General features: G+C 71.8%; 51 protein-coding genes (2 of these 51 only partly in view). 23 read left to right on the forward strand and 28 right to left on the reverse strand.

Annotation, left to right across the window (positions count from 1 at the left end):
* Nucleotides 1-241, forward strand: the 3' portion of a protein-coding gene (locus AB0M67_RS00555) for a Clp protease N-terminal domain-containing protein (RefSeq protein ID WP_365741009.1). Its footprint begins 491 nt before the window's first position; 241 of the gene's 732 nt are visible here — the last part of the coding sequence; the start codon falls outside the window, past its left edge; its stop codon occupies nt 239-241.
* A gap of 108 nt (nt 242-349) precedes the next feature.
* On the opposite strand, the gene AB0M67_RS00560 is transcribed toward AB0M67_RS00555, so the two are convergent.
* From AB0M67_RS00560 to AB0M67_RS00580, 5 genes are all read right to left on the reverse strand, one after another.
* Nucleotides 350-1,264 carry a LysR family transcriptional regulator gene (locus AB0M67_RS00560; protein WP_365741012.1) on the reverse strand — a complete coding sequence of 305 codons (915 nt, stop codon included), beginning with the start codon at nt 1,262-1,264 and terminating at the stop codon, nt 350-352.
* A 71-nt stretch (nt 1,265-1,335) separates the two neighbouring features.
* Nucleotides 1,336-2,535 (reverse strand): glycine C-acetyltransferase, encoded by a 1,200-nt coding sequence (locus AB0M67_RS00565; RefSeq protein ID WP_365741014.1) that lies wholly within the window; start codon nt 2,533-2,535, stop codon nt 1,336-1,338.
* A gap of 83 nt (nt 2,536-2,618) precedes the next feature.
* Complete coding sequence (tdh, locus tag AB0M67_RS00570) at nt 2,619-3,653, reverse strand: L-threonine 3-dehydrogenase (RefSeq protein WP_365741016.1); 1,035 nt, start codon at nt 3,651-3,653, stop codon at nt 2,619-2,621.
* 290 nt (nt 3,654-3,943) lie between these two features.
* Nucleotides 3,944-4,996 carry a hypothetical protein gene (locus AB0M67_RS00575; RefSeq protein ID WP_365741018.1) on the reverse strand — a complete coding sequence of 351 codons (1,053 nt, stop codon included), beginning with the start codon at nt 4,994-4,996 and terminating at the stop codon, nt 3,944-3,946.
* Nucleotides 4,993-5,820 carry a phosphatase PAP2 family protein gene (locus tag AB0M67_RS00580; RefSeq protein WP_365741020.1) on the reverse strand — a complete coding sequence of 276 codons (828 nt, stop codon included), beginning with the start codon at nt 5,818-5,820 and terminating at the stop codon, nt 4,993-4,995. The genes AB0M67_RS00575 and AB0M67_RS00580 overlap by 4 nt, the downstream gene beginning before the upstream one ends.
* Before the next feature lie 195 nt (nt 5,821-6,015).
* Here AB0M67_RS00580 and AB0M67_RS00585 point away from each other — a divergent pair, with 195 nt between their 5' ends.
* Together AB0M67_RS00585 and AB0M67_RS00590 are read left to right on the forward strand one after the other, a co-directional pair.
* Nucleotides 6,016-6,624 (forward strand): TetR/AcrR family transcriptional regulator, encoded by a 609-nt coding sequence (locus AB0M67_RS00585; protein WP_365741022.1) that lies wholly within the window; start codon nt 6,016-6,018, stop codon nt 6,622-6,624.
* Between the two features lie 552 nt (nt 6,625-7,176).
* Nucleotides 7,177-8,283, forward strand: coding sequence for a hypothetical protein (locus AB0M67_RS00590; protein WP_365741025.1), 1,107 nt, complete (start codon nt 7,177-7,179; stop codon nt 8,281-8,283).
* Between the two features lie 60 nt (nt 8,284-8,343).
* On the opposite strand, the gene AB0M67_RS00595 is transcribed toward AB0M67_RS00590, so the two are convergent.
* From AB0M67_RS00595 to AB0M67_RS00615, 5 genes are all read right to left on the reverse strand, one after another.
* Nucleotides 8,344-9,942 carry a cytochrome P450 gene (locus tag AB0M67_RS00595; protein WP_365741027.1) on the reverse strand — a complete coding sequence of 533 codons (1,599 nt, stop codon included), beginning with the start codon at nt 9,940-9,942 and terminating at the stop codon, nt 8,344-8,346.
* A gap of 147 nt (nt 9,943-10,089) precedes the next feature.
* Nucleotides 10,090-10,704: an ATP/GTP-binding protein gene (locus AB0M67_RS00600; RefSeq protein ID WP_365741028.1), complete on the reverse strand. Its 615-nt coding sequence runs from the start codon at nt 10,702-10,704 to the stop codon at nt 10,090-10,092.
* Nucleotides 10,685-11,056 (reverse strand): DUF742 domain-containing protein, encoded by a 372-nt coding sequence (locus AB0M67_RS00605; protein WP_365741811.1) that lies wholly within the window; start codon nt 11,054-11,056, stop codon nt 10,685-10,687. Before AB0M67_RS00605 ends, AB0M67_RS00600 begins: the two co-directional genes overlap by 20 nt.
* Nucleotides 11,056-11,463, reverse strand: coding sequence for a roadblock/LC7 domain-containing protein (locus AB0M67_RS00610; RefSeq protein ID WP_030350307.1), 408 nt, complete (start codon nt 11,461-11,463; stop codon nt 11,056-11,058). Before AB0M67_RS00610 ends, AB0M67_RS00605 begins: the two co-directional genes overlap by 1 nt.
* A complete protein-coding gene (locus AB0M67_RS00615) occupies nt 11,460-13,184 on the reverse strand; it encodes an ATP-binding protein (RefSeq protein ID WP_365741031.1) in 1,725 nt (574 codons plus the stop codon). Before AB0M67_RS00615 ends, AB0M67_RS00610 begins: the two co-directional genes overlap by 4 nt.
* Before the next feature lie 461 nt (nt 13,185-13,645).
* Between AB0M67_RS00615 and AB0M67_RS00620 the strand changes: the two genes are divergently transcribed.
* Complete coding sequence (locus tag AB0M67_RS00620) at nt 13,646-15,523, forward strand: hypothetical protein (RefSeq protein ID WP_365741032.1); 1,878 nt, start codon at nt 13,646-13,648, stop codon at nt 15,521-15,523.
* On the opposite strand, the gene AB0M67_RS00625 is transcribed toward AB0M67_RS00620, so the two are convergent.
* On the reverse strand, nt 15,507-17,672 hold the full coding sequence (locus AB0M67_RS00625; RefSeq protein ID WP_365741034.1) for a tetratricopeptide repeat protein: 2,166 nt from the start codon (nt 17,670-17,672) through the stop codon (nt 15,507-15,509). The two genes, AB0M67_RS00620 and AB0M67_RS00625, sit on opposite strands and share 17 nt — an antisense overlap.
* Before the next feature lie 344 nt (nt 17,673-18,016).
* On the opposite strand from AB0M67_RS00625, the gene AB0M67_RS00630 reads away from it, so the two are divergent.
* The 3 genes from AB0M67_RS00630 (at nt 18,017) to AB0M67_RS00640 (ending at nt 21,157) form a co-directional block, all read left to right on the forward strand.
* Nucleotides 18,017-18,982 carry a helix-turn-helix transcriptional regulator gene (locus tag AB0M67_RS00630; protein ID WP_365741036.1) on the forward strand — a complete coding sequence of 322 codons (966 nt, stop codon included), beginning with the start codon at nt 18,017-18,019 and terminating at the stop codon, nt 18,980-18,982.
* The gene (locus AB0M67_RS00635; RefSeq protein ID WP_365741038.1) at nt 18,979-19,587 is read left to right on the forward strand and encodes a dihydrofolate reductase family protein; all 609 of its coding nucleotides are present in this window, start codon (nt 18,979-18,981) and stop codon (nt 19,585-19,587) included. The genes AB0M67_RS00630 and AB0M67_RS00635 overlap by 4 nt, the downstream gene beginning before the upstream one ends.
* 103 nt (nt 19,588-19,690) lie before the next feature.
* The gene (locus AB0M67_RS00640; RefSeq protein WP_365741040.1) at nt 19,691-21,157 is read left to right on the forward strand and encodes a D-alanyl-D-alanine carboxypeptidase; all 1,467 of its coding nucleotides are present in this window, start codon (nt 19,691-19,693) and stop codon (nt 21,155-21,157) included.
* Nucleotides 21,158-21,215: 58 nt separating this feature from the next.
* On the opposite strand, the gene AB0M67_RS00645 is transcribed toward AB0M67_RS00640, so the two are convergent.
* From AB0M67_RS00645 to AB0M67_RS00670, 6 genes are all read right to left on the reverse strand, one after another.
* Nucleotides 21,216-22,076, reverse strand: a complete 861-nt coding sequence (locus AB0M67_RS00645; protein WP_365741042.1) for a pentapeptide repeat-containing protein — start codon at nt 22,074-22,076, stop codon at nt 21,216-21,218.
* A 67-nt stretch (nt 22,077-22,143) separates the two neighbouring features.
* On the reverse strand, nt 22,144-24,843 hold the full coding sequence (locus tag AB0M67_RS00650) for an AAA family ATPase (RefSeq protein WP_365741044.1): 2,700 nt from the start codon (nt 24,841-24,843) through the stop codon (nt 22,144-22,146).
* A 183-nt stretch (nt 24,844-25,026) separates the two neighbouring features.
* Nucleotides 25,027-26,160 carry a ThiF family adenylyltransferase gene (locus AB0M67_RS00655; RefSeq protein ID WP_365741046.1) on the reverse strand — a complete coding sequence of 378 codons (1,134 nt, stop codon included), beginning with the start codon at nt 26,158-26,160 and terminating at the stop codon, nt 25,027-25,029.
* A 23-nt stretch (nt 26,161-26,183) separates the two neighbouring features.
* Complete coding sequence (locus tag AB0M67_RS00660) at nt 26,184-27,491, reverse strand: M14 family zinc carboxypeptidase (RefSeq protein ID WP_365741048.1); 1,308 nt, start codon at nt 27,489-27,491, stop codon at nt 26,184-26,186.
* A gap of 10 nt (nt 27,492-27,501) precedes the next feature.
* Nucleotides 27,502-27,666 (reverse strand): hypothetical protein, encoded by a 165-nt coding sequence (locus tag AB0M67_RS00665; protein WP_365741050.1) that lies wholly within the window; start codon nt 27,664-27,666, stop codon nt 27,502-27,504.
* A 130-nt stretch (nt 27,667-27,796) separates the two neighbouring features.
* Entirely contained in the window at nt 27,797-28,756 is a 960-nt protein-coding gene (locus tag AB0M67_RS00670; RefSeq protein WP_365741813.1) for an aldo/keto reductase, read from the reverse strand.
* A 338-nt stretch (nt 28,757-29,094) separates the two neighbouring features.
* On the opposite strand from AB0M67_RS00670, the gene AB0M67_RS00675 reads away from it, so the two are divergent.
* From AB0M67_RS00675 to AB0M67_RS00695, 5 genes are all read left to right on the forward strand, one after another.
* Nucleotides 29,095-29,550 carry a cyclic nucleotide-binding domain-containing protein gene (locus AB0M67_RS00675; RefSeq protein WP_365741052.1) on the forward strand — a complete coding sequence of 152 codons (456 nt, stop codon included), beginning with the start codon at nt 29,095-29,097 and terminating at the stop codon, nt 29,548-29,550.
* Between the two features lie 219 nt (nt 29,551-29,769).
* Nucleotides 29,770-30,261, forward strand: coding sequence for a fluoride efflux transporter CrcB (gene crcB, locus AB0M67_RS00680; RefSeq protein ID WP_365741054.1), 492 nt, complete (start codon nt 29,770-29,772; stop codon nt 30,259-30,261).
* Complete coding sequence (locus AB0M67_RS00685) at nt 30,258-30,605, forward strand: DUF190 domain-containing protein (RefSeq protein ID WP_365741056.1); 348 nt, start codon at nt 30,258-30,260, stop codon at nt 30,603-30,605. Before crcB (AB0M67_RS00680) ends, AB0M67_RS00685 begins: the two co-directional genes overlap by 4 nt.
* Nucleotides 30,602-30,976 (forward strand): fluoride efflux transporter CrcB, encoded by a 375-nt coding sequence (gene crcB, locus AB0M67_RS00690; RefSeq protein WP_365741058.1) that lies wholly within the window; start codon nt 30,602-30,604, stop codon nt 30,974-30,976. Before AB0M67_RS00685 ends, crcB (AB0M67_RS00690) begins: the two co-directional genes overlap by 4 nt.
* 99 nt (nt 30,977-31,075) lie before the next feature.
* Nucleotides 31,076-32,266, forward strand: coding sequence for a damage-control phosphatase ARMT1 family protein (locus AB0M67_RS00695; protein WP_365741060.1), 1,191 nt, complete (start codon nt 31,076-31,078; stop codon nt 32,264-32,266).
* Nucleotides 32,267-32,404: 138 nt separating this feature from the next.
* Here AB0M67_RS00695 and AB0M67_RS00700 read toward each other — a convergent pair whose 3' ends face one another.
* Nucleotides 32,405-32,971, reverse strand: a complete 567-nt coding sequence (locus AB0M67_RS00700; protein WP_365741062.1) for an RICIN domain-containing protein — start codon at nt 32,969-32,971, stop codon at nt 32,405-32,407.
* 330 nt (nt 32,972-33,301) lie between these two features.
* Here AB0M67_RS00700 and AB0M67_RS00705 point away from each other — a divergent pair, with 330 nt between their 5' ends.
* Entirely contained in the window at nt 33,302-34,414 is a 1,113-nt protein-coding gene (locus AB0M67_RS00705) for a PQQ-dependent sugar dehydrogenase (RefSeq protein WP_365741064.1), read from the forward strand.
* A gap of 176 nt (nt 34,415-34,590) precedes the next feature.
* Nucleotides 34,591-35,724: a PP2C family protein-serine/threonine phosphatase gene (locus AB0M67_RS00710; RefSeq protein WP_365741066.1), complete on the forward strand. Its 1,134-nt coding sequence runs from the start codon at nt 34,591-34,593 to the stop codon at nt 35,722-35,724.
* 48 nt (nt 35,725-35,772) lie between these two features.
* Here AB0M67_RS00710 and AB0M67_RS00715 read toward each other — a convergent pair whose 3' ends face one another.
* Nucleotides 35,773-36,678, reverse strand: coding sequence for a serine hydrolase (locus tag AB0M67_RS00715; protein WP_365741068.1), 906 nt, complete (start codon nt 36,676-36,678; stop codon nt 35,773-35,775).
* The gene (locus AB0M67_RS00720; RefSeq protein WP_365741070.1) at nt 36,675-37,577 is read right to left on the reverse strand and encodes a LysR family transcriptional regulator; all 903 of its coding nucleotides are present in this window, start codon (nt 37,575-37,577) and stop codon (nt 36,675-36,677) included. The genes AB0M67_RS00715 and AB0M67_RS00720 overlap by 4 nt, the downstream gene beginning before the upstream one ends.
* Nucleotides 37,578-37,752: 175 nt before the next feature.
* Here AB0M67_RS00720 and bla point away from each other — a divergent pair, with 175 nt between their 5' ends.
* The 3 genes from bla (at nt 37,753) to AB0M67_RS00735 (ending at nt 42,453) form a co-directional block, all read left to right on the forward strand.
* A complete protein-coding gene (gene bla, locus AB0M67_RS00725) occupies nt 37,753-38,709 on the forward strand; it encodes a class A beta-lactamase (RefSeq protein WP_365741072.1) in 957 nt (318 codons plus the stop codon).
* A 156-nt stretch (nt 38,710-38,865) separates the two neighbouring features.
* Complete coding sequence (locus tag AB0M67_RS00730; protein WP_365741074.1) at nt 38,866-40,494, forward strand: penicillin-binding transpeptidase domain-containing protein; 1,629 nt, start codon at nt 38,866-38,868, stop codon at nt 40,492-40,494.
* A gap of 207 nt (nt 40,495-40,701) precedes the next feature.
* Complete coding sequence (locus AB0M67_RS00735) at nt 40,702-42,453, forward strand: PHP domain-containing protein (RefSeq protein WP_365741076.1); 1,752 nt, start codon at nt 40,702-40,704, stop codon at nt 42,451-42,453.
* 124 nt (nt 42,454-42,577) lie between these two features.
* Here AB0M67_RS00735 and AB0M67_RS00740 read toward each other — a convergent pair whose 3' ends face one another.
* Together AB0M67_RS00740 and AB0M67_RS00745 are read right to left on the reverse strand one after the other, a co-directional pair.
* Nucleotides 42,578-43,234: a response regulator transcription factor gene (locus tag AB0M67_RS00740; protein ID WP_365741078.1), complete on the reverse strand. Its 657-nt coding sequence runs from the start codon at nt 43,232-43,234 to the stop codon at nt 42,578-42,580.
* Nucleotides 43,231-44,508 (reverse strand): histidine kinase, encoded by a 1,278-nt coding sequence (locus AB0M67_RS00745; RefSeq protein ID WP_365741080.1) that lies wholly within the window; start codon nt 44,506-44,508, stop codon nt 43,231-43,233. Before AB0M67_RS00745 ends, AB0M67_RS00740 begins: the two co-directional genes overlap by 4 nt.
* A 132-nt stretch (nt 44,509-44,640) precedes the next feature.
* On the opposite strand from AB0M67_RS00745, the gene AB0M67_RS00750 reads away from it, so the two are divergent.
* Both AB0M67_RS00750 and AB0M67_RS00755 read left to right on the forward strand, forming a co-directional pair.
* A complete protein-coding gene (locus tag AB0M67_RS00750) occupies nt 44,641-45,435 on the forward strand; it encodes a methyltransferase domain-containing protein (protein ID WP_365741082.1) in 795 nt (264 codons plus the stop codon).
* A 111-nt stretch (nt 45,436-45,546) separates the two neighbouring features.
* On the forward strand, nt 45,547-46,551 hold the full coding sequence (locus AB0M67_RS00755) for a zinc-binding alcohol dehydrogenase family protein (RefSeq protein WP_365741815.1): 1,005 nt from the start codon (nt 45,547-45,549) through the stop codon (nt 46,549-46,551).
* 73 nt (nt 46,552-46,624) lie between these two features.
* On the opposite strand, the gene AB0M67_RS00760 is transcribed toward AB0M67_RS00755, so the two are convergent.
* From AB0M67_RS00760 to AB0M67_RS00770, 3 genes are all read right to left on the reverse strand, one after another.
* Nucleotides 46,625-49,033 carry a glycosyl hydrolase family 65 protein gene (locus tag AB0M67_RS00760; protein WP_365741084.1) on the reverse strand — a complete coding sequence of 803 codons (2,409 nt, stop codon included), beginning with the start codon at nt 49,031-49,033 and terminating at the stop codon, nt 46,625-46,627.
* Nucleotides 49,030-49,893, reverse strand: coding sequence for an HAD-IA family hydrolase (locus AB0M67_RS00765; RefSeq protein WP_365741086.1), 864 nt, complete (start codon nt 49,891-49,893; stop codon nt 49,030-49,032). Before AB0M67_RS00765 ends, AB0M67_RS00760 begins: the two co-directional genes overlap by 4 nt.
* A gap of 101 nt (nt 49,894-49,994) precedes the next feature.
* Nucleotides 49,995-50,354, reverse strand: coding sequence for a MerR family transcriptional regulator (locus AB0M67_RS00770; RefSeq protein ID WP_365741088.1), 360 nt, complete (start codon nt 50,352-50,354; stop codon nt 49,995-49,997).
* 102 nt (nt 50,355-50,456) lie between these two features.
* Between AB0M67_RS00770 and AB0M67_RS00775 the strand changes: the two genes are divergently transcribed.
* Complete coding sequence (locus tag AB0M67_RS00775; protein WP_365741090.1) at nt 50,457-51,260, forward strand: aminotransferase class IV family protein; 804 nt, start codon at nt 50,457-50,459, stop codon at nt 51,258-51,260.
* On the opposite strand, the gene AB0M67_RS00780 is transcribed toward AB0M67_RS00775, so the two are convergent.
* The 3 genes from AB0M67_RS00780 to AB0M67_RS00790 form a co-directional block, all read right to left on the reverse strand.
* Nucleotides 51,230-52,462, reverse strand: coding sequence for a sialidase family protein (locus tag AB0M67_RS00780; RefSeq protein WP_365741092.1), 1,233 nt, complete (start codon nt 52,460-52,462; stop codon nt 51,230-51,232). The genes AB0M67_RS00775 and AB0M67_RS00780 overlap by 31 nt on opposite strands.
* A 182-nt stretch (nt 52,463-52,644) precedes the next feature.
* Nucleotides 52,645-53,490, reverse strand: coding sequence for an oxidoreductase (locus AB0M67_RS00785; protein WP_365741094.1), 846 nt, complete (start codon nt 53,488-53,490; stop codon nt 52,645-52,647).
* Between the two features lie 213 nt (nt 53,491-53,703).
* Nucleotides 53,704-54,165 (reverse strand): DNA-binding protein, encoded by a 462-nt coding sequence (locus AB0M67_RS00790; protein ID WP_365741097.1) that lies wholly within the window; start codon nt 54,163-54,165, stop codon nt 53,704-53,706.
* Between the two features lie 174 nt (nt 54,166-54,339).
* On the opposite strand from AB0M67_RS00790, the gene AB0M67_RS00795 reads away from it, so the two are divergent.
* From AB0M67_RS00795 to AB0M67_RS00805, 3 genes are all read left to right on the forward strand, one after another.
* The gene (locus AB0M67_RS00795; RefSeq protein ID WP_365741099.1) at nt 54,340-55,068 is read left to right on the forward strand and encodes an SDR family oxidoreductase; all 729 of its coding nucleotides are present in this window, start codon (nt 54,340-54,342) and stop codon (nt 55,066-55,068) included.
* 228 nt (nt 55,069-55,296) lie between these two features.
* On the forward strand, nt 55,297-56,334 hold the full coding sequence (locus tag AB0M67_RS00800; RefSeq protein ID WP_365741101.1) for an NADP-dependent oxidoreductase: 1,038 nt from the start codon (nt 55,297-55,299) through the stop codon (nt 56,332-56,334).
* A 96-nt stretch (nt 56,335-56,430) separates the two neighbouring features.
* A protein-coding gene (locus tag AB0M67_RS00805) for an NAD(P)/FAD-dependent oxidoreductase (protein WP_365741103.1) crosses the window boundary here: on the forward strand, nt 56,431-56,494 show its 5' portion. 1,100 nt of this gene lie beyond the right edge of the window; only the first 64 of its 1,164 coding nucleotides appear in the window; it begins with the start codon at nt 56,431-56,433; its stop codon lies off the right edge, out of view.

A 56,494-nucleotide genomic window follows, 5' to 3' on the forward strand; every position in this document is an offset into this window, starting at 1 on the left:
CGGCGAGCCCGTGCCCGATCTCATCCCCTTCGACGCCCGGGCGAAGAAGGTCCTCGAACTCACCTTCCGCGAGGCACTGCGGCTGGGCCACAACTACATCGGCACGGAGCACCTGTTGCTGGCGCTGCTGGAGCAGGAGGACGGCGTGGGCGTGCTCAGCGGGCTCGGCCTCAGCAGGACGGGCACCGAGGAGCGGGTGTCGGCCGCCCTGAGCACGATCGGGGAGAAGTTCCAGGCGTAGTGGTGGCGCACCGGCCCGCCCGCGCCCGGCGGGCGGGCCCTCACCGCGGCGGCCACGGAACCTCTGGAAAGCGGTCACCGGGCCGTGTGGGCCCGCCGCCGGTGGCCGTCAGTCCGTCGGCAGGCCGCCCGCCGCCCGTGCCAGCGCGTCGAGAACCGGACGGATCAGCGGGTGCGCCTCCGCGCCCCGGCGTACGGCGGCGAAGACCCTGCGGGTCGCGGCCGGGCCCGCCACGGGGCGTACGACCGTACCCTTCAACTCCATACCGCGCAGTGCGGAGCGCGGGACCAGCGCCACCCCCGCGCCCGCGCCCGCGAGGGCGACGACGGCGCGGAAGTCGTCGGAGGAGTGCGCCAGTCGCGGCTGGAAGCCCGCCAGTTCACAGGCGAGCTGGATCACGTCATGGCAGGGGTTGCCGGGGTACGGGCCGATCCAGTCGCTGTCGGCCAGCTCGGCGAGCTCGACCACGGCGCCGAGGCCGAGCGGATGCGCGGCGGGCAGGACCGCGTCGAACGGCTCCGCGTACAGCGGCACCCGCCACAGCCGCAGATCGTCCTCGCGCGGGGCGCCGCGGTACTCGACCGCGACCGCGAGATCCGCCTCCCCGTCGAGCACCATCGGCAGGCTCTCGTCGCCCTCGGCGTCCCGTACCCGTACGCGGATGTCGGGGTGGGGGCCGCCGAGCAGCTGGAGGGCCGGGGCCAGCACTTCCGCGATGCCCGTGGCGAAGGCGGCGACCGTGACCTCGCCCGCCGTCCCGCCCGCGTACGCCGCCAGCTCCGCCTCGGCGCGCTCCAACTGGGCGAGGACGGCATGCGCGTGGGTGAGCAGGATCTCCCCGGCGGCGGTCAGCCGTACGCCCCGGCCGCTGCGGGTCAGCAGCGCGTGCCCGGTCTCGTGCTCCAGCGCGGCGAGCTGCTGGGAGACGGCCGAGGGGGTGAGATAGAGCGCGGCGGCCGCGGCGGTCACCGTACGGTGGTCCGCCACGGCCCGCAGCACGCGCAGCCGCCTGGGGTCGATCACCCAGCCCATTTTGCCAGGTCTGCCCGGAACTCCACCCCCACCGGCAGCGGCCGTCCCACCGGCACCGGCGCTCAGCCCTCCCGCTTCATCGCCTCGCGCGCGTCGACGAACGCCGCGACCGCCCGCTCCACGTCCGCCGTGGAGTGGGCGGCGGACAGCTGCACCCTGATCCGCGCCCGGCCCATGGGGACGACGGGGTACGAGAAGCCGATCACGTAGACCCCGCGCTCCAGCAGCAGTTCGGCCATCCGGCCCGCCTCGGCGGCGTCGCCGATCATGACGGGAGCGATGGCGTGGTCGCCGGGCAGGATCTCGAACCCCGCCGCCGTCATCTCCGTACGGAAGAGCGCGGTGTTGGCGTTCAGCCGGTCCCGCAGTTCGTCCGCGCTCTCCAGCAGATCGAGGACCTTGATCGACGCGGCGGCGATGACCGGGGCGAGCGAGTTGGAGAAGAGATACGGACGGGAGCGCTGGCGCAGCAGCGCGACGATCTCGGCGCGGGCCGCGACATAGCCGCCGGAGGCGCCGCCGAGCGCCTTGCCGAGCGTGCCGGTGATGATGTCGACCCGGTCCATGACGCCGTGCAGTTCGGGGGTGCCCCGGCCGCCGGGGCCCACGAAGCCGACGGCGTGCGAGTCGTCGACCATGACCATCGCGTCGTACCGGTCGGCGAGATCACAGATCTCGGCCAGCGGGGCGACGTACCCGTCCATGGAGAACACGCCGTCCGTGACGATCAGCCGGCGACGGGCGTCCTGGGACTCCTTGAGCCTGGTCTCCAGTTCGGCGAGGTCGCGGTTGGCGTACCGGAGGCGACGGGCCTTGGAGAGCCGGATGCCGTCGATGATGCTGGCGTGGTTGAGGGCGTCGGAGATGACGGCGTCCTCCGGGCCGAGGAGCGTCTCGAAGACTCCGCCGTTGGCGTCGAAGCAGGAGGAGTAGAGGATCGTGTCCTCCTGGCCGAGGAACGCGGACAGCCGCCCCTCCAGCTCCTTGTGGATCTCCTGGGTGCCGCAGATGAAGCGTACGGACGCCATGCCGTAGCCCCAGCGGTCGAGCGCGTCCTTGGCGGCGCCGACGACCTCGGGGTGGTCGGCGAGCCCGAGGTAGTTGTTGGCGCAGAAGTTGAGGACGTCACCGGGGGCGCCGCCCGCGGTGACGGCGACGGAGGCGCTCTGCGGGGTCGAGATCACGCGCTCGGGCTTGAAGAGACCGGCGTCGCGGATCTCGTCGAGGGTGGCGGACAGGTCGTCCCGGACGGACGCGTACATGAAGGGCTCCTTCTTGTGGGGCTCGGCGGGCCACGGAGGCCGGTCAGGCGGTCGGACGGTCAGACGGTCAGACGGTCAGACGGTCAGACGGTCCAGTCGAGAATGATCTTGCCGCTGCGCGCGGAGGACGCCTCGTCGAACGCGGCGTCGAAGTCCTCGTACCCGTAGTTGCCGGTGATGACGGGCGTGAGATCGAGCCCGCCTTCGAGCAGGACGGTCATCGCGTACCAGGTCTCGAACATCTCGCGTCCGTAGATGCCCTTGACCGTGATCATCGAGGTGACGATCTTCGACCAGTCGACGGCGAACTCCTCGGCGGGCAGCCCGAGCATGGCGATCCGGCCGCCGTGCGTCATGTTGTCCACCATGTCGCGCATGGCCTCGGGGCGTCCCGACATCTCCAGACCGATGTCGAAGCCCTCCTTGAGGCCGAGCTGCCGCTGTGCGTCGGCGATACCGATGTCGGCGGGAGAGACATCGAGGGCGAGGGTCGCGCCGGCCTTGCGGGCGAGTTCGAGGCGGTGGGCGCTGACGTCGGTGATCACGACATTGCGCGCACCGGCGTGCCGGGCGACGGCCGCGGCCATGATGCCGATGGGGCCGGCGCCGGTGATCAGCACGTCCTCACCGACGAGGGGGAAGGAGAGCGCGGTGTGCACGGCGTTGCCGAACGGGTCGAAGATCGCGGCGACATCGAGATCCACCTCGGCGCGGTGCACCCAGACGTTCGCGGCGGGCAGGGAGACATACTCCGCGAAGGCGCCGTCGCGGCCGACACCGAGCCCGACGGTGCTGCGGCAGAGATGCCTGCGGCCGGCGAGGCAGTTACGGCACTTGCCGCAGACGAGATGGCCCTCGCCGCTGACCAGATCGCCGACGGCCACGTCCTGTACGGCGGCGCCGACGGCGGCGACCTCGCCGACGAACTCGTGGCCGAGGACGCGGGGTGTGGTGACGGTCTGCCGGGCCCAGCCGTCCCAGGACCGGATGTGCAGGTCGGTGCCGCAGATGCCGGTACGGAGCACCTTGATCAGTACATCACCGTCCCCGTACTCCGGCTCGGGCACATCCATGAGCCACAGCCCCGGCTCGGCCTTTTGTTTGACAAGTGCCTTCATGGGCGCGGCTCCCGGAGGGTGGTGGTGCGTCGTGCATGGCGCTGAGCGGTGATCACTGTTCGGTGGTCGGGCACCAATCTGCCGAGCGGCGGCCGTCCAGTCCATCGAGGATTTCTTAAGCGGCCCAACAGCGCAGCTTCACGCGCCGCGGCACGCCGGGAAGACGACCGGGTGGCGGGCGGGAGGGGCGCCTTCGGCGGCGGTGCGCGCGGCTGTGGACACGCCCCAGCGGTACGTGGCCGTACGTGGCCGTGGACACGCCCCAGCGGTACGCGGCCTTGGAACACGCCTCAGCGGTACGTACGGTCCCCGCGCCGACGCGCGCACCGGCGCTGCTGAAGCGCCCGTCCCGATCTCAGGGGGTGCGGTGGCCAGGATGTCCGCGCCGCGCGCGGAGTGCCGCCGGGGGCGGGACGGTCCGGCGATCCGGCGGCGGGGACGGCGGACCGCTGACCGGGCACCCGCGCCGTGGGCGCCGCCGTCATCGCCGTTACCGCGGGCGGCACGGGTGCGGCCACCGCCGCCGTACGGGTCAGCAGCACCACGCCGTGCGCGGCGAGCACCGCGCCGAGGAGCGCCGCCGTCACGCCCAGGACACCGCCCTGAAGGCGTTCCCCGAGCAGGGTCAGCCCGATGACCGCGGCCGCGAGGGGGTTGGCCAGGGTCAGGACGGCGAGCGGGGCCCCGAGACCGCCGCGGTAGGCCCGCTGGGACAGCAGCAGACCGCCCGAGGCGAAGGCCGCTATCACCAGCGCCACGGCCGCCACCTGCCACATCGGCAGCGCGTCCGCGTCGCGCGCGGTGGCGGCGACCGTCACCGTCTGGGTGAGGGCCGAGGCGACACCCGAGGTGATGCCGGAGGCCGCCGCGTGCCGGAGGCCGGACCCCGCTCCCGGCCCGGTCAGCAGGGCGACCAGTGCCATCGCCACGCCCGCGACGCCGAGCGCCTGCGGCAGGCTGAGCGTCTCGTCGGGGGAGCTTCCGGCCGCGGCCAGCAGGATGGCCGCGAGGCCGACCAGGGTGAAGGCGGTGCCGTGCCACTCGCCCCGGCTGACCCGCCGCCCTGCGCGACGGGCGCCCAGCGGCACGGCCGCGACGAGGGTGAGCGCGCCCAGCGGCTGGACGACCGTGAGCGGTCCATAGGTCAGTGCCACGACATGGAGCAGCGCACCGGTCGCGTTCAGCCCGACCGCCCACCACCAGGCGCCGCGGGCCAGCAGGGTGAACAGCCCGGTGCCCGGTGCCGTACGGGCCGCGAGCCGTTCCTGCGCCACCGCGGCGGAGGCGTACGCGACGGCCGAGACCAGCGACAGGGCCACGGCCAGGGCCGTCGCCCCGCTCATCGGCCGGCCCCCGAGGCGACGGGAGCGACGGGTGGGACCGGCGGGGCCTCCGCGAGGGCGGCGGAGCGCGCGACCAGGGAGCCGCGCCGCGGGGACCCGGGACGTGGCGCCCCGATGGCCGCCAGGGCGCCGGTGAGCAGGGCGACGGCCACGAGGGCGTCGAGCCAGTAGTGATTGGCGGTGCCTATGACCACGAGCAGCGTCAGCAGCGGATGGAGCAGCCAGAGCCACCGCCACCGTGAGCGGGTGGCGGCGATGATCCCCACGGCCACCATCAGGGCCCAGCCGACATGCAGCGACGGCATCGCCGCGAACTGGTTCGCCAGCGCGCCGGTGTCGGTGCTCTCGCCGTACACCGTCGGCCCGTACACCTGTCCGGTGTCCACCAGACCGGACGCGGCGAGCAGCCGCGGCGGCGCGAGGGGCATCAGCAGATGCAGTGCGAGCGCGGCCCCGGTCAGTACGGACAGGACGCGTCTGGCCCACAGATAGTGGCCGGGCCGGCGCCAGTAGAGCCAGCCGAGGAAGAGGACCGTCGCCGGGAAGTGCACCGTCGCGTAGTACGTGTTCGCCAGGTGGACCAGCGTCCCGCTGTCCAGCAGTACGCCCTGTACGGCGCCCTCGCCCGGCAGATGGAGGGCGCGTTCCCAGTCCCAGACCCGGTCGGCGTTCCGGAACGCCTCGTCGGTCCGGCCGGTGGCGGCCTGCCTGCCGAGTTTGTAGAGGAGAAAGAGTCCGGCGACGAGCAGCAGCTCGCGTACGAGGGGCGGTCGGGCGGAAGTTTCCGGCTTCCGTGCGGCGGGCCCGGTGCGGGCTTGTATCACCCGACCCCCTTACCTGGTACCTGGACAACACGGCGCGCGGAACGTCGTGGCGGTGCGGCGGCGCGGTCTGGACCCCGCCCTATCGATACGCCAGTGTACCGATACGGATCCGTATCGGTACACTGGCGTATCGATACACCGACGTATCGCCGACCGAGCCCCATCGGAGCCGAGCGACAGAGACGGGGAGAGACGATGACGCCGCAGCGCCGCTCCAAGATCACGCCGGAACGGGAGCTGGAACTCTACGAAGCCGCCCTGGACCTGCTCAGAGAGAGCGGCTACGAGGCACTGACCATGGAGGGCGTCGCCGCCCGCTCCCGCTGCGGCAAGTCCACGCTCTACCGTCAGTGGGGCACCAAACCGCAACTGGTCGCGGCGGCGCTCCGCGGCACCCGCTGCGTCAAGCTCGCGGAAGTCGACACGGGCAGCCTGGTCGGGGATCTGCGGGCGGCGGCCTGTGCGGCGGTGGAGGGCGCGGGCCGCGACACCGCGCTGATGCACGCGCTCAGCCACGCTGCCTTCCAGAATCCGGAGCTGCTGCGCGCCCTGCGTGAGAACCTCGTCGAACCGGAGATCGCGGCGATCAACGCCATGGTCGAACGCGCCGTGGCACGCGGCGAGGTCGCGCCCGACAACCCCGCGGCTGAGTTCGTGGCCGCCCAGCTGATGGGGGTCATGCGCGCCCGGCAGATGGTGGAGGGCCGCCATGCCGACGAGGCGTATCTCCACCGCTTCCTGGAGGCCTCGGTCTTCCCGGCACTCGGCCTGCGGGCCGCCTCGCGAGTCACCTCGCACCCCTGACCGGTGGGCCGTCGTCCGAGCGGATGACGACGACTCACCGGCGCCGCACCGTGGGGACGGGAGCGGCGCACTCCATGCCTGTGGGCCTCTTCTCCGGAGGGGGCCCACAGGCATGCCGGGGCCGGTCCGGGGGCTTCGGGTCGTGAGGAGTCTCGTACATTCGTCTCCGTGCGTTATCGCTCTATGACGTAGTGACAACAATCAGAATGGCGACGGCGTCCGGGAGAAGCCGTATACGAGCCGTGACGAAAAAGCTCGATCGGCGGCGCGCGGCGGGGACTTGGGGAGGTCGGTGGGCGGGCGGCGGGGTGGTGTGAACCACTGGTGCACGGCGCGTGTGCGGCGGGTGCGCGGACCCTCGGGGGCTGGTGCGCGATCGTATCGGCGCGTGATCCGTACCGATCAGGTCAGTTCACAATCAGTCAATTCCAGCCAGCGGCACGCCAGTTGCGCAGTTGTTGACGATCCGAGATGGACAGATACGCTCCACCCGAACGGCATCGCCCCTCATTCCGCACCGTACCGCGCTCTTGCCGCCTCAGGAGGCCGATCATGACCTGTGTCTCGGAACAGCGCTTGGTCCAACAGCTTCCGGCTGTGCCGTTCTACTGCCCCGTACCGCCCGCCAGACATCCCTCGGTCGAGGTCCTCAACGACCAGACCGTGCGATGGATGCTCCAACAGCACCTCGACAGCGACGAGCATCAACTCAAACGCCTGGCGGTCTGCGACTTCGGCGGTCTCGCCGCGTCGACCATGCCGTACGGAGCGCTCGAACCGCTCACGCTGATGGCCAAATTCCACGCCGTGCTCTTCTCGCTCGACGACGGCGTGTGCGACGAGTCCGGGGCCACGGCCGATCTGATGGCCCAGGAGACCTCGCGCATCATGCGCGCCGTGGAGGCGCCGGCCGCGCGGGCGCTCGGGGACTCACCGCACACCACCGCGCTGCGGAGGCTGCGGCTGGAGCTGGAGCAGTACGCGTCGCCACGTCAGGTACGCCGTTTGACGGAGGCCATGCGCGTCTACACCTCGGGACTGGTGTGGGAGGCGTCCTGGCGCCGCAACCCGGAACTTCCCTCCCTCGACGACTACATCACGCTGTGGATGCGGGCCATCGGGATGGCGCCCTCCACCGCGATGATCGAGGTGGTCGGCGGCTTCTCCGTGGCGGACGAGGACATGCAGGACTCCCGGGTACGCGCGCTCACGGAGATCACCTGGACCCTCGTCAGCTGGGACAACGACCTCTACTCCCGCAACAAGGAACTGCTGCGGGCCGACGACAATCTGAATCTGATCGACGTCCTCTGCCAGGAGCAGCACTGCGACCCGCGTCGCGCCCTCGTACAGGTGGTGGCGATGCGGGACCGCGTAATGGTGCTGTTCGACCGGCTGGCCCGGCAGGTGCTTGAGGAGGCGGACGACGGTCTGCGCCGCTATGTGCAGGGGCTCGGCCAGTTCGTCCGGGGGCATCTCGACTGGGCGTCGATCTGCCCCCGCTACTCCGTGCCGTCGAGTCCGCGGGCGGCCCCGGGCGGGTGGTGGAAGGAGCAGCCGGCCGACAACAGCCTGGAACCGCTGCCGATCCCGACGATCGCCTGGTGGTGGGACCAGCTCGCCCCGGCGCGCGGACCGGTCGGCGCGCCCACCGGCTGACATACCGGCGCGCCGGCCGGCCGCCGGAGATGCCGACCGGCCGACCGTACCGGCGCTCGGTCAGTGGCCGCGCCACCAGCGCGTCAGGGCCCGCCAGGCCCGCTGCGGGGCGCTGCCCGCGCGCTGTTCCGGAATCACGCCCGTCGCCTCCGGGGTCGTCCCCGGCCGGGGTTCCGTCATCCGGGCCTCCGCGGACGACGGGACCCCGGCCGGGGACGGCGGCCCTACCGTGTCGGGGCGGGGCGAGTCCACCTGCCACCGCGGGCGCGAAACGGCGGCCGACGCGCTCGGCGGACCGGTGACATCCTGCGGCGGTCGCGGCGCGAAGGTCACCGGAAGCTCCAGCAGCTGACGGGACATCAGCGCGCCCTCGTACCTCAGCTCCTGCTCGTCCACGGCGAGCTGGACATCGGGCAGCCGCAGCAGCAGCGCGTCGATCCCGGTGTCGGCGATCGCCCGCCCGATGTCCTGTCCCGGGCACTCGTGCGGGCCGCCGCTGAAGGCGAGATGGGCCCGGTTGCCCCGCATGGAGGCGTTGAGATCGGGCCGTACCACCGGGTCCACATTGGCCGCGGCGATCCCGACGACCAGTGCGTCCCCCGCCTTGATGCGCCGGCCGCCGAGTTCGGTGTCGCCGACCGCCCAGCGGCCGAAGATCGTGGTGAAGGGCGGCTCGTCCCAGAGTGTCTGCTCGACCGCCTCCGGCAGGGTCATATGACCACCGCTCAGCTGCGCGCGGAAGCGGGGATCGGTGAGGACCATGCGCAGCACATGGGCGATGAGGTTCGCCGTGGTCTCGTACGCCGCGATGAGCACCAGCCGCAGATGCTGGCTGACTTCGTCGTCGGTGAGTCCGGCCGGGTGTTCGGTGAGCCAGGTCGCGAAGTCCTCCTCGGGCGCGATACGGCGGCGCTTCACCAGCCTGGTCAGTGTGGTCATCACATAGGCGTTGCTCTCGTTGGCGGTCGCCGTGCCCTTGATCATGTCGCGGGCGGCCTGCACGAGGCGATCGTTGTACTCGTCCGGCATGCCGAGGATCTGCGCCATCACCATCATCGGCAGATGCTCGGCGAACCTGCTGACCAGATCCGCCCTGCCGTCCCGGCAGAACTCATTGACCAGCCGGTTGCTGTAGCGGTTGATATAGCGCCGGACGCCCCGGTGGTCGATCCGGGCGATCGAGTCGGTGACCGCGCCGCGCAGCCGCTCATGGTCCGCGCCGTCGGCGAAGACGCAGATGGGCTGCCAGGTGAAGATGGGCGCGAGGGGATGGTCGGGGGGCGCGGTGCCGTCATGCAGCGCGCGCCAGCGCCGTGAGTCCCGGGAGAACTGCGACGGCGTACGCGTCATATGCAGATTGTCGCTGTGCCCGAGCACGAGCCAGGCGGGTACGTCGCCGTGGAGCAGTACGGGCGCGACGGAACCGTGTTCGGCGCGCAGCTTCTCGTACAGACCCATGGGGTCGTTCTCGGCCTCGGGTCCGTACAGCCGGCGCAGCCCACTGGCGGCGAGGCCGTCCAGTGTGGGCCCTATGGTGTCCTGGCCGCCGCTCGGGCCGTGGGAGTCGAGTGCGCCGGCGGTCATGCCATGGGCCGGGCAGCCGGGGGGCGGCGCCATGGGGCCGTCCGGCGCGGGTCGGTGGGGATCAGGCGTGGTCACGGTCGCTCCAGGGATCAGGCCGGAAGATATGCGTGTACGTGTACGTGTGCGTGTACGGGGCTGGGGATGGCGCGCGGTGCGCGGAAGACGGGCGCGGTCGGTCGGGCGCGGTCGGTCGGTCGGGCGCGGTCGCTCACCCGCGGCCGGTCAGGCCTTGGGCAGTGCCAGCGAGTGCAGGTAGTGCATCAGCGTCAGCAGCACATCGCGGCTCGACGCCCGCAACCGCGCGTCACAGTCGACCATCGGGACCTCGTCGGGCAGGTCCAGGGCCTTCCGCAATGCCCCGACGGGGTGGTGGGGCGCGTCCGGGAAGGTGTTGACCGCGACGACGAACGGTACGCCGCGCTCCTCCAGGCGCCCTATCACATCGAAGCTGACTTCGAGACGGCGCGTGTCGACGAGCACCACGGCTCCCAGGGCGCCCTCGAAGAGGCCGTTCCACAGGAACCAGAAGCGCTCCTGGCCGGGGGTGCCGAAGAGATAGAGCACCAGCTGTTCTGTGATGCTGATCCGGCCGAAGTCCATGGCGACGGTGGTGGCGGTCTTGGTCTCCACACCGGAGTTGTCATCCACCCCCACCCCGGCCTGGGTCATGGTCTCTTCGGTGGTGAGCGGACGGATCTCGCTGACCGAGCCCACCATCGTCGTCTTGCCGACCCCGAATCCGCCCACGATCACGATCTTCACCGCGGAGGTGGCCGTGGTGGGCAGGACGTCCTCGCTCCTGGGGCCCGTGATCGTGTCAGAGTTTCTGAAGTCCATGCATCACCGCTTCGAGAAGGGACCGGTCGGGAAGTGCGGCGCGGACGATGGGCGCGCGCGATTCGACCAGCTCGGTCGCGAGGAGTTCGGTCAGCAGCGCGGTCACCACGCTGAAAGGGAGGCTGAGATAGGCGGAGATCTCGGCCACGGACAGCGGTGCCCGGCAGAGCCGCAGAATGGCGGCCTGTTCCGGCTGCACCATCGGCGAGGGTTCATCGCGGGACACGATCATGGTGACCAGATCGAGCGGTGCCCGTTCGGCGCCGTCGGGGCCGCCGGTGATCACATACAGCCGTTCCGGATCCCCCACATCCGCCTCGGGGCGCCGGCGTTCTCGTCGGGGAGGCGTGATCATCCGGCCTGCCCGTCATGGCGCGGGGGACTCGTCAGATGGGCGCCGATACGGACCACCATGTCCCGCATCCGGGCCCCCACCAGCCCCGCGTCCACCGTCTCGTCGGCGAGGACAGCGAGATACGCGCCCGCTCCGGCCTCCATCAGATAGAAGAAGCCGCCCCCGATCTCGATGACGACCAGCCGCATCCGGCCGTCGCTCGAAGGGATCTCGGCGGCGACGGCCGCGGCCAGACTCTGCAGTCCGGCGCAGGCGGCGGCCAGCCGGTCGGCGACATCCGGGTCACCGCCGTGCCGGGCGATCCGGAGTCCGTCCGCGGAGAGCACCACGATCTGCTGGATCTGCGGCACTCCGTCGGCCAGCTCCTTGAGCATCCAGTCCATGTTCGCCCGCTGCTGGATCACTTCAGATCTCCCTTGCCCCGTACATCATCGGATTCGCCCTGGTCACCGGGGTGGCCCGGCGCCTCCCCCGCCCCGGTCGACGGCTCACGCGGAGCGCCGTTGACCGCCTTGGTGAACGCTTCGAGCCAGATCCCGGGACCGGGCTTCCTCTCCGGCGTACCGCCATCGCGCTGTGCGCCCCCCGGCGCGCCACCCGGGGCGGCGCCGCGCCCACCGTTGTAGCCGTTGCTCCGGCCGTTGACCGGGCCATCGCCCCGGAGCCGGCTCTCGCTCGGCCCGCCGCTCCGGCCGTCGCCCCGTGGCGCCGCGGGAGCGTGGCCGGTGTTCTGGAGGCCGAGATTGTGGGAGCCGAGCGGGGCGCGGCCACGGCTGCGGCGCTGCGGCAGCCCGTTCTCCGTCCACTCCGTCACCACGGGAACGTCGTCCTCCATGGACCCGGCGAGCGGCACCGACGGCTGTGGCCCGGTGACGGGCCGCGGCACCCGGTCGGCGGGCCGCAGTACATCCGTCGTGGGCAGTCCCGCACCACTGCCGCGGGGCAGCGCCGAGGCGCCGATGCCATGCGCGATACCGGGCGCGGGTCCGGTGGTGACGACATCGCGCGGCACGACGAGAACGGCCCGGACACCGCCGTACGCCGACTGCCGCAACGACACTTGCAGGTTGTACATCTGGCAGAGCCGCCCGACCACGGCCATACCGAGCCGGGGGGTCTCGCCGAGGTCATTGAGGTCGATACCGGCCTGGGCCTGCGCGAGCATGGTCTCGGCCCGCGCCCGCGCCTCCTCGCTGAGGCTGACACCGCCGTCCTCGATCTCGATCGCGATCCCGGTCTGCACCTCGACGGCGGTGACATGGACACGGGTCTGCGGCGGCGAGTAGCGGGTGGCGTTGTCGAGGAGTTCGGCACAGGCGTGGATGAGCGGTTCCACGGCCGTGCCGATGATGGCGACCTTGGCGATGGAGTGCAGATCGACGCGCTGGTACTCCAGGATCCGGGACATCGCACCGCGCAACACGCTGAACAGCGGTACGGGCTTGGGCCATTGGCGTCCAGGGCGGGCCTTGCCGAGCACGGCGACACTGTCCGCGAGCCGGCCGATCAGGGCGGTGCCGTGGTCGATGCGCAGCAGGTCGTCGAAGACCTCGGGGTTGCGGCCGTGTGCCTCTTCCATCTCCCGCAGCTCGCTGGCCTGCTGGTGCACGATGGACTGGACGCGGCGGGCGATGTTCACGAAGGACCGCTGCGCGGACTCGCGCATGGCTTCCTCGTCGTCCACGATCTGCAGGACGGAGCGGAGCAAGGACCGCTGGGCGGTGGGGAGTTCGCGGTAGCGCTCGTCCCCGTCCACCACCGCGCGGATGACTTCGGCGGGCGATTCGCCCTGTCGCAGCCGGTGGATCGTGGCCGGCATCAGTTCTTTGCCGAGCCGTACGGTCTCCTCGTCGTGCTGGGCGAGACGCCGTTCCAGCTGCGCGAGGCGGTACGCGTAGTGCTCGTGCAGCGTACTGACGGTCCTGGCGCGCCGGGACAGTTCGCCCGCGCACCAGGTGACGATGATGGTCGCGACCGCGCCGTATACCACGAGCGGTATCCGGGCGGTGTCGGGAACCAGGCCGACCGCGACCGCCGTGGCCGCCACGATCAGGACGGCGGGAAGGACGAGCGCGCGGACGGACGGGGATGCTTGATCACTCGGGGGTGCTTCAACACGAACCATGTATGCCCTCTGGCGGTCGATTCAGATCAGATAATTCGAACGATCAAGGCACATAGGGAACAAGTGCCTTATTGGGTATCAACTCGGCGCGCTCCGCGAGAGCTTAGCCCGATGGAATCGGCGCATCGGCATATTCACGCAACCTCGTGCACGGGCAATGCCGTTGGGCATAGACTCGCGCGTTTGCACGCTAAGCTTCCACGGAAGCACAAAGAGTAACGGGCTTGAGGCATGACAATCGGGCCGATATCGGGAGATCATCGGGTGATCGCGCTCGTATGACAGGCCCGCTCCGCGTGAGATCGGACCGGGTGCGCCTTCACGGGCCGATCGGGGAATCAGGGAGATCGCAGGGGAATCGCCAACGATCTTCACTCTCCAGGGTGAAGAACCCCCGGGGTGGTTATCGTGGCGGGTCGGAACAGGCGGCGGCGACAAGGTGGAACGGGGGAGTACGGGCGGTGAGCGAGGGGCGGGTCGGCTGGGTCCGGGTACCGGTGGGGGCCGACTCGGCGCGATGGGCGACCCGGGGGCGCTGCAAGCTCGTGCTGTTCGTCGTGCACAACGTGACCTCGGCGACCCGGCTGCTGGACGTCCTCCCGTTGTTCCGCGACGATCTGCGGGTACAACTGCTCGCCACCTGCACCGGTTCGTCGCCGTTCCAGGCCGGGGTCTCCGAACTGCTGGCGAAGACAGGCGTACCGGTCCTGCCGTGGGAGCAGGCGCTCGAACTCCCGGTGGATCTGGCGATCTCGGCCAGCTTCGGCGGTCAACTGCACGCGTTTTCAAGCAAGTTGACCGTTCTCTCCCATGGCGTTGGCTACAATAAGAGGCTGGCGACACCGGACACCGGACACCGGACACCGGACACCGGATGCCCTTCGCCCGAAGCGGGGAGCCGTACGCCCGATGCCGGGCAGCCGCCGCCCGTCTTCGGACTCTCCCCCGACTGGCTGCTCGCCGACGGCTCCCCCGTCGCCGACGCGCTGGTCCTCTCCCACCCGGAACAGCTGGAGCGGCTGCGCGCCGCGTGCCCCGAGGCGGCGCCCACCGCCGTACTCGCCGGGGACCCGTGTTACGACCGGATACTGGCGGGCCTGCCGTATCGCGAGCGCTTCCGCCGTGCCCTCGACGTACGGCCGGGACAGCGGCTCGTCCTGCTGAACTCGACCTGGAACCCCGACTCCCTCTTCGGGGACGGCGGCGAGGACATCCTGCCGTCGCTGCTGCCACGGCTCACCGCCGAGCTGCCCGCCGACGAGTACCGGTCGGCGGCCGTGCTGCACCCCAATATCTGGCACGGCCATGGGCCGGGACAGATCCGCGTCTGGCTGGACCGGGCCCGGCGCGGTGGGCTGGCGCTGGTGGATCCGCTGGAAGGTTGGCGGCAGGCGCTCATCGCGGCGGATGTCGTCATCGGGGACGCCGGCTCGGTCAGCTACTACGCGGCGGCTCTCGGCACCCCCGTGCTGATGGGCGCGGCTTCGCCGGACGGGCTCGACGCGCGGTCGCCGGTGGCCGCGTTCGTACGGCAGGCCCCCCGGCTCTCGCCGTACGCCCCGCTGCGGGCGCAACTGGACGCGCTGCTCGACGGAGCGGGACGGCGACCGTCAGGGACACGCCCCGGTCGCGCTCCCGGCCCCGCTCTCAGTCCCGGGCCCGGTCCCGCCGAGCTGGTCTCCTCGGCTCCGGGTGAGGCGGCGGCGCTGCTGCGCCGCCACTTCTACCGGTTCATCGGTATCCCCGAGCCCCGGGAGCCCGCTCTGCTGGACCCGCTGCCGCTCCCGCCGTACGAACGGGTGACCAGGACATCCCCGATGCGGGTGGTGACCCGGCTGCTCGGGACCGGTGAGATCGAGGTGAGCCGGTACGCGGATCCCCGGTCCGAGCCGGCGGGTGACGGGGACGCGCATACGGCCGTGCACGAAGACACCCTGAACCCGGACCGACGCGCGCTCGCCGATGTGATCTTCCGATACGGCGCGGCGGACGATCCCCGGTACGGCACCCCGGAGGAGTGGACGGCGGAGGTACTGGCCCGCCATCCCTACTGTGCGCTGGCGGCGCTGGTCACCGACCCCGGCAGCAGTACGGTCCGCACACGGAACGGCACACTGCTGCGGCTCGCGAGCGCGCCCCCCGCGGCCGACCCCGCCGCGTATGTCTCAGCCCTGTACGCCTGGCTGGCCGCGGGCAAGACATGGGAGGAGCTGGCGGCGGGCGGGATGACCGTACGCACCGGCGACAGCGGCTCGCACCATGTGTCGGTCACACGGGTCACAACTGGTGGTCCGGGTGATCCGAATGGTCCGGGCTCCCCCGTTACCCCCGCGAGCTGAGGCAGCGCTCCCGCAGCGCCCGCAGATGCGCGAGATGGTAGGCGGCCTTCTCCGCGTCGAGCGCGGCTGCCGCCTCATCGATCAGCGGCAGCGCGCCCTCCGGGTCTCCCTCGGCGAGACAGGTCTCGGCGAGGTCGGTCAGTGTTCTGGCCGTGTTGTACGACTCCCGGGCGATGTCGCGGAAGAACACCAGCGCGGTATTCAGCCGCTCGTGGGCCTCGGGGTAGCGGCCGAGATCACGCAGGGCCCGGCCCCGGTGCCGGTCCAGCAGGGCTCGGGCGCGGGGCAGATCGCGCTCGCCCTCGTCCCCGGCACGGATGCCGTCGAGAATCGCCGCCGCCTCGTCGAAGCGGTCGTACGCCTCCTGGAAACGCCACTGCCGCAGCCGCAGCAGCCCCAGCGACTCCACGCAGGAGGCGTGTCCGCGCAGATGCCCGGACCGCTCCTCGGCCCGCGCGGCGGCGGTCATTTCGAGCTCGGTCTCCTCGTACCGCCGTAGCTCCATCAGGTCCAGCGCCAGCAGCAGATGCGTCCGCCCGGCCATCTGGGATCCGGGGTCATGGGCGTCGGCGACGCGCGCGCCCGCCCGCAGCGCGGGGAGCAGTTCGTCGTGGTACCCCGCTTTCAGCTGGAGCGGCCAGAGAGCCTGGCACAGTTGGTAGACAGCTTCGGGCCGGCCGAACTCCTCCGCCGCGTGGACCGCTTGGACCAGATTGCCCCGCTCGGCCACCAGCGCGGAGAGCGCCTCGCCCGCGTCGGCGTACGGGCTCGGACTCTCCGCCAGCTCGTCATAGAGCGGGCCGATGCCCCAGCTGCCCGGCAGGGCCCCGAGCCTGGCCCCTACGGCGAAGCGCAGATACCAGTCCACCGTTCGCTGGACCGCCGAGGAGTACCCCGGGATGCCGTCCACGCGGACGGCGGTCTCCTCGGCATGGTCACGGACCACGGGACGGTAGCGATAGCGGTCGGTGTCCACGGACTCCAGCAGCCCGCGATCGACCAGTTCGCCGAGGATACGGACGGCTTCGGCCTCCGGCAGGGATACGGTGGCCGCGACGGCCGCCGGGCCGAACGCGGGCCACTCGCGCAGTGACATCAGCCGATAGACCCGGGCAGCGGCGGGCTCCAGCTCGCGGTACAGGCCCTCGACGGCGGAACGGACCGGGCCACTCTCGGTCACGGTGGGCTCCTCCTCCTGCCGGCTCCGGCCGGAATCCGGGCCGGACAGCCGATCCGGCTCGGCCAGCCGCGGCGCCACCGCCCGCAGCGCGTACGGCGAACCACCGCACCGCTCCAGCACCCGCGGCAGTACGGCGCGAGCCGCCGCCACCGTCTCCTGGCCCGCGAGATCGGTGAGCAGCCGGCGCGCGTCCTTGTCGGAGAGCGGCCCGACGGGGATCGGGAGCGCGTCCAGACCGCGCAGCGGCCTGGACGCGACCACTACCGTGAACACCTCGGGCGCGGCCGTCAGCAGGGGTCGGACCTGCGCCGCCGACTGGGCGTGGTCCAGCACGACGAGCAGCCGCCGGTTCGCAACATTGCGCCGGAACGACTCGCGCCGGCCGACCGCGTCCGGCGGGATCTCGTCCGGCGCCATCCCCAGCTGGACGAGCAGGCTCCGCAGCACCGTGGACGCGTCCAGCGCGGTGCTCGCGGAGGCGCCGCGCAGATCGGCGTACAGCTGCCCGCCGGGGAAGAGACGCTCCGCCTCCCGGCAGCCCCAGTGGATGGCGAGCGCGCTGGTGCCGATGCCCTCGGGGCCATGGATCAGGGCGACGCGGGGCCGCCCGTCCGCCGAGCGCGAGGCCTCGCGCTCCAGCAGCCTCATCGGTCCCTGACGGTCCGTGAAGAACCGGGTGGAGGCGGGCAGCGCCGGCACGGCGTCGGCCGTACCCGGGCCGGGGGCGGTACGGGCGAACGCCTCCCAGGCGCGGGCGAGCGCGGGATCGGTCCGTACCGCCTCGTGGATCCGCTCGGCCACGGCCGCCAGCTCGGCCGGGTCCGCGGGCGCCGTCACCTCCCGGCCGACGATGCGCCGCACCAGGCCACCGGCCGACTCCCAGGCCCACTTCCCGGCCTCATTGGCCATTCCCGCGCCCACGGCGCTCAGCACCGCGGCGATCGCCGCCAGTGACATCGGCTCCAGCATGCCCGCTCCCCCACTCCCCGTTCTCCGGCCCCCGGTCCAGACTCCGGGGCCCGGTCCCCGTGCCCCGGCGAAGGTCAATGGCGAGGCGCCGGCGGAGGCCGCGCGCCACGTTCCGGATCAACCGTAATCGCGATCACGGCAGTACGGGGGCGGTTGGCGACTACTCGCAACCCCTGTTGCCGAAGGGGACGTTCGGGGAAGGGGCGACCGCTCGGCCGGATGTCACGGGAGGGGTGGTGGAAGCGCTCCGGGAAGGGGGTTCCGGAGGGGGTGCCGGAGGCGCTCCCGGCGGAGGTACCGTGCGCTATCAGGCGGTTGCCGCCATACGCGCTGATACTGACCCCATGACCCGACACGGAGAGCTGGGCACAGCCCTGCACCGCTGGCGTGACCGGATCGCACCGGCCGAGGCCGGGCTGCCCGCGGGCGAGCCCGGCGGGACGGCCGGGCTGCGGCATGAGGAGCTGGCCCAGCTGACCGGTCTGTCCGTGGACTATCTCGTCCGGCTGGAAGAGGGGCGGGCGACCTCGCCCTCGGTCCAGGTCCTGACCTCGCTGGCCGGCGCCCTGCGGCTCTCCGACGACGAGCGCAGACATCTGTTTCTGCTCGCCGGGCAGTCCCCGCCCGCCCTCGGCCGGGTCTCGGACCATATCCCGCCCAGCGTGCGGCGGCTGCTCGGACGGCTCCCGGGGACCCCGCTGGGGGTCCATGACGCCGCCTGGAACCTGATCACCTGGAACCCGCTCTGGGCCGCCCTGCTCGGGGATCCGGCGGCGGTCCCCGGGCGGGGCCGCAACGCCGCCTGGCTGCACTTCACGGGTCAGCTCGGCCGGGTCAGCCAGACCGTGGAGCAGGAGGCGCGGTTCGAGGCGGCGCTCGTCGCCGATCTGCGGTCGGCGACGGTCCGCTACCCCACCGATGTACGGCTGCGCTTCCTCATCGGGGAGCTGCGCCGGGTCAGCAACCGGTTCGCCGTGCTGTGGAAATCCCGTATCACCGACTCCCATGACACCGGCACCAGGACCATCCATCACCCGGATGTCGGACCGGTGATCGTGGACTGCGACACCCTCGCCGTGCCGGGCTGCGATCTCCGTATCGCCGCGTACTCCGCCGCCCCGGGCACGGACGCCGCCGACAAGCTCAGGCTGCTCGATGTGATCGGCACGGAGATGACCGGGCTGACCGAGATGACGACGGGCCCGGCCGCCGGCCCCGTTCTCGACGATCCCGGCCACGGTCCCGGCCGGGATCCCGGCTCCGGTCCCGGTTCCAGCCCCACCGTCGCGCCGGAGCCCGCCGACCGATGAGGACGAACACGGTCTGCACCGGCGCCAGCATGTCGCTGGACGGCTATATCGCGGGCCCGGAGGAGACGGGCTTCGACAAGCTGTTCACCTGGTACGGCAACGGCACGGTGCGCGTGCCGACCGCCCGTGCCGACCTCACCTTCACCATGTCCCCCGTGAGCGTGGAGGTATGGCGCGGCACGGTCGAGCGCACCGGCGCGCTGGTCATCGGCCGACGGCTCTTCGATCTCACCTCGGGCTGGGAGGGGAATCACCCGATCGGGTGCCCGGTGGTCGTGCTCACGCACCGTGTACCGGAGGAGTGGCCTTACCCGGACGCGCCCTTCACCTTCGTCACGGACGGTATCGAGAGCGCCGTGGAACGTGCCAAGGAGCTCGCGGGCCCCGGCAGGACGGTCACCGTCAACGGCGGCACGATCGCACGGCAGTGCCTGGACGCGCGGTTGCTCGACGAGGTGTGGATCGATCTCGTACCGGTGCTCCTCGGCGCAGGGACGCCGTTCTTCGATCAGCTGAAGAACGTCCCGGTGGAGCTGGAGGGGCCGCTGTCGATGGCCCAGGGCATCGGTGTCACCCATTTGCGCTATCGGGTCCGCTATCCATGACGGGTGCGCGCCGGCCGAAACCCGGTGGGGCCGACCGGACAGTCGTGCACCCGGTCGGCTCACGTGAGGGGCGCGGGACGCGGTCCGTTCCTACCGTGGCTGAATGATCATCAGATCCGTGACGCGCTCCGCGCTCTCCGGCACGGTGGCACTCGCCACCGGCCTGCTGGTCCTTCTGCCGCCGTCCCCGCCGGCCGCCGCGGACTCCCGCAGCGATCCGGCCGTACGGGCTCCGGGCCTGCCCCGCGTCCCCGTGGTCGCGGGCTCCCCCGGCGTCCATGGCTCAGCCGGATCTCCCGGAACACCTGGCACACCCGGCACAACCGGCACACCCGGAACGACCGGCACACCCGGAACGACCGGAGCACCCGGAAAGCCCGGACCTCATGGATCCCCCCGGCCTGTCTCCGCCGCGCACGGACCGGCGGCCGGCGCTCATGGCCCCGCGAGCGCCCCGGACGCCGGTATCGACCGCGCGCTGCTGTACCGGCCGGGTACCCACGCGCGACCCAAGCCAGGCGCCCCCGCTCCGCCGGAACTGTCGGCGATGTCCTGGCTGGTGGCGGACGCGCGCACGGGCGATGTCCTCGCCGCGCGCGACGCGCATCTCAAACTGCCTCCGGCCTCCACCCTCAAGACGCTCTTCGCCCTCACCGCGCTGCCGCGTCTGGCCGAACACTCCCGGCACACCGTCAAAGAGTCGGAGCTGGACGACATCGGCCCCGGCAGCAGCACCGTGGGAATCGTCAGCGGCGAGTCGTACGAAGTGGCCGACCTGTGGCGGGGCGTGTTCCTCAGCTCCGGCAATGACGCGGTGCGGGCGCTCTCCGCGATGAACGGCGGCTGGGATTCGACGGTCGCTCAGATGCGGAAGAAGGCCAAGCAACTGGGCGCGCTCGACACCCATGTCGTGTCCCCGGACGGCTATGACGCGCCCGGTCAGGTGTCCTCTGCATACGACCTGTCGGTGTTCGCCCGTGCGGGCCTGGCCTCGCCGGAGTTCGTGCGGTACAGCTCGACCGTCGACGCCGAGTTCCCCGGCGAAGGCGGCATCGTCAACACCAACCGGCTGCTGAGCGGCGAGGACGGGGTGGAGCCCTATCCGGGGCTGATCGGTGTCAAGAACGGCTTCACCTCCGACGCCGGCTACACCCTGATCGCGGCGGCCAAGCGCGGCGGGCGCACGCTGGTGGCGACCGTGATGAACCCGCAGTGGGGCGGCGTCCACGCGGTGTACGAGGAGGCCAGGGAGCTGCTGGACTGGGGCTTCACCGCCGGGAAGCGGGTCGTTCCGGTGGGCACGCTCAAGCCGCCTCCGCCGCCCGTCCCACCGATGCCGCCGACCTCGCCGGCACCCGCGGGTCCTGGGTCGAGTCCGATGGCGAAGGTGGCGGGTGCGGCGCCGGGAGCACGGTCGGTGAGCGTCGCGCGGGAGGAGCACAACGACTCCGGGTCGGGCTTTCTGGTGCCCGCCGCCTTCGTGAGCTCGGCCTGTCTCGCGGCCGTCGGACTCTTCGTCGTACGGCGTTCGGGCCGTCGGCGGCCGGAGGAGGAAGAGATCATCCACTGAGCGCGCCGGTCGGCGGAGGGGGCCGGACACCCGCCGACACCCGTCTGTTGAGAGGGGCCTACCAGTGGGCCGGGCGGGCGAGCGACGGCGGGAGTCCGGTCGCCGCGTCCCCCTTCGCCGCGTTGACCTGGGTCTGGACGAGGAAGATGCTGCCCGTCAGATCGGCGCCCCGCAGATCCGCGTCCCTCAGGTCGGCGCCGATCAGATCGGCGAGGCGCAGATCGGCCCCTCTCAGATCGGCGGCGATCAGATATGCCCCGCGCAGATCGGCGCCGCGCAGATCCGCGCCCTTGAGCTTCGCGCCGAAGAGGTCGGCGCCCCTGCGGTTCTTCCTTTTGCCCCGGACCTGGGCCCGCACCAGCTCGCTCGTACGCAGCAGCAGGGTGTTGACGGCCGCGCGCCGCGCGGCCACGTCCAGTTCGAGCAGGGCCTCGGGGGTGCTCCGGGTGAGGCGCTCGGTCTCGTCCAGGGCGTCGCGGATCGCGTCGTGAAGTGCCCGGGCGGGCTGAAGCGTGAGGGCCTCGTCGAGGTACCACAGCAGTTCCTGGAGCTGTCGCATCACGGGAAGCGCGGCGAACATCCGCTCCGCGTTCTCCGGCGCCCAGCGCCAGTCCCGTCCGCCGAAGGTGACTTGCGAGACCTTCTGGCCCGCGCCGAAACAGTCGTAGACCGTGCACCCCTGGAAGCCCCGTTCCCGCAGGGTGCGGTGGACACCGCAGCGGAAGTCGGTCCGCAGATGGCGGCAGGGCTCCCCGGCGTCCTTGTCGACGGGGAAGTCCGCCGAGACCGAGAAGGTCAGCGCGACACAGCAGAGTCCGAAGCAGTTCGCGCAGTCGGCCCGTAGATCGAGGCCCGAGGGACCGGGACCGTGAGCCCCCTCGCGAGGAGTGGGGGCCGAGGGGTCGGGCTGCTGTGACAAGGGTTCCGGTCTCCTGTGAGTACGTGACGGCGGCTGCCCGAAGGAGCGTACCTTCCGGCGCCGGACGTCAGTGAGGCGCCGGGCGGGCGTCCATCGCCCGCCGCGCCCGGTCCGCCAGACCGTCCGCGCCACAGCTCTCGGCCAGTTCGAGACCACAGGCCAGCTCGGCCGGGAACCCGGCGGCGACGCCGTACTCCACCCGGGCGACGGCGAGTTCGTACGCGGAGGGTGAGGCTTCCAGATGAGCGACGGCCTGCGCCAGCAGCTCGACCTTCTCCGCGCCCTCCTTCAGGGACGCGGCGCAGCACAGCGCGACCCCGATGGCGGTGTGCGTGCCGAAGCGTTCCGCCCGGTCCCTGGCGTACGAGGCGAGATGGGCCGCACGGCGCGGATCGTCGTCGGCGACGGCACGCGCGAGGTCGCACGCCCAGGGAGCCATGACGATGTTGTGACGGCCACGCGCGGTCAACGCCTGTCCCGCGGCTTCCAGTTCGGCGACGGCTTCCTTCGTACGGCCGAGGGCGAGCAGCAGCCGGCCCCGCACGCTCGACGCGTCGGGGATGACGATCGAGGAGGAGTACGGCGGGGCGAACGCGTGACGCTCGGCCGCCTCAAGGGCCTTGTCGACATGGCCGCGTGCGAGCAGGGTGTCGATCAGCATGCACGCCGCGTCCCAGTGCATCGGCAGGCCGTTGCCGACCCGGTCGGCCAGCCGCAGGCTCTCGCGCAGATACGTCTCGGCATCCGCGAGCCGGCCGCGTCTGCGGTGACCGTAGCCGACGAGGGCATGGGCGAAGGCCAGATGGCCACCGCTCCAGCCGGAGATCTCGAAGGCCCGCAGCCCTTCCTGGAACAGGCTCTCCGCGCGGTCGAGCCGGTCGGCGAAGGCATACGAGAGACCGAGCAGCGCCGGTGGTTCGAAGCCCCACGCCGTGTCGGCCCAGCCGACGCCTGGCGCCAACCGGCCGTCGATCAGGGCGCGTTCACCGATCTGGACATTCTCCTCTGCGCTCTCGCCCCGGGCCGTACCGTCGAACGCGCGCAGCATCAGCAGGACACGTTCGGTGTTGTCACGTCCCGTGAGCCCGTCCGCCAGCCGGGCGAGCCGGCGTGAGCGTTCAGGGCCGTTCTCCTCGATGGCCTGCACGCCCTCCCAGAGGAAGTGGGCGCCCTGGAGCCGCAGTTTGTCGGGGCCCTCTTCGGTACGCGCGACCTCGGTGGCCACCACATGCGCGGCGTCTCCGGTCTGGTTGTTGTGTGTCAGCGCCTGGGCGAGCCGGAACACCACATCCACCCGCAGGCCTTCGTCCAGCTGTGCGGTGTCGAGCGCGGCGCGCAGATGTCCGACCGTGGTGGCCGGTGAGGTGAGCAGCGTGGCGCAGCCCAGCTCGTACAGCACCTGTGGCCTCACGGTCTCCAACGGCGGTTCGACCAGGGCGCGTTCGAGGCAGCGACGGGCGGCGTCCGGCGCTCCCACCGCGAGATGTTCGGCGGCGGCCTCGCGCAGCTGCTCGACCAGTTCGGGGTCGCCGTCCGGATGTACTTCGAGGAGGTGCGGCGCGGCGGCCGCGGATCCCCGGCCGCTGCGGGAGACCGCCCAGGCGGCGAGTCCGTGCATGGCGGTGCGCACACCCGGCGGGATCGCCCGGTAGACGGCGCCCGCGATCAGCGGGTGGACGAACTCCAGTGGGTCCGTCCCCACGAGGATGCGCGCGGCCCGCAGCCGTTCCGCGCATTGGGCGGCCTCTTCGTGGCTCATACCCGACAGCGAGATCGCCAGATCGAGTGAGATGTCGGTGCCCAGAATGGCGGCGGCCCAGGCGAAGCGGGTGGTGGCCGGGCCCAGCTCCTCCAGCCGGGCGATGAGACCGGTGCCGCGTGCCGAAGCGCCGAGGGCGCGCAGTTCGCCGGCGAAGTCCTCGATGGGTTCGAGGCCGCTGTCCCGCACCTTGGCGAGCAGTTCGACGGTCTCGTACGCGTTGCCGCCGGTCACCGCCCAGACCTCGCGGCAGAACGGATCGTCCGCGTGCTCGCCGAGTGCGGCGCGGGCCAGCTCGGCCGTGGCGTCGGAGGTCAGCTCGCTCAGGGTGACGAGCAGCTTCGCCGCCACGCCGATCTTCTGAAGAAACCATTCGGTCTCGCCGATGGCCTCTTCGGTGCGGTACGCGACGACGATGAGGACGGGCAGTCCACCGGCCGGGCGCTCGGCGAAGGAGGTGAGCCAGGCAAGGGTCTCCAGATCGGCCCACTGCGCGTCGTCCACGAGGAGGACGAGCGGTCCATGGACCGCCGCGAGCCGCTCCACCAGGACGTCCAGCCCGTCCCTGACCCCTTGCGGGTCGGCGTGCTGTTCGCCCGGAGGCGCTATGCCGAGGGCCGGGCCGACGATCTCGTAGCGGTCGCCGAGCAGTTCCCGCGCGTCCGTGGGACCGTCCGCCGGTTCCGACGCCGGTTCCGACGCCGGTACGGAAGCGGATTCGGCGTCCGTCAGCGCGGGCTGGAGCAGTTGCCGTACGACATGGAAGGGAACGGAGGTGACGGTCTCGCCGCCGCGCGCGGACCACACCGCGCAACGCCCCGTGGCGAGTCGGCGCACTTCGGAGAGCAGCGCCGTCTTACCGAGCCCGGCGGCGCCCCGGTAGACGAGCAGTCCGCCGGAGCGTTTACTTCCGCACAGTGCGTCCACGGCGTTGGCCGCCGCGGCGAGTTCGGGTTCACGCTCCAGCAGCGGGAGGGTGACCGAGTCATCCGGCCGGTACACCGGCATCCCTCGCTTTCTCGAACAGTGCGCAGGTCAAGTGTTGAGGGTAGCCCCGGAGCGCCCCGAGTGGACCCGAATCAGCACGAATTCGGCCGTTCGACTGCGCGACGGCGTTTCCAGGAGTAGCGACAACCGCGGGGCGATGCGCACGCGTTCGCGGGAGGGGCGCGGGCCTTCGATCCGCTGGGCTCAGGCCGGCCGTCGTACGGCGCGTGGCGTACCGCAGGCCGGGCAGTCAGGTCTGCGGTCGTACCGTTCCTCCACCGGTTCGGAGAGCGCCATCAGATTGAGGCCGAAGCGGAAGCCCGGTTCCATCTCCGGTACGCCCGTGAGCAGTGCGATCGCCGCGTGGACGAGGAGATGACCGGAGAGACCGGCGGTCACGGCGTTGACGGGGTTCCACTCCATCCGGGGCGAGGCGGCCTCCTCGTCCTGGCCGGCGGCGAGCCGCAGATCGCGGCGGTCGACCTCGCCCGCGCGGTGGCACTCCCAGCACGCCCCGCGGCCGGGCGCGTGGACGCCCACCGTGACCAGTGGTCCGCGGTAGCCCGCGTCGAGCCAGGGGATTCCGGCGGCCAGACAGACACGGTTGGCCCAGCGGCGGATCTCCGGCGGGCGGTCGGCGCAGAGCAGCAGCAGATCGTAGCCGGGCGCGAGCAGCGCGGCGATGTCGTCGGGACCGCGGACCGCGCGGTGTTCCGTGGTCAGCGCGACCCGCGAGTTGACCGCCCGCAGGGCCGCGTCGGCGGCGGTGGCCTTGGACCGGCCGATGTCGCTCTCGTGGTAGAGGGGCTGCCGGTTGAGATTGGACAGCTCCACGACATCGCCGTCCACGCAGTGCATCCGGCCCACGCCCGATGCCACCAGGCCCTGGGCGGCGAAGCCTCCGGTCCCCCCGAGGCCGAGCAGCAGGACACGGGCCGAGCGCAGCCGGGCCTGTAACTCCCAGGCGGTGGCGTGCGGTGACAGATCCATCCACCGCAACAGCGTCACCCCGCGGCTGTACCGTACGCGGTCCTCGTCGGTGAGGGTGTCCGGCGGCTCCGCCTCGGCGTCCTCCAGGAATCCGGCCTCGTACAGCTCGGCGATCGCCTGGACGACGGCGTCCGGTTCGACGCCCGGGTGGCGGGCGAGCACCTCGTGGACCGACTCGGCCTGGCCGCGGGTCCCGTCGAGCGCCTCGGTCAGCGTCCAGATCCAGCCGTCGGGGTCGGCGACCTCGGCGCCGATCCCGTACACCACGCTCCCGATCCGTACGTTCCCGTCCACGGTGCGGTAGGCCCGGTGCTCGGGCTTGACCCGGGGGCGCCGTAAGCCGGACACCGGCGGCGGGGGCCCCTCCGGTTTCACGCCCTTACCGCCCTCGGCTCCCTGAACCGGGCGGCCAGCTCGGAGGCTGCCAGCACGATTCGGAACTGGTGCTCCACCTGGTCATGGACCGGGATCCAGCGGGCGCGGCAGTCCGCTTCGAACGCGTCGCAGCGCCGGGTGAGGAACAGGTCCAGGGAGGCGCGTACGTCGGTCACTTCCGCGCCCTCCGGGTCGTCACCGGCCACGAGCATCTGGTGCAGCAGCCCCGCCGTACGGACGACGAGCCGCCGGGCGGCGATCCGGAGCGCCATGATCCGCGCCCGGTTCAGCGGCGGCAGTCCGCCCTGCTCGCGGAGGGCCGCTTCCGGCGCCCATTCGTCGGCCAGCCCCCCGCAGATGGCGAGGTACTCCTCGACCGGTGCGAGCAGCGGCCCCACGGTGCCGGGCAGACCTGGCCGTACCCGCTCCAGCAGACCGGCGAGGAACAGCGCGTCCTGGCGGAGTGCCTGGCTGATGATCTCCAGGGCGCCTGGTGGGTCGGGGTGGGCCGAGGTGTCACCGACCTCCTCGACCCCCCACATCGGCGCTTCGATGACCGCGGTGACGGTGCCGTACCCGTGCGGATGGAACCAGGTGGAGGTGGCGGTGGCCGCCGGCAGGGAGTGGAACTGATCCGTCTCCTGGGGCCGTGGCATGTCATAGACGCCCGGCCCGGGGCTCGGCCAGAAGAAGGCGTCGTACGGTCCCAGCTCCACCGGTATCCGCAGATCGGCGGCGGAGCGGCCGAGCCGTTCCGGCAGGCCGGGCAGCCGGCGGGTCAGCTGGACGAAGCTGCCGCCCACGTCCACGCCGTGCAACGAGCACTGGAGGTAGGGCCGCAGCTCGTCCTGGAGGCCGAGGAGGGCCCGGGTCTCGGGCATCGGTTCCGTCCCGGGCTCCGTGGGCAGCCACTCGGGCTGTTCCGCGAAGCCGGGACGGAAGAAGTGGCGGTAGTGCTGGGCGAAGGTCATCGGGCCCTTGAGCCATCGCTCGTTGCGGCGGGCTCCGTCGGGATCGAGACAGAGGACGAAGTGCCAGGTCGTGTCCATGGCCCGGCCCGGCCGGTCGGGCCGGGCGAGATACCGGGCCAGTCGCAGGGCCGTCATGCCGCCGACCGGTTCATTGGCATGCGGCCCCGCGACCACCAGTGCGTGCCGGCTCCCCCGCCCTATGGACAGCAGCCGTATGGGCTCCCCGGCCCGTGAGTAGCCGATGCGCCGCAGGACGGCGCGGTCCGGGTGTGCCGCGGCCAGGCCCCGGGCGCGAGAGGTCAGTTCGTCGACGGTGAGATAGCGACCCGGCACAGCGGCCCGTTCAGGAACCGGTCGAATTGCTGTCGCCCGTGGTCTCTCTCCGGTCGAGACGTCGGATCTTGATGGTGGTCGGCTTGGGTCGTGATGCGCTGTCGCTCTTGGCCAGTTTCCCCATGGACCGCTCCTTCGACACCACGGTGCCCAACTCCCCGTCGGGCACCCTCATGTGATGGTCCGTCACGGATTGGGAGCACGTCAACACCTGGGATGACGTGGAATGTGATATGGGGATACGTGCCGGAAGCAGCTGTCCGGCGGATGTGCCACCGCGCGTCGGCGCGGGGCCCCCGATCCCGTCACCCGTCCGTCAGCAGCGCGTCGATCGCGGCCAGTTCCGCTTCCTCGAAGGCGGTGGCGTTCAGCACTCCGAGGTTCTGGTCCAGCTGCTCGACACTGCTGGCGCCGATGAGGACGGAGGTGACGCGCGGGTCGCGCAGCACCCATGCGAGCGCCAGCTGCGCCAGGGTCTGTCCGCGCTCGCCCGCGAGCTTGTTGAGCGCGTGCAGCAGGGTCAGCTTCCGCTCGCTGAGCGCGTCCCGCTTGAGGAAGTGCCCCACGGCCATCCGTGAGTCGGCGGGCACGCCGTCGAGGTAACGGTCCGTCAACTGCCCCTGGGCCAGCGGAGAGAAGGCGATCACCCCGGCGCCCACCCCGGCGGAGGCGGCGATCAGACCGTTGTGCTCGATGCCGCGGTCCAGGAGGTTGTAGGGGTGCTGGTTGATCAGCAGCGGGGTGCCGAGGTCCTTGAGTATCCCGGCGGCCCGTGCCATCTGCTCGGGCGGGTAGTTGGACAGCCCGGCGTACAGCGCCTTGCCCTGGCGTACGGCCGAGTCCAGCGCCCCCACCGTCTCCTCCAGCGGAGTGTCGGGGTCGAACCGGTGGGAGTAGAAGAGATCGACGTGATCGACGCGCATCCGGGTCAGTGACTGGTCGAGGCTCGCCAGCAGATGCTTGCGCGAGCCGAACTCGCCGTACGGGCCCGGCCACATGTCGTAGCCCGCCTTGGTGGAGAGGAACAGCTCGTCGCGGTAGGGACGGAAGTCCTGCGCGTAGAGCGTGCCGAAGTTCGCCTCCGCGCTGCCGTAGGGCGGACCGTAGTTGTTGGCGAGGTCGAAGTGGGTGACGCCCCGGTCGAAGGCGCGGCGCAGCACGGCGCGCTGGTTCTCCAGCGGTGCGGTGCCGCCGAAGTTGTGCCACAGGCCGAGCGAGACCCGCGGCAGGCGTACCCCGCTGTGACCGCAGCGCGTGAAGCGCATGCCGTCGTAGCGGTCGGCGGCGGCGAGATAGGGAGGCTGCTTCAACGAACTCTCCTGCTTTCTGTGCACGACGAAGGTCCGGTCACGACGCGGCCGAGGTCACGGCGTATCCGTATGATCGCGCAGCCCCGAGGGGCCGGTCTCGGCCGGGGTACGGGATCGCCGGCGGCCCGGCACTGTCCGCGCGGCGCCACTCACACACGGTGACATCACCGCTTCCGTGCAGGTCATACGGTTCCGAGCAGGCGATACGGTGGGGATACCATCTGAGATATGGCCGTATGCGCCGTATGTCCCGTCCGGCCCGGTCACGCGGTTCGGCAAGGAGGTACCCCACCATGGCTCCCGCGACGCGTTTGTTGACGGTGCTTCCCACCGGCCACAGCGAGCTCCTGATGCGACAGGCCCGCTATGTCTCCTTCCCCCAGGACACCAGGATCTTCGAGGAGGGGGATCCGGCGGACCGGTTCTGGGTGATCCGCTCGGGCGCCGTTTCGCTGGACATGTACGTACCCGGCCGCCGGCGGGTGCTGGTCGATACGCTCGGTGTCGGGGATCTGCTCGGCTGGTCCTGGCTGTTCCCGCCGCACCGCTGGCACTTCGGGGCGGAGGCGTTCAGTCCGGTGCGCACCCTGGAGTTCGACGGGCACGCCGTACGGACCCTGTGCGAGGACGATCCGGCGCTCGGCTACGCGCTGACCCGGTCGATCGCGGAGATCCTGGCCCGCCGTCTTGAGGTGGCGCGTACGAAGCTGATCGACCAGTACACGCGCCATGGCGGTCCCGGGCTGTGAGCCGCCTCCGGCCTTGTGCGTAGAGCCGTGACCGGACCGCTCACGGCCCGGATCGGCGCCACTGGTGCCATGACGCTAGCCTGGAGGCAGTGGTGGGCCCCGACGGGCGACCACACGGCGGTGGGGCCCGCCGTACCCGAACCGCGGTGACATACCGCCAACGGTCCCTGCTTGCGAAGGAGCGCGCCCGCGCACGGGTGCCCGGCAAGTAGGAGACGTATGCCGCTGGAAGGCCCCCGCCCCGCAGGGATGAACGAGCCCCCCGAACCCGATACCGGTCCGTCCAGCGCCGAGCGGCGGCGCGCGGGGGCCAGAGCGCTCGGGCCGGTGGTGGCCGTCGTAGCGCTCGGCGGTGCGATCGGCGCGGCGGCCCGCTACGGGGCGTCCCTCCTGTGGCCCACCCCTCCCGGCGCTTTTCCGTGGACCACGCTGACCGTGAACGTGGTGGGGTGCGTGGTGATCGGCGTGTTCATGGTGGTGATCAGTGAGGTGTGGGCCGCGCACCGGCTGGTGAGACCGTTCTTCGGGACCGGCGTGCTGGGCGGGTTCACCACGTTCTCGACCTACGCGGTGGACATCCGGCTCCTGGTGGGCGCGGGGCGGCCCGCCACAGGCATGGCGTATCTGGGACTGACGCTGGTGGCGGCCCTCGCCTCGGTGTGGAGTGCGGTGTGGGTGACGCGCCGCGTAGTCGCGTGGAGGCAGACATGAACGGGCTGATGGGCAGCGCCCTGCGGCTGACGGTCCTCATCGGTGAATCCGATGTGTGGCACCACAGACCCCTCTATACGGAGATCGTGCACCGGGCGCACCGGGCGGGGCTGGCGGGCGCGAGTGTGTTCCGCGGGATCGAGGGGTTCGGCGCGTCCTCGCTGATCCATACGCAGCGGCTGCTGTCGCTGAGCGAGGACCTGCCGGTCGCGATCGTGATCGTGGACACCGAAGAGAAGATCCGGGGCTTCCTCCCGCGCCTGGACGAGCTGGTCCGCGAGGGTCTGGTCACGCTGGAGAGCTGCGAGGTCGTCCGTCATGCCGGCCGGCGGGAGGCGCGGTGAACTGGCTGCTGGTCGTGGCCGGGGCGGCCATCGGCGCCCCGCTGCGCTTTCTGACCGACCGGAGCCTCCAGCGCCGGCACGACTCCGTCTTCCCGTGGGGGACCTTCGCCGTCAACGTCGTGGGCTGTCTGATCCTCGGGCTGCTGACCGGAGCGGTCGCCGCCGGGGCCGCGTCCTCGCGGACGCAGCTGTTCCTCGGCACCGGTCTGTGCGGCGCGCTGACGACGTACTCGACGTTCAGCTACGAGACGCTGCGGCTCGCCGAGGACGGCGCGCGGCTGTACGCCGCCGCGAATGTCCTCGGCAGCGTGGTGGCCGGGCTGGGCGCGGCCTTCGCCGGGGTCGCCCTCGCCGGGGCGCTGTGGGCGTGAGCCGCCACCGGTACGGTGCGGTGGTGGTCCCGGGGACGGCCGACGACGGCGGCTCGACGGGGCCGCGCCGGACGGCCGAGCGAGGAGTATGTGAAGGCGATGCCCGCACCAGACGACGCACCCGTGATCCTGGGCAATGAGCCGGGCTCTTTCGCCCGGGGGGTGCTGGCCGACCGCCATCCGGCGCTCATCCAGCAGGTACGCGACGCCTTTCCCTGCACCCCCGCACAGCACCGGGCGCTCGACGCCCTGCTGCGCTCGGTCACCGACGGGGTGATCGAGCCGCTCGCTCCTGAGGCGCACGACCGCGCCCAGTGGGAGACCTGGGGGCGTGACCCCGCCGGGGGTTCCTGGTTCGGCCGGTCCTGGTTCGACGTACCGTTCCTGTGGTCCGAGAGCTACTTCTACCGCGTACTCCTCGACGCCATGGGCTACTTCACCGACGGCCCGTGGCGGGGCGTCGACCCCTTCGCCCCGTTCAAAGCCGCCGAGCTGCGCGGCCCGGCGGTGGACGACGAACTCGCCGCTCTCGACGGGCTGGCCGGACGGCCCGCGGACGAACAGGCGCTCGCGCTGGCGCACGCCTCGCTCTGGGGCAACCGCGCCGACCTCGGCTTCCGGATCGCCTCGGGCTCCGTACCCGCCGACAGCGGTACGGACCCGCGCCTGGTCGCGGACGACGGCCCGCTGCTGTGGTCGCTGCTGCCCGTCGGCGCGGCGGGTACGGTGCATCTGATCGCCGACAACGCCGGCCGGGAACTCATCCCGGATCTCGTGCTGCTCGACCATCTGCTCCACACCGGCCGCGCCGCCCGCGCCGTCCTGCATGTCAAGCCGTACCCGTACTACGTCTCCGACGCGACGATGACGGATGTCATCGACGGTCTGCGGCGGCTCGGCGCGGCGTCCGGATACGCGGCCGGGACCGGCGAACGGCTCTGGTCGGCCATGGCGGACGGACGGCTCGCGGTGCGCGCGCACGGTTTCTTCCGGGCGCCGCTGCCGTACAGCGCGATGCCGGACGATCTGCGCCATGACCTCGCGGGCGCCACCGTGACGGTCCTGAAGGGCGATCTCAACTACCGCCGTCTCGTGGGCGACCGGTACTGGGCGCCGACGTCCTCGTTCGCCGGCCGTACCGCGTACTTCCCCGGTCCCGTGGCGGCGCTGCGCACCCTCAAGTCCGATGTGATCGTCGGCCTCGACGCCCGGGCACTTGACGGCCTCGAAGCGAGCGGGAAGCCGTGGCGCACCAGCGGCACACACGCGCTCGTCCAGGCCCGTCGCTGAGGCCTCGCCGTCCCTCTCCGGAACCACAGAGGGCCGCCGACGCTGTCGGCGGCCCTCCGCGAGCCGGTCTCGGGGTCACCCGCGACGTGTGTCCCGCCGCTCGTCAGCGAGCCGGACCGGTACGGCGCGGGGTGGCCGTCAGTGCTCCCAGACGGGCAGCCAGATGTCGTTGGCGACGCCGGTACAGGTGTACTGGATCAGGGCGTTGCCCTGGCCGAGACCGCCCCTGACGTTGAGGCACTTCTGGCTCGACTTGACGACCAGCTCGTAACCGATGCCCTTCGGGACGAACTTCCACAGCGCGTTGGCGTCGTTGCCGCAGGTCCACTGGATGACCTCGGTGCCGTTGGCGTTCCCACCGCCCTTGACGTTCAGGCACTTTCCGCTTTCCCGGGACGCGAACTGGTAGTAGCCGCCGCCCTTGGCCGTGGCCTCCCAGCGCTCGTTCGGGGTGCCGGACCAGGGCCACTGGATGACCGGCGTACCGTTCGCGCTGCCGCCGCCCTTCACATTGGCCACCTGGCTGGGGTCGGCCGCCAGACGCAGGCTGAGCTGCTGAACGGTGACCGCCCTCTCCGTCCTGTCGCTCCTGGCCGCCCTTTCCGCGTCCGGCTGCGCGGACGCGGTCGGCGTCATCGACGCGACAAGCATCGTTCCCGCGAGAGCGGCGGCCGCGGCGACCCAGTTCAGCTTGTATGCCGACATGAATTCTCCTGACACGATTCGGGCCGGGCTGTCCGGCACGGGAGGAGACTGCCGGACGCCGTCACCGCGGGAGACGGACGCGAAAGCCAAACCACCTGTTCGGGTAGCGGGTGTGGGCCGGACGGGTGAGAAGACCGTATACATCCGCCCCAACCACCCCAATCCGAACGCGCGTTGGACCGCGTGCCCGCCGCCCTTGACCGGCCATGACACACCTCCTACGTTTCCTCAGGAGCCCGAGTTCTTGTCAGGTGCTCGTCAGCAGCGGCCGGACATCCGCCGGCCCGCGCGACGTTCCAGCCGTACCGACCCCCTCAGGAGGGCCGCTCCATGGCACGCCACCCCCACACCGCCCGCAGGCTCCTGCCCACCGCACTGACCGCCGTCGCCGCCGCGACCGCGGTGACCGCCGGCCTGCTCGCCACCGCCGGCACGGGAAACGCCACGGCACAGACCGACAGCGGTATCGACTCCGTTCCGTCCGCCATCCGGACGGTCTCGTCCGGCTGGACCGTCCCCTGGGGGCTCAGCTGGCTGCCCGACGGGGCGGCGCTCGTCACCGAGCGGGACTCGTTCAAGATCTTCAAGCTCACACAGTCCGGCACCAGGACCGAGGTCGGCACCGTGCCCAATGTCGTGACCACCGGCGGCGAGGGCGGACTCCTCGGCATCGCGGTCTCGCCGAACTGGAACAGCGACCACTACATCTATCTGATGCACACGTCGTCCAGTGACAACCGCATCGTCCGGATGACCTACGACGGCTCCTCGCTCGGCGGCTACACCGTGCTGGTCAGCGGTATCGCGAAGAACCGCTATCACAACGGCGGGCGCCTCAAGTTCGGCCCGGACGGCTATCTCTACGCCACCACGGGCGACGCCCAGAACGCGAACCTCGCGCAGAACGCGAGCTCCCTCAGCGGCAAGATCCTGCGGATGACGCCCGACGGCAGGCCCGCGCCGGGCAACCCCTTCGGCACGCTCGTCTACTCCCTCGGACACCGCAACCCCCAGGGGCTCGCCTGGGACGCTCAAGGCAGGCTGTGGGAGGCCGAGTTCGGCAACACCAGGTTCGACGAGCTGAATCTGATCGAGTCCGGCAAGAACTACGGCTGGCCGGTCTGCGAGGGCAGCTGCACCACCGCCGGCATGACCAACCCCGCCCGGCAGTGGACCACGAGCGAGGCCTCCCCCAGCGCGGTCGCGTTCGCCGACGGCGCGCTCTATCTGGCGGCGCTGCGCGGCGAGCGGCTGTGGCGCATACCGGTCACCGGCACGGGCACGGGCACGCCGGTCGCGTACTACGCCAGTCAGTACGGCCGGCTGCGGACGGTGGAGAAGCTGCCGGGCCAGAACGCCCTGTGGCTGGCGACGACCAACGCCGACGCCAACGGCGGTGAGCCGGCCGGCGCGGACAAGGTGTTCCAGATCGATCTGCGGTGACCGATCCGCGGTAGTGGCACCGGCCGTGCCCGCGGCGGAACGCGACCGCGGGCACGGCAGGGCGGTCGTACCGCGATCCCCCCGCGCCGTGATCACACGTGTGCTCCTCGCCGCTCGCGAGCCGGAGGGCCCGGACCGAAGGTGGGGGGAGAGTCCGACGGCGAAGGGAGCGCGGTGTGGCCACCAGGGCCGACGAGCCGGCGGATCCGGACAGCCCCCGGGCACGTCGGCCGTCGAACGGCGCCGTACTGCTCTGGGTGGTGGGGCTGACCGCGCTGATCCTGGTGCTCGGCGTGCTGACCGGTACCGGCCTGCGCCTGATCAGCCTGCTCGTCTTCCTCCCCGCGTTCGCCGCCGCCTTCTGCAGCGTCCGGCAGACGGTGTTCACCGCGTGCTGGTCCACCGCCGCGATGGCGCTGTCCCTGCTGTACCACCCCGAGCAGAGCCGGAACGACGACATCGTGGCGCTGACGCTCACCGTGGTCTTCGGTGTGCTGAGTGTGCTGGGCTGCCGGTACCGGATCCGGCACGAGAACGAGATGCTGCGGCTGCGGTCGACCGCCACCGCGATGCAGCGGAGCATCCTCAGACCGCTTCCCCTGCTGACCGGCCAGGTGCTGATGGACGGTGTCTACGAGCCGCTCCAGGAGGACAAGCTCGTCGGCGGCGACATCTACGACCTGGCGGCCTCGCCCTATGGCACCCGCGTACTGATCGGTGACGTCCAAGGCAAGGGGCTGCCCGCCATAGGCACGGCCTTCGCCGTGATCGGCGCGTTCCGCGAGGCGGCGTACCGCGAGAGGACGCTGTCCGGACTCGTGGAGGTCCTGGAGCAGGCCGTCGTACGGCACAACTCCATCGCCGCCGAGGCCCACGAACCCGAACGGTTCGTCACCGCGCTGGTCCTCTGTATCGACGACACCACGACGGTGCAGGCCATCAGCTGCGGACACCCACGCCCGTATCTCGTCGGACCGGGCGCGTCCGTCTCCGTACTCCTCGATGAGGCCGATCTCCCGCTCGGCCTCGGCTCACTGGCGCCCGGGGCCCGCACCGTCGCCCGGTTCGACTTCCCCTTCGACACCACGCTGCTGCTCTGCACCGACGGGCTGACCGAGACGCGCGCGCCCGACGGCACGTTCTTCCCGCTGAGGAAGCGTCTCGCCGAGGATGCGGGGCTGCCGCCGAACCGGCTCACGCGCTCGCTCCACGCGGATTCCCGTACCTTCGCCGCCGGACATCAGCAGGACGACATCGCCGTTCTCGCGCTGCGCCGCGCCCCCGCCGCCGAGCCGTCCCCGGCGGCCTGAGACGGGTAAGAGGCCGCGCGGATGGGTGGGGCGGCGTCGGATCCCGTCCTAAAGCTGTCTGAGGTGATCGCGCAGACCGCGTGCTACCTGCGCCATGAGGGCGTCGGCGCCGGGTTGGGTGCCGGCCGGGACCAGTGACTCGGTGAGGACGGCGATGGCGAAGGTCTGGCCGTCGGAGTGTTCGACGACACCGATCTCGTGGCGGAGATTGAGCAGGGTGCCGGTCTTGGAGGACCAGGTGGTGGCGTCGGAGCTGAAGTCCGGGGCGAGCCGGTGCCGTAGCACGTTGTTGCCCATGAGACCGCGCACGCGCCCTGCCACCTCGGGGTGGATCGCCGAGGGTGTCCACAGGGCCTGGAGCAGTTCGACATACGCGCGTGCGCTGCCGGTGTTGGCGCGGGTGGTGTCGAGCTGCGGCACCCGGTGTCCGCGTCCGCCGGTGCCGGCGTCGATGGCCAGGGCGTGGGCGAGATGGGCCTGGGCGGCGTCGAAGCGTTCCGCGGGGGTGTCGGACAGTTCGAGCATGCCGTGCCGGACGGTGAGGCCGCGGACGCCGAGTTCGTGGAGGATGTCGGTGACCTGTCCGGGCGGGGTGAGGTCGAACAGCGCGTCGGCGGCCGTTCCGTCACTCACACAGGTGCTCAGATAGAGCAGGTCGTCGATGGCGATCCGGCTGGGGTGGCGGAATCGGCTCAGCCCGGTGGGGCCCGGCGTGGTGATCCGCCCGGGTGGCACGTCGAGCATCGTCGCCCCGTCGAGTTCGCCCCGCCGGATGCGCTCCGCCGTCGCCAGCGCGAGCGGGACCTTGACCAGGGAAGCGGCGGGCAGCTGGGTGTCCGGGTCGATCCCCAGCTCCTCCCCCGTGTGCAGATCCCGTACGAGCAGGCAGCCGTGCAGACCGCCGTCGCCCAGCTGCCGGCGCATATCGCTGAGCAGTCGTCCCTCGGTGTTCATGCCGCCGCCCCTCCCGAGGTGCCCGCCCGGGTGCCCGCGCCGAGGAGACGGGCGAGGGCGTCGCCCAGGCGCGCTTCGATGTGTTGTGGATTGCCGTCCGCCGCGGCTGCGAGGGCGAACCCCCGGCTGAGCGTGATCTCGCCGATGGGCCGCCAGTTCAGGGCGAGTTCCTCGGCCTGTGCCGGTGAACACAGCAACAGGTCGTGGGTGCAGAGGACCTCCGCCGCGGCGGTCGTCAGATCGGCCGCGGCAACGAGCTGGGCGGGCCGCAGCCCCACCGCGTCGCGCAGCCTCGTCAGCGGGTCACGGATATGCGGCACGTCGTCCTCCGGCTGGATCCAGATACGGCGGGCCGGGCCGGGGGAGCCCCGTCCGATGCGCAGCGTCTCGACGTACACGCGTCTGATGCCGGGATCCTGGGCACCGGCGAGACCGAGCGGAACGGACCAAGTCGCCTCGTCGGCGGGCACCGCGAGCACGGCGGCACGTACCTGCTGGGCGTGGATCAGCTCCCTGCGCCGGGCCGGCGCCGCGACGCGGAGATCGAGCGTGACACCGTGTCCCCGCGCCTCCGCGACGAGACGGGCGAGACCGGCCGTGGAGCAGATGCCGGGCACCGCGAGCCGCCAGGGTTTGCGCTTGACGGCCGCCGCCTCGTTCAGCAGCACCTCGGCCGTCTGTACGAGCTGCCTGGCCGCCGGCAGCATGTCCCGGCCGAAGGGGGTCAGGACGGCCCGTCGCGACGTGCGCTCGAACAGCTGCTCACCGAAGTGCTCCTCCAGCGCGGCGACGCGACGGCTGGCCACCGACTGGGACATCCGGGCAGCGGACGCTCCGACGGTGAAACTGCCGTGCTCGCTGACGCTGACGAACGCGCGACACGCTCCCACCAGATCCACAGCCCGCACTCTATGCCAGATCGGCATGGAACCGCGCATGAGCGTATTGGACCGCATGACGGAAGGGAGGCGAGGGTGGTCCCGGCACTCACGACCACGACCACGCATCGGGATGGGGCGGTGTCACTCCATCCCCTATGCGCCCCGCGTGCGGGACGCCCCGGAGGTTCGAACCATGAAGCACACCCGTGTCAGGCGCGCCGTTCTCAGTGCGCTGGCCTCGCTCGCCCTCGTCCCGCTCGTGGCGTGCGGCCAGGGCGCGTCCGCGGCTTCCACCGCGGTCTCTTCCGCGTCCTCCGCCGTGGCGTCTCCGTCCGCCGATACATCGAAGTCGAGTCCGGCCGCGAAGCCGTTCGCCGGTGCGCTCCATGAACTTGAGCGCAAGTTCGACGCGCGGCTGGGTGTCTACGCCATCGACACCGGCACCGGGCGCGAGGTGGCGTACAACGATGGCGAGCGGTTCCCCTTCGCCTCCACGGTCAAGGCGCTGGCCGCCGGTGCCGTGCTGAAGAAGTACTCCCTGAGCGGCATGGACCGGGTGATCACCTACTCCAAGGACGATCTGGTCGCCAACTCGCCCGTGACCGAGAAGCACGTCGAGACGGGGATGAGCCTGAAGGAGCTGTGTGACGCCGCCGTCCGTTACAGCGACAACACCGCGGCCAATCTGCTGTTCGACGAACTCGACGGGCCCAAGGGCCTCCAGGGCGTACTCAGGGACATCGGCGATGACGTCACCAGGATGGATCGCATCGAGCCCGACCTGAGCCGCTGGGTCCCGGGCGACACACGGGACACGACCACGCCGCGCGCGCTGGCCGAGGATCTGCGCGCGTTCGTTCTCGACCATGTCCTCGACAAGGCCGAGCGGGCCCAGCTCACGCAGTGGCTGCGGACCAACACCACCGGGGACGCGCTCATCAGGGCCGGGGTGCCCAAGGGCTGGGTGGTCGGCGACAAGACCGGAACGGGCAGCTATCACGGCGCCCGCAACGACATCGCCGTGGTGTGGCCCCCCGACTCCGCCCCCATCGTCATGGCGATCATGTCGAACCGCGCCGCCAAGGACGCCGAACACGACGACAAGCTGATCGCGGAGGCGGCGTCCGTGATCGCCGACAGGCTGTCATAGCCCCGTCGTAACGGCTGTTGTACGGCCGTCGCAGCGGCTGTCGCAGCGGGAGACGCGGGAGACATGCGCGAGGAGCCGTCGGCCGCCGTCCATCAGCCATGAGTCACGAGTTACGAGTTACGAGTTACGAGCCGAGCCCCTGCGAGGAGTCCCCTGATGACGGATACCGAACATGTCACCGGTCGCGGCAGAAGGCCCGCCAGGAAAGCCCGCGCGACAGCCGCGGTGGGGCTCGCGGTCGCGCTGGTCGTGGGCGCGGGGTACGCCGCGGAGCTGGGCCCCTTCGACCCCGGGCCGCGGAAACCCGATCCCGAGGCGACGGCGCGCGCGCATGCCTTCCTGGCCGACTGGGCGGCGGGCCGCATGTCGCGGGCGGCGGCGCTCACCTCCAGCCCCGAGCAGGCCGAGCGGGTACTGCGCAGCTTCACCAGCGGGCTCGACATCAGCAAGCCCAGCCTGACCCCGGGTGCGGCCACCATCGGCGAGGAGGGCACCGTCACCGTCGCCTTCACCGCCAGGATGCCCGTCACCGGGCTGGGTACCTGGACGTACGCCTCGGCCCTGCCCCTGCGCGAGCAGGACGACGGTGGCTGGAAGGTGGACTGGGCGCTGTCACTCGTCCACCCGAAGCTGAGCGGCTCGGAGAAGTTCCGCCTGGAGCGCGAGGACACGGCGGGGCCCGAGGTCACCGACCGCGACGGGGAGCGCTTGTCGGGCGATACGTATCCCTCCCTGGGCCCGGTCCTGCCCCAGATCGCCGGCGCCGCGGGCTCGGGTCCGCGCGGTGCCGTCCACCGAGTCGACCGGGCCACCGGGGAGGTCAAGGGGACGGAAGCCACCTTCGGAGAGAAGTCCGAGGGCCCCGCCGACGGGCCCGTCGCCACCACCATCGACGCCACCTGGCAGTCCGCGGCGGAGAAGGCCCTCGCCTCCGGGGCCGACGGCAAGGACGCCGCGCTCGTCGCGCTGCGGATCGACAACGGCGAGATCCTGGCCGTGGCGAACTCTCCGTCCTCCGGGTTCAATCGGGCCGTCTCCGGCACCTACGCGCCCGGCTCCACCTGGAAGATCGTCACGAGCGGCGCACTGCTGGTCAAGGACGCGGTCGCGCCGGGCGACATCGTGGACTGCCCCCGATTCCTCACCGTCGGGAAGCGGTTCCAGAACGTCGAGACCTCCGAGCACCGGGGCGCCACCTTCCTGAAGGACTTCACCGAGTCGTGCAACACCGCGTTCATCAGCCTGCGGGGCAAGCTCGACGACCGGGAACTGGGGGACGTCGCCCGCACGTACTTCGGTGTCGGCCAGGAGTGGCGCGTCGGCATTCCCTCGTACGACGGTTCCGTACCGGTCCCCCGTGACGAGACCGAGAAGGCCGCCTCGATGATCGGACAGGGCCGAGTGCAGGCCAACCCGCTGATCATGGCGTCCGTCACCGCGACCGCGGTGTCCGGCACCTTCCACCAGCCCACGATCACGGGCGGCACTAAGGACACGACCGCCACCACCCCGCTGCCGCGGAAGGTCGTCACGCGACTGGGCGAGATGATGCGCGCCACCGTCACCGACGGCACCGCCTCGGTCCTGGCCGATCTGCCCGGCGACGTCGGCGCGAAGACCGGCACCGCCGAGGTCGCCGACGATGTCCCCAACAACGGCTGGATGGTGGCCCATCGCGGCAACGTGGCCGTGGCCTGTGTCGTCGAGAAGGGGGTCACCGGAGGCGCCTCCGCGGGGCCGGTCGTCCGGGACCTCCTGGCCGCGGTCCCCGCCGCCCCCTCATGACGCCGGTCCCCGGGCCCATGGCTCCTGGCTCCTGACTCCTGGCTCCTGACGACTGGCGACTGGCGACTGGCGACTGACAACTGAGGGGATGTCGCGCATTCATGGGTTATTACCGCAGTCATTGCCGTATGGGCCCCTGAACGCCCGTCGGCCCCGCGTAGTTTGCTCTCGGTCCGTGAGCCGACGCGCGACAAGGAGAACCACGCGATGCACGCCCCCCTCCACGAGCCCGCCCACGATTCCGGGCATGGGTCCCGGCACGACTCCGGGCAGCGGCTGCCGCGCTGGGCGGACCCCGACGTGCCCGCCGCCTCGCTGGACGCGCAGGGAGTCTCGCGGCGCGGACTGCTGCGTACCGCCGGCCTGTTCGGCGCCGCCTTCGCGGGCGGCGCCGCGCTGCTCACCCCGTCCACGGCCGAGGCGGCGACCGCCGTGAGCGGGCACGACGGGCGCCATGGACATCAGAGCGACCCCGAGCTGGCCTATCTCGTCGGCGACCACCATGTGCACTCGGTCTACAGCCACGACGCCAAGTACACCTTCTCCCAACTGTCCCGCGCCGCCGCCACGTACGGACTGGACTGGCTGGTCCTCACCGAGCACAGCAACATCGGCCACACCCTGCCCGGCGGCGCCGCGGCGGAGCACCGCGAGATACTCAGGGCGCGCGCCGAGAACCGGCGCATGCTGATCTTCCAGGGTCTTGAGTGGTACATCCCGGGAGCCGAGCACTGCACGGTCTTCTCGCCGCCCGGACGCCACGAAGTCGAACTCCTCACCCGTTTCGAGCAGGCGTACGACGGAAAGCTGCTGGGGTACACGGCCGGTGCCGCCGGACACCCCGACACCCCGCGCAACGAGGCACACGCCATCAAGGCCCTCAAGTGGCTGGACCAGCAGCGCCGTACCGGATACGTGGACGATGTGCTGGTCCTCGCCAACCACCCGCTGCGCCTCGGTATCGACTCCCCGCACGAGATGCGCGCCTGGCGGGACGCCGCCCCGGACATCATGATCGGCATGGAGGGCGCGCCCGGCGCGCAGGCGGGGGCCTTCCCCGGCTGGGCGGGGCCGCACAGCGTCCGCGGCGAGTATGTGAACTCCCCCTCCGCGGACTCCTGGCCGGGCTATCCGGCCGGCGCCTATGTGACGTACGGCGGCTTCGACTGGGCGACCGCGACCGTCGGCGGGCTGTGGGACTCGATGCTCGCCGAGGGCCGGCTGTTCTCCATCACGTCCAACTCCGATGTCCACCGGGTCGCGTACGACACCTGGAAGAACGGGGACTGGCCGCCCGGCCGGAACTTCGACAACGTCGGACGCCTGCCGGACCCCGTCAACACCACCGAGCCTCAGCCGGGCGGGGACTTCTGGCCGGGGCAGTTCAGCCGGACGCATGTCGGGGTGACCCGGCACGGCTACCGGCAGGTGATGGAGGGACTGCGCGCGGGCCGCGTATGGGTCGACCACGGCCAGCTCGTCGACGGCATCGACGTACGGGTCACCACGGAGCACGGCGCCGGGCGCGGGATCACCCTCGGCGGACGGCTGCGGGCGCGGCGCGGCGAGCGTCTGTTCCTGACCGTCACCGTCACCACGGCGTCCCGCCGCAACCACCACGGTGAGCTGCCGCGGCTGGCCCATCTCGATGTGATCCGCGGCGCGGTACGGGGTCCGGTCGAGGACGCCGACACCTGGCGCGCGCCCGACACCCGCGTGGTGCACACCTCGGACGTGGCGGGACGGCGCGGCCGGTACACCCTGCGGATCCCGCTGGGAAGGGCCGAGGAGTCCTGCTACCTCCGGCTGCGCGGCAGTGACGGCAAGCGCCATGGCCCGGGGTTCCTCGGCGCGGCCGTCGATCCGCACGGACCGATTCCCCACACGCCCGGCGACGGCGACCCGTGGGTGGACACCTGGCTGTACACCAACCCGGTCTTCGTGGACGTGGTCCGCTGACCTGGCTAGCCCCGGAGCCCACCCGGCCCCGGAGCCCACCCGGCCCCGGAGCCCACCCGGCCCCGGGGCCCACGCGTGGCCCCGGTCGGGTCCTCAGCCGGCGGAGCCGGCCCCCGGCCAGGACTCAGCCAGGAGCGCCGAGCCCGGCGTCCCTGGCCAGCAGGGCGGCCTGGACACGGTTTCCGGCACCAAGGGCCGTGAGGATCCGGCTGATGTGCGCCTTGACGGTGCTCTCGCGCATCCCGAGCGCCGTCGCGATCTCCGCGTTGGAGCAGCCCAGCGCGAGCCGTGCCAGTACGTCCGTCTCACGCGGGGTGAGACGGGCGAGCCTGGCGCGCGCCGCGAGCGCCGCGGGCCGCTCGGCATGGTGGAAACGGTCGATCAGCCGACGGGCCGCCGCGGGATGCAGCATGCCCTGGCCGGCCGCCACCACATGGACCGCGCGGATGATCTCCAGCGGATCCGTGTCCTTGAGCAGAAAGCCGTCCGCGCCCGCGGCGAGCGCGTCATAGACGTACTCGTCCAGGTCGAAGGTGGTCAGGGTGATCACCCGAGGCGGGGCCGGGAGCGCGCGCAGCCGGCGGGTCGCGGCGATACCGTCCATACGCGGCATCCGTATGTCGACAAGCGCGATGTCGACGTGGTGCCGGCCCGCCTGCTCGACGGCGGCCAGCCCGTCAGCCGCCTCACCGACGACGGTCAGTTCCGGATCGGTGGTCAGCAGATCGACAAGACCGAGCCGCACCAGCGCGTCGTCGTCCACCACCAGAACGTTGATCATGAGGTTCTCGTGGGGAAGCCGGCCGTTGTGGACAAGCCGGCCGTCGCGGGAAGGCCGGCCGTCGTGGAAAGGTCGGAGGGGGCCACCGGCAGTCGCGCGGCGAGCCGCCAACCGCCCCCGGTGGCACCCGTGTACAGATGACCGCCCAGCGCGGCGACCCGCTCCGCCAAGCCGATCAGACCGTATCCACCGGGCGTCCGCGCGTCGGGGCCCTCGGCTGCCGGGAGGGCTTCCCCGGCGGGTCCGTTGACCACCTCGACCGTGGTGGCGGGCGGCCCGTAGTGCACGCGCACCACGACCGGCGCCGCGTACGCGTGCTTGCGCGCGTTGGTCAGGGCCTCCCGTACGAGCCGGTGCACCGCCAGCCGGTGGGCGGTGGAGGTACCGCCCGCGTCGCCGGCCACCGTCGACTCGATCAGCTGGCCGGCGGCCCGTGCCTCGGCGAGCAGTTCCGCCAGGTCCTGGAGCGCCGGGGCGGCCACGGCCGCCCCCTGGGCTCCGGCGGCACCGGCCGTCCCGTCCGCTCCGGCGGGACGCTCGTCCGAGCGCATCGCCCCGAGCACCTCACGCAGATCGTCCAGCGCCTGCCCGGCCGTGCTCCGCAGCAGGGCGATCCGCTCCACGGTGGCCGGGGGCATCCCCTCCCCGCGCAGCTGGAGCACCCCGGCGTGCAGCATCAGCAGGCTCAGCCGGTGGGCGAGGACATCGTGCATCTCGCGGGCGATCCGTGACCGTTCGGCGAGTCTCGCCTGTTCCGCGCGGAGTTCGCGCTCCACCCGCAGCTGTTCCACCTGGTCGGTCAGCGCTTCCAGCAGCCGGCGCCTGCTGCCCAGCCACATGCCGAGCGCCAGAGCGAGCCCGATGAGCACGGAGTTGCCGAAGCTCGCGTTGGTCCAGTTGGACAGCCGGCCTCCGGAGAGCGGCTGTCCCCGGGTCAGCGCGACGGCCAACCACGGCAGCCCCGCGGTCAGGAGGATCCCCAGATACACCCACACCTCGCGCAGCCTGCCGCGCGAGGAGAAGTGGTACAGCGTCACCAGCAGCGGCAGCAGGGCGCCCAGGGCCGCCGACACGAGCGCCACCCCCGCCGCCGCACGGGGATACCGATGGCGGCCGAGCGCCGCGAACGAGGCGATCACCGCCACCCACGGCGCGGGATCCGCCAGCGTGTCGCCGGCCGACCGGTAGCCCTCCAGTACGGACATCAGGGCGAGTGCCACCGCCGACGGTGCCTCCACCCACAGCGGCATTCTGCGTCCGGGCTCGGATTTCACCTTGTCATCCTAGGGACGCGGATACGCCGCGCACCCCCGCCGGACGGACATCGCGACCCCCGACTTTCGTCGGACACCGCCGTCGCACAACAGCCGATCCCGCGGCCCCGGCCGCTGCCTAGCGTCACCGGCATGGCTCTTCCACCGCCCCGTACCCCGCTGGTCCGCACCTCGCCGCCCGGCACGTCACCGTCCGACACGTCACCGTCCGGCATCTCATCCACCGGCATACCCCGGGCCGTCGGCGCCCGGGCTCGGCGTACCCCGGCCCGGCGGATCGCCGACCGGGGTCTGTTCTTCGCCGAGACGCTGCGGACATTCCGCACGACCGGCGCCGTGACACCCAGCGGGCGCCCTCTCGCCCGGGCGCTCGCCGCGCCGCTGGCCGACCGTACCGGGCGGCCCCGCGCCGTGCTGGAGGTCGGCGCCGGCACGGGCGCGGTCTCCCGGGTCCTCGCCGATCTGCTCGGTCCCGAGGACACCCTGGACCTGGTCGAGTCCAACCCGCGCTTCGCCCGCGTACTCAAGGCCGACCTGCGCACCGACCCCCGGCTCGCGGTCCTCGGGGAGCGCGTCGGGCTGATCGCCGCGCCGGTCCAGGAGCTGGATCCCTCGGCGCGGTACGACGTGATCGTGTCCGGGCTGCCGTTCACCAACTTCCACCCCGACGAGGTGTCCGACCTGCTCGCGCGCTATCTGACCGCGCTCAGGCCGGGCGGCCGGCTGACGTACTTCGGCTATCGCGGCACCACGAGGCTGCGTGCGGTGTTCGGCAGCTCCCGGAGTCTGGCCCGGCACAGCGGAGTCGTGCACGTACTCGACTCCTTCCAGCGGGCCCATGCCGTCGACCACCGCACCGTCTGGGGCAATGTCCCCCCGGCGCGCGTATGGCAGCTGAGCGCGCCCCCGACCGCGACCGAACGCTAGCGTCCGGTCGGTCTTCGTGGATCAGACCCGCCGGGGCGATGCCCGCTTGCCGGGGGTCGGTGTGCGCCGCAGGCTGGGGGTATGGCTGTTCCCGCGCCCGCCACGGAGACCATGGACGGCTGGGCCGTCGAGACCCCAGGGCCGATCAGCACCGGACGGCCGCTGGTCCGGGTGAGTCGCCGCGTGCCCGTCCCCGCCCCCGGCGAACTGCTGCTGCGGGTGGAGGCGTGCGGTGTCTGCCGTACCGATCTGCATCTGACCGAGGGCGATCTCACCCCGCACCGCCCGTTGTCCATCCCCGGCCATGAGATCGTCGGCCGGGTGACCGCCGTCGGCGAGGGGGTGACGCGGTTCGGCATCGGCGACCGGGCCGGCGGGGCCTGGCTGCGCGGCACCTGCGGGACCTGCCGCTACTGCCTGGCGGGGCAGGAGAATCTCTGCCCCGGGTCCCTCTATACCGGATGGGACGCGGACGGCGGCTTCGCCGAACTGGCCGTCGTCCCCGAGGCGTTCGCCTACCGGCTGCCGGAGGACCAGGACGCCGCGCTGCTCGCGCCGCTCCTGTGCGCCGGGATCATCGGCTATCGCTCGCTGCGCCGCAGCGCGCTGCCTCGCGGCGGGCGTCTGGGGATCTACGGTTTCGGCGCCTCCGCCCATCTGGCCGCGCAGGTGGCGCTGGCCGAGGGCGCCACGGTCCATGTCCTGACCCGGTCCGCGCGGGCGCGGGAACTCGCCATGGAACTCGGCGCCTCGTCGGCCGCTGGGGACCGGGACCGGCCGCCGGAGCCGCTGGACTCGGCGATCCTGTTCGCGCCGGTGGGTGATCTGGTGCCGGTGGCGCTGGAGGCCCTGGACAGATCGGGCACGCTCTCGATCGCCGGAATCCATCTCTCCGACATTCCCGTACTGAACTACCAGCGCCATCTCTTCCAGGAGCGGAATCTGCGCAGCGTCACCTCCAACACCCGGCAGGACGGGTACGACTTCCTCGCCCTGGCCGAGCGCATCGGCATCCGCGTCACCATCAGCCGCTATCCGCTGAGCCGGGCCGACCGGGCGCTCGCGGACCTCGCGGCCGGGCGGGTGAACGGCGCCGCGGTGCTCGTCCCCGGCTGACTCACCTACCGGGCGCGGGGCGAGCTCGCGCACCGGACGCCGGGCGCGCTCGCGTACCGGGCGCGGATCGTGTTCACCTGCCGGGCAGTTCGAGCCGGCGTGTGGTGCCGGGGGCGATGACGGACTCGACCCCGCCGAGCACCACGCGTACCGGACCGTCGCTTCCGTCCGGTACGGCGATCCGTACCCGCTCGGCGCGGATCCGGAGATCCACGTCCCAGTGACTGCGGTAGCGGATGCCGACCCCGAACTTCGACAGCTGGGGCAGCGGCGCCGGATCCAGCCACAGCGCGTCGTCCCGGGTCTCCAGCCCGGTCAGCCCGCGCTGTACGAAGTCCAGGGTGCCCGCCATCGCGCCGAGATGGATGCCCTCCGCCGTGGTGCCGCCCTGAACGTCGGCCACGTCCCCGGCGAGTGCCTCCTCGGCGAAGGTCCACGCCTCGTCGCGGCGGGCCCGGGCCAGCACCCACGCGTGGACGAGGGAGCTGAGCGTGGATCCGTGGCTGGTGCGGGCGAGGTAGTAGTCGACGGTGGCACGCCAGGAGTCGTCGTCGAGCCGGTGGCCGAGCTGCCGGAAGAGCCCGGCGAGTTCCCGGGGCGAGAAGAGATAGCCGAGCATCAGCACATCGGCCTGCTTGGAGGCCTGGTAGCGGTTGGCCGTATCGCCCTCGGCCTCCAGGATCCGGTCCAGCCGGCGAATGTCGCCGTACCGCCGCCGGTAGCCCTCCCAGTCGAGTTCGGCGAGGTCCCCGTAGCCGGCGAACTGGCTGATGACCCCCGCGTGGTAGGGCACATGAAGCCGGTGGGCGATGTCGTCCCAGCCCTCCTGTTCCGCCGGCGCGAGCCGGATGCGGTCGAAGAGCTGTTGGCGGTGCGAGAGGGGCAGCGTCCGGCAGAGTTCGAGGGCCCGGGTCAGTACCCACGCGGCGGTGACGTTCGTATAGGCGTTGTCGTCCAGTCCCGGCACGGTGGCATCCGGGTAGCCGTCGTGGTACTCGTCGGGGCCGACGACACCGAGGATGCGGTACCGATCGAGCGCCGGGTCCCAGACCGCGCTGCTCGCCCAGAACCGCGCGATCTGGAGCAGCGTCTCCGCGCCGTCGGTGTGCAGGAACTCGATGTCGCCGCTGGCCTGACAGTACTGCCATACGTTGTACGCCACCGCGGAGCCGACATGGTGCTGAAGCCGGGAGTGGTCGGGCAGCCAGCGGCCGGACCGCGGGTTGAGATGCAGCTCCTGGGTCTCCTCGCGCCCGTCGCTACCGCTCTGCCAGGGGTACATCGCGCCCCGTCGGCCCACGCTGCGCGCCGCGTGGATGGCCGCGGGCAGCCGCCGGTAGCGGTAGCCGAGCAGGGACCGGGAGACCTCGGGGAAGTGCAGGTTCAAGAACGGCAGGACGAACAGCTCGTCCCAGAAGACATGCCCGCGGTACGCCTCGCCGTGCAGCCCCCTGGCCGGTACGCCGGCGTCCAGTCCCGCCGTGTGCGGGGAGAGGGTCTGGAGTACATGGAAGAGGTGCAGCCGCAGGATCCGGCCCGCCTCGCCCGGCACGTCCAGCGCCGCCTCCCGCCAGATACGTTCCCAGGCCCGGTGGTGCGAGGCCAGCAGCCGGGGGAAGTCGGCGGCCCGCCGTACCTCCTGGACGGCGGTGATCCGCGGGCCGCTGATCGCCGGGTCACGGGAGGTGTACAGCGCGACCGTCTTGTCGACGGACACCGTCTCGTCGCGCCCGACGGGGATCGTGAGGGTCTGGACGGCCTGTCCTGCGGTGAGCCGCGCGCGGGGCACGAGGTCACGGCGGTCGGGGACGCGGGTACGGGCGGCCAGCGCGATCCGGATGTCGGAGTTGACCGTGCGGCACCGCAGCCACACCACGGTGTCGTCGCGCTCGGCGCCGGTACGCAGATGGATCAGATGCCGGTTCGCGAGATCGGCGTACCGCTCCACTCCCGCGTTGCGCACATCGCCGTCGAGACCCGACTCCACCTCCACCGTTCCGGCCCAGCCCTCGGCGGTGAACGAGGTGCGCTGCGCGGCGAGATGCGGCTCGCCCATGTGCACCAGCCGGCACTGCTCCACGCGCAGCCGCCGCCCGGCGGCGTCCTCGTACACCGACCAGCGGGTCAGGGTGCCGTGCCGCAGGTCCAGGCTCTGCCGGTGGGTGAGGAGATGGGGGCCGTCGGGTGAGAGCCATGGTCCCGGCGCGTTCCCTTCCGGGCGTACGCGGTAGCGCAGCGGAAGCCAGTTGGGCAGATTGACCATGTCCTCGTTCTCGACCTGCCGGCCGGCCACGGTGGAGATCAGCCGGTTGTAGCAGCCCGCCGCGTAGGTGCCGGGGTAGTGCGCCGGTCCTTCGGCTGTCTCCGACGCGGCGCCGCGGGTGCCGAAGTAGCCGTTGCCCAGCGTGCAGAGCGCCTCGCGCAGCCGCTCCGCCTCGGGGTCGTAGCCCTCGTAGGTCCAGGTCCAGGCGCGTGTGGTCACCCGCTTCTCCTGTCCGCCCTGGTCCTGTCCGCGCTTGTCCTGTCCGAGCTTGTCCTGTCCGCGTCTCTCCTGTCCGCGCTGGTCTCCTTCGCGCTGCCCGGGCCTTCTCCCTCGGTCAGCAGCTCTCCGGGGTCGGCGACCACCACATCGGCGCCGTGCCCGCGCAGCTCGGCCGCGCTCGTGGGCCCGGCCGTCCGGTCGACGCCGATCACCAGGCCGAATCCACCGCGCCGGCCGGCTTCGACACCGGCCAGCGCGTCTTCCACGACGGCCGTGTCCCCGGCCGGAAACCCGAGACGGCGCGCGGCCTCAAGGAAGACCGCCGGGTCGGGCTTGCCCGGCAGCCCCAGCCGACGCGCCTCGTCGCCGTCCACCACGGTCCGCAGCAGAGGGAGCACCCCGGCGGACGTCAGCAGTTCCGTCGCGTGCCGGGACGCCGAGACGGCGGCGCACGGCACACGCTCGGCGGTCAGCGCGTGGAGCAGCCGTACGGTCCCCGGCCAGACGTCGACGCCGTGCTCACGCAGCCGCCGCGTGAACAGCCGCTCCTTGCGTGCCGCGACGGCCCGGACGGTGGCCGTTCCCGGCCCGTCGCCGGGATCGCCGAGGGGCAGGTCGAGTCCGCGCGCGTGCAGGAACGCCACCGCCCCGTCCTCGCGGGACTTGCCGTCGACATAGCGGCGGTAGTCGTCCACCGCGTCGAAGGGCGCCCGAATGCCCGCGGCGGACAGACACGCGTCGAACGCGCCCTTCCAGGCCGCGGCGTGCACTCCGGCGGAGTCGATGATGACCCCGTCGGTGTCGAGGACCACGGCCCGCACGGTACGCAGACACGGTGCCAGGGCCGGCGTGCCGGTCATGGCCCATTCCGTTCGTGCTCGGTCCGTTCGAGGAGATGGCCCATGGACCCATGGCACCACGGCTGACGGTCACGAGCACGGCGGGACCGGGCGAAGGTCCGCTACGACGGCGGTTCCGGCGCCGGCGACAGATAGCCGGCGAGAGTGCCGCGGCTGCGCCGGAGGTGGTCGATCCGCTCGTCCGTGGCCGCCAGCTCTCTCCCCAGGATGGCCCGCACATCCACGCACATCTCGAACTGCGGCGCCTCACCGCGGGCGCACGGCAGCACCGCGCGGATCACCTCCGTGGACAGCCCCGCGGCCAGCAGGGCACGCACCTGCCGCACGGTGAGCACCGTGTCCTCGTCGTAGTCGCGGTAGCCGTTCGGACCGCGTCCGGCCTCCAGCAGCCCCTGCTCCTCGTAGTACCGCAGCAGCCGCGGGCTGACTCCCGTACGCCGCGACAACTCCCCGATCAGCATGTGCCCCCCGCCCCCTCGGACTTGACCTTCCCACCGGTGTGAGGCCTTAACGTCGCGCCCTGAGCGAGCATTCCGCTCGATTCCGTACGGCTGGAGTGACGCATGACCTCTTCTGTTGTTCAACGTAACGGCCGGGCGGCGACCGCCGAGGAGCTGGCGCCGCTCGCCTTCGCCGGCTATGCCCACTTCACCGCCGCCCAGGTGCGTGGCGGCCGGATCCGGGGCCTCGATCTCCATCTGGAGCGGCTGCGGTCGGCCTCGGTGGAGTTGTTCGGGCGGGCGGTGCCCGACGACCGTGTGCGGTCCTCGCTGCGGACGGCGCTGGAGACCGGTCCTGCCGACCTCTCGCTGACGGCCACGGTGTACTCACCGACGGGCGAATTCACCGCGGCCGGGGCCGCCGCGGAGCCCGAGGTGCTCGTACGCACCGGACCGGCCGCGTCCGGTCCCGTGGGCCCGCTGGCGCTGGCGGCGGTCCCGTACGAGCGGGTCCTTCCGGGCGTGAAGCATGTCGGCGAGGTGGCCAAGACGTACTTCCTCCGTCAGGCCGTGGCGCAGGGCTTCGACGACGCCGCCTTCGTCGACCGCCGGGGCCGGCTCAGCGAGGGGTCGATCTGGAATCTGGCCTTCTGGGACGGAGACGCGGTGGTGTGGCCCGAGGCCGGGATGCTGGGCGGGACCACGATGGGCATCGTCCACCGGCAGCTTGACCGCCTCGGTGTTCCCCAGCGCGTCCGGGAGATCACGCTCGCCGACCTGCCGGGTCTTGCCGGGGGCGTGGTCATGAACTCCTGGACGCCGGGGGTGGCGGTTCACCGGATCGGCTCCGTACCCCTGCCCGAGGCACCGTCGTTCGTGGAGCTGCTGCACCGGGCCTACCGGGCCGAACCGCTCACCTCGCCCTGAGAAACCGTCAGCTCGGGCAGGAGCCTCCAGACCCAGGGGAGCCGGGTGAAGCGGATGGTGTCGTGATAGGTCCGCTGTCCCGTCTCGTAGAGCAGGCCGACGGTCCCCCCGCCGGTCTGCACCAGGTCCGAATAGCCCGCGCGGTCCTCCGACACCGTCCACACCGGTCGCCACGACAGCCCGCCGTCGCCACTGGCCCGCACCCGCATCCTGAACCGTTCCCCGGGGTCCGAGGGGCCGGAGTACAGCAGCGGCTCGTCCCCGGTGAGACCGCGGACCTGGAGCACACTGCCCTGCACCACGGGCCCCTCGATCATCGGCTGGGGGCGGAACGGGACGGAGAGGCTCAGCCCGCCGTCGGCGCTGTAGGCGTCGGCCCGTGAGCCCTCGGTCGTACGGTCGTGATCACGGGAGTTGATATAGACGCGGCCGTCCGGCAGCTCCGTCAGCGTGCTCTCGTTGAGCGCCAGCGGCTCGTCGCCCCCAGGGCTCAGATAGCCGACGCGCCAAGTGAGACCGCCGTCGTCGCTGACGATGGAGTGCGCGCCGCTGCGGGCCGTGGGGCCCGCGCTGTGGTTCGCGGGCACCAGCAGCCGTCCCCGGTGGGGGCCGTGGCGCAGCGCCACCGCGTGCCCAGGACCCACCGCGTACCAGCGCCAGTCCGCGGCCTTGACCGATGCCGTGATGTCCCGCTGCGGTGACCAGCTCAGGCCGTCGTCCGTGCTGCGCTGTACGTACACCCGGCGGACGGATCCGGCGACCGCGCCCGCCACCACCTGGCGCTTGGTCGCGCCACCGATCGTCCGGCAGGTCACGAGCACCACGTCCCCGCTGTCCGGATCGATCACCGGCGCGGGGTTGCCGACGGTGTCCTCCCCCGCGTCGGCGACCACATGGAGCGGCTGCCAGGTGCAACCCCCGTCCAGCGAGCGCCGGAGCACCAGATCGATGTCGCCGTCGTCCGCGGCCGAATCGCGCCGCCCCTCGGCGAACGCGAGCAGTGGTCCGTCCGGCACCTGGAGAGCGGCCGGGATACGGAAGGTGTGATAGCCGTCGGTCCCGGACTCGTACGGCACGGAGGGCTCGCAGGACGCGGGCCGCGCGGTACTCGGGGCGGCGGGCCACAGGGCCAGCGCCGTACTGATCAGGAGAAAGAGCGGGAGAAGCGGCGATCGGCTGATTCTGACGGCACGGAGTCTCATCGCGTCCCTCGGGCTGGTGTGGCGGGTGCGTGCGCGGGTCCGCGAGGAAGATAACGGCACAAACAGCTGCCCCTCGGTCGCCACGCGTGCCGGGATACCTACCCGTGAGAGTCGCGGGCCGCCCAGGGCGTGTCCGCACAGTCCCGCCTGCCCGCCTGCCCGCCTGCCCGGCGGCCGGCGGCTCAGCCGGTGGTGGCGGCGTCGTGGTCCGTGCTCGTGGCCACCTTCCGCCATGTCTCCAACTCGTCGTGGACGAAGCGGAGTTTGTCCTCCACCCGGGCGACGCTGTCCGCCCCCAGTTGGATGCGCAGCGGGGCCCGTTCGCTGCCACCGAGGTCGACGATGACGCGGGCCGCCTTGGCCGGGTCGCCGGGCTGGGTGTGGTTGTCGTCCACCGCGCCGGTCCGGGTGCCGCCCGAGGTGGCGGCGTAGTCGTTGATGACATTCGCCTCGGTGTGGAGGCTGGAGCCGTCCAGGAAGTCCGTACGGAACCGGCCGGGCTCGACCACGGTCACCGTGATGCCGAGCGGCGCGACCTCGGCCGCCAGCGCCTCGGACAGGCCCTCGACGGCGAACTTCGTGGAGGCGTAGAGGCCCCAGCCCGGCGCGGCGGTGAAGCCGCCGACCGAGCTGATGTTGACGATGTGTCCCGACCGGCGCTCACGCATCCCGGGCAGCACGGCGCGCAGCACATTGAGTGTGCCGAAGACATTGGTCTCGTACACCGCCTTGGCCGCCGCGTCCGAGACCTCCTCGACCGCGCCGAGCAGCCCGCGGCCCGCGTTGTTGACCAGCACATCGATACGGCCGAACCGCTCGGTCGCCTCGGCGACGGCCGCGTGCGCCGCGTCCTCGTCGGTGACGTCCAGGGGAAGCGCGAGCAGGGCGTCGCCCGCGTCCGGGAAGAGGGACTCCACGGTCCGTGGATCACGGGCGGTGGCCACGACGTCATACCCGGACGCCAGGGCGGTGCGGGCGATCTCCGCACCGAATCCACGCGAGGCACCAGTGATCATCCAGACGCTCATGGCTGTGGCTCCTTACCCGCGACCGCGAACCGCGGCCGACGGTCGGCGGTTGGCGGTTGGCGGTCCGTGGCCGACGGTCGGTGGCCGACGGTCCTCGACAAGGGGAGCGTATGAGGCGCCGGAACAGCCGACAACCGGACTCCTCCGATGGTGCGGACGGCCATGACCTGTCCGGCCGTACGGGGGTTTGAACCCGACCCCGGTGACCGCACGTCACCCTCGCGCCTCCCCCGCCCCCTCCGTGTCAGCGGCGGTACGGCCGGCCAGCCGTTCGTACCGCTGCCTCGCCGCCTGCGGAGTACCGAGACCGAGGCCAAAGGCGATCTCCTGCCAGGTCATCTCGCGGCCCCGGGCCATCTTGAGGAGTCCGGCCTCCAGTTCGTCCATGTCGCCCCGCGCCAGGGGGATAAGACTCAGAGCGGCGGTGATGTCGGCGTGATCCACCGCCGGCTCGCCGTCGTCCGGCCGGGCCGCGCCGCTGAGCAGGAACGACACCAGCCTGATGGCCTCGTGCGGCGCGAGGACGAAGGGGTGGACCTGTCGACGGCGCTGCTCGTCGGTGGCCGCGTGCCGCTCGGCGATACGGAACAGGGACGCGTGGGCGCGGTGCGCGCGCGCCTGCTCCGGGTGCGGCGGGGTGAAGGGGTCGGTGGACTGACCGGAAGTCGATGACATAGCGACCAGGATCGGCGATACACACATCGATGTCAACGGTTCGTTTTAAACGTTCTGTTCACGAAGGGAAACCGCCCCGGACCGCCCCGGACGCGTACGTCCGACGGGGGTGGGATACGACTTGTCGTCCGGTCGGTGAACCCCTCACGTCCATCGCTCAGCAGGAGGCAGCCCATGTCACGTCCGATCACCGTCGTCACAGGCGGCAGCCGGGGTATCGGCGCCGCGACGTGCGTCCGGCTGGCGGCCGACGGGCACGATCTGGCCCTTGGCTACATCAGCGACGAGGAGACGGCGGCGGCCGTCCGTGCGACGGGTGCGCGGTGCGTCACCGTACAGGTGGACACCTCCGAAGAGGCGGACGTGGAGCGGCTGTTCGACACCACCGCGACCGAACTCGGGCCGGTGACGGGCCTGGTCAACAACGCCGGTGTGACGGGCCCGCTCGGCAGACTCGCCGAGACGGGAACCGCCGATCTGCGACGGGTGATCGAGGTGAACCTCCTGGGTTGTCTGCTGTGCTGCCGGCGCGCCGCCCGGGACATGGCGGCGCTCGGCTCCGGCGCCATCGTCAATATCTCCTCGGCGGCGGCCACCCTCGGCGCGCCCGGCGAGTATGTGCACTACGCGGCGACCAAGGCGGCGACCGATGCCCTGACCATCGGTCTGTCCAAGGAGCTCGGCCCGGACGGCATCAGGGTCAACGCGGTCGCGCCCGGCGTCATCAACACGGAGATGCACGCCGCGATGGGGGATCCCGACCGTCCGGCGAAGGCCGCCGCCACGATCCCGCTCGGCCGGCCCGGGGAGCCCGCCGAGATCGCCGCCGCCGTCGCGTGGCTGCTGTCGGAGGACGCCTCGTACACGACGGGGACGGTGCTGAGGGTCTCCGGGGGCCGGTGACACGCACCCCGCCCCGCGACGGTGCCGCGTGCGGGCGATGCCGCGTGCGGGCGATGCCGCGTGCGGGCGATGCCGGTCCGTGGCGGAGTCGCGGGGGCGCGGAGTCATGACGTTCGCTTGGACGTGACGCTTACGTGAAGTCCTGACGTCGTCGGGAATCATTCGCTGGATGCCGCCGCCGGGCTCACGCCCGGCGACCCCGCGCCCGGCCGAGGAGAGGTCCCGTCCATGAACGCCACGCCCGCGCCCGCCAACCCCGTCTCCGTCCCCGCCACGCACCACGAGGTACAGCTGGCCGCCCGCCCCGAGGGGCCACTCACCGTCGACCACTTCCGGCTGACAGAGGCTCCCGTCCCCGTGCCCGGCCCCGGCCAGGTGCTGGTGCGCAACCGGCTCATGAGTGTCACCGCCGTCATGCGCACCCTGATGCGGGACGACGTCGAGCTGCCCATGCCGTCCTACGCACCGGGCGAGGCCCTGTGGGGCCCGGCCATCGGCGAAGTGATCTCCGCGCCGGCCAACGGCCCGCGCCCCGGCGATCTCGTCGCACACCGCCTCGGCTGGCGCGAGTACGCGGTCCTCGACGCGGCCGGAGCCGAGCCGCTGGATCTCGACGCGCTGCCCGACCCCGTCGCCCATCTCTCGCAGGGGTTCACCGCCTGGCTCGGGGTGGTACGAGCGGCCGAGGTCCGCCCCGGGGACACCGTGTTCGTCAGCGGCGCCGCGGGCGGAGTCGGTTCCCTGGCGGGCCAGTTCGCCCGGCTCCATGGCGCCGGACGGGTCATCGGCAGCACGAGCACGCGCCGCAAGGCCACCCATCTGGTGGACGAACTGGGCTACGACGCGGTCGTGCTGCGTACCGAGGGCGGCATCGAGGACCAACTGCGCGCGGTGGCACCCGAAGGTCTCGACGCGGTCTTCGACAACGTCGGCGGCGAGCAGCTGCGCGCCGCGGTGGCGCTCGCCCGCAGGGGTGCGCGCATCGCGCTCGTGGGCGGTCTGTCCGGCCAGGTGGGCGGCGAGTCCGGAGCGCTTGTCGAGATGGACACCCTCGCCCTCATCTCAAGGGGCATCACCCTGCGGGGGATCGCCGCGGCCGATCATCTGGACGCGCTACCGGAGTGGAGGGAGGAGTTCGGGCGCGCGCTGCGCGAGGGAACCGTCACCGTCCCGCATACGACTCTGCCGGGAATCGGTCAAGCACCGCGAGCGCTGTGCGAGTTGCTCGCCGGGCGCCATATCGGCGCCGTCCTGGTGGAACTGTGAGGCGGGCGAACTTGTTCGTCACGAACATGTTCGCTATCTTTGTCGGTATGACGCTGCACGACGCGGCACAACGGCCTCCGAAAGGAACTGAGCGACATGGCGAGCCAACGGACCCATCACCCCATCACCGTCGTCGGCGGCGGCCTCGGCGGCCTCGTGC

Origin of the sequence: Streptomyces sp. NPDC051662, from assembly GCF_040681655.1 — a bacterium.
Classification (GTDB): Bacteria; Actinomycetota; Actinomycetes; order Streptomycetales; family Streptomycetaceae; genus Streptomyces.

Coding starts and splice junctions, on each gene's coding strand:
- AB0M67_RS00795 (WP_365741099.1), top strand. CDS start 54,340: ATGTCACGTCCGATCACCGTCGTCACAGGCGGCAGCCGGGGTATCGGC.
- AB0M67_RS00780 (WP_365741092.1), bottom strand. CDS start 52,462: ATGAGACTCCGTGCCGTCAGAATCAGCCGATCGCCGCTTCTCCCGCTC.
- AB0M67_RS00775 (WP_365741090.1), top strand. CDS start 50,457: ATGACCTCTTCTGTTGTTCAACGTAACGGCCGGGCGGCGACCGCCGAG.
- AB0M67_RS00730 (WP_365741074.1), top strand. CDS start 38,866: ATGACGGATACCGAACATGTCACCGGTCGCGGCAGAAGGCCCGCCAGG.
- AB0M67_RS00735 (WP_365741076.1), top strand. CDS start 40,702: ATGCACGCCCCCCTCCACGAGCCCGCCCACGATTCCGGGCATGGGTCC.
- tdh (WP_365741016.1), bottom strand. CDS start 3,653: ATGAAGGCACTTGTCAAACAAAAGGCCGAGCCGGGGCTGTGGCTCATG.
- AB0M67_RS00800 (WP_365741101.1), top strand. CDS start 55,297: ATGAACGCCACGCCCGCGCCCGCCAACCCCGTCTCCGTCCCCGCCACG.
- bla (WP_365741072.1), top strand. CDS start 37,753: ATGAAGCACACCCGTGTCAGGCGCGCCGTTCTCAGTGCGCTGGCCTCG.
- AB0M67_RS00685 (WP_365741056.1), top strand. CDS start 30,258: ATGAACGGGCTGATGGGCAGCGCCCTGCGGCTGACGGTCCTCATCGGT.
- AB0M67_RS00635 (WP_365741038.1), top strand. CDS start 18,979: ATGAGGACGAACACGGTCTGCACCGGCGCCAGCATGTCGCTGGACGGC.
- AB0M67_RS00705 (WP_365741064.1), top strand. CDS start 33,302: ATGGCACGCCACCCCCACACCGCCCGCAGGCTCCTGCCCACCGCACTG.
- AB0M67_RS00625 (WP_365741034.1), bottom strand. CDS start 17,672: ATGCTGGAGCCGATGTCACTGGCGGCGATCGCCGCGGTGCTGAGCGCC.
- AB0M67_RS00575 (WP_365741018.1), bottom strand. CDS start 4,996: ATGAGCGGGGCGACGGCCCTGGCCGTGGCCCTGTCGCTGGTCTCGGCC.
- AB0M67_RS00640 (WP_365741040.1), top strand. CDS start 19,691: ATGATCATCAGATCCGTGACGCGCTCCGCGCTCTCCGGCACGGTGGCA.
- AB0M67_RS00630 (WP_365741036.1), top strand. CDS start 18,017: ATGACCCGACACGGAGAGCTGGGCACAGCCCTGCACCGCTGGCGTGAC.
- AB0M67_RS00565 (WP_365741014.1), bottom strand. CDS start 2,535: ATGTACGCGTCCGTCCGGGACGACCTGTCCGCCACCCTCGACGAGATC.
- AB0M67_RS00755 (WP_365741815.1), top strand. CDS start 45,547: ATGGACGGCTGGGCCGTCGAGACCCCAGGGCCGATCAGCACCGGACGG.
- AB0M67_RS00715 (WP_365741068.1), bottom strand. CDS start 36,678: ATGAACACCGAGGGACGACTGCTCAGCGATATGCGCCGGCAGCTGGGC.
- AB0M67_RS00750 (WP_365741082.1), top strand. CDS start 44,641: ATGGCTCTTCCACCGCCCCGTACCCCGCTGGTCCGCACCTCGCCGCCC.
- AB0M67_RS00600 (WP_365741028.1), bottom strand. CDS start 10,704: ATGGACTTCAGAAACTCTGACACGATCACGGGCCCCAGGAGCGAGGAC.
- AB0M67_RS00700 (WP_365741062.1), bottom strand. CDS start 32,971: ATGTCGGCATACAAGCTGAACTGGGTCGCCGCGGCCGCCGCTCTCGCG.
- AB0M67_RS00785 (WP_365741094.1), bottom strand. CDS start 53,490: ATGAGCGTCTGGATGATCACTGGTGCCTCGCGTGGATTCGGTGCGGAG.
- AB0M67_RS00650 (WP_365741044.1), bottom strand. CDS start 24,843: ATGCCGGTGTACCGGCCGGATGACTCGGTCACCCTCCCGCTGCTGGAG.
- AB0M67_RS00675 (WP_365741052.1), top strand. CDS start 29,095: ATGGCTCCCGCGACGCGTTTGTTGACGGTGCTTCCCACCGGCCACAGC.
- AB0M67_RS00670 (WP_365741813.1), bottom strand. CDS start 28,756: ATGCGCTTCACGCGCTGCGGTCACAGCGGGGTACGCCTGCCGCGGGTC.
- AB0M67_RS00765 (WP_365741086.1), bottom strand. CDS start 49,893: ATGACCGGCACGCCGGCCCTGGCACCGTGTCTGCGTACCGTGCGGGCC.
- crcB (WP_365741054.1), top strand. CDS start 29,770: ATGCCGCTGGAAGGCCCCCGCCCCGCAGGGATGAACGAGCCCCCCGAA.
- AB0M67_RS00740 (WP_365741078.1), bottom strand. CDS start 43,234: ATGATCAACGTTCTGGTGGTGGACGACGACGCGCTGGTGCGGCTCGGT.
- AB0M67_RS00790 (WP_365741097.1), bottom strand. CDS start 54,165: ATGTCATCGACTTCCGGTCAGTCCACCGACCCCTTCACCCCGCCGCAC.
- AB0M67_RS00615 (WP_365741031.1), bottom strand. CDS start 13,184: ATGGTTCGTGTTGAAGCACCCCCGAGTGATCAAGCATCCCCGTCCGTC.
- AB0M67_RS00585 (WP_365741022.1), top strand. CDS start 6,016: ATGACGCCGCAGCGCCGCTCCAAGATCACGCCGGAACGGGAGCTGGAA.
- AB0M67_RS00695 (WP_365741060.1), top strand. CDS start 31,076: ATGCCCGCACCAGACGACGCACCCGTGATCCTGGGCAATGAGCCGGGC.
- AB0M67_RS00665 (WP_365741050.1), bottom strand. CDS start 27,666: ATGAGGGTGCCCGACGGGGAGTTGGGCACCGTGGTGTCGAAGGAGCGG.
- AB0M67_RS00770 (WP_365741088.1), bottom strand. CDS start 50,354: ATGCTGATCGGGGAGTTGTCGCGGCGTACGGGAGTCAGCCCGCGGCTG.
- AB0M67_RS00590 (WP_365741025.1), top strand. CDS start 7,177: ATGACCTGTGTCTCGGAACAGCGCTTGGTCCAACAGCTTCCGGCTGTG.